We start from the raw sequence: 57,671 nt of genomic DNA, 5'->3' as shown, positions 1-57,671 counted from the left end.
TCCACCGCCGGTTCCTCCTCCCCGACCGCGCGGTGAAACTCGCCGAGGACGTAGAGGGGCATGCTGTTCAGCGGGTCGGCCGCGCGCGACGCCTGCACATTTTGCATGACGGCTTCGCGTGCCGCCGAGGGTTGCCCGGAGCCGCGGGACCTCTCCAGAGCGATCAGCCCGAGCAAGGCGAACGCATTGCTTTTCTCCTCGCCGAGTTCGATCGATCGGCGCGCCGAGGCTTCCGCTGCATCAAAGTCGCCGAGATGCATCTGCGTCAGCCCCGTCTCGCACTGCAGGCCCCGCAGGGACGGATCCAAGCTGGCGGCTTTACGAAATTGGTCCAGCGCTTCGAGGTGGCGACCGGTGAAACGCGCGGACAAAGCCGCCTCCACGTGCTCGAGCGCCTTTTGTCTCTGCGCCGAGGGCACCTGCGGAGCGTGCGCCGCTTCGGACCGGGGGGATGACAGCTTGGCCGCGACAAGTCCCGCCAGAAATGCCGCTCCCGCGGCAAAGGAAATCACGATCGCTGAACGCAACTTTCCGGATCCCGATCGCCTCATGACATCGCCCATGCAACGCACGTCTGGATACACCGTCAAGCCCTCCGCCGCCCTTTGGCCTTTCGTCCGCGCCCCGTCGCGCTTTACCATCCCCGCACCATGGCCACTCGCGCCGCCACGTCCGATCTCTACGGGCAAAATGTGCTCGCCACCTATGCCCGCTTCCCGGTCGCGCTCGAACGCGGTGAAGGCACGCGCGTCTGGGACGAAGACGGACGTGCTTACCTCGATTTCACCTCCGGGATCGCGGTCAATTCGCTCGGCCATGCTCATCCGGCCATGCAAAAGGCCATCGCCGGGCAGGCGGCGCGGCTCATCCATGTCTCCAATCTTTTCCTCAACCGCCCGCAGGCGGAGCTGGCCGCGAAGATCAACGCGATCATGGGAATGCCGGGCAGGATTTTTTTCTGCAACAGCGGCGCCGAGGCCAACGAGGGGCTCTACAAACTCGCCCGCAAACATGGTTCGCCGCAGCGGCGCAACGAGATCATCACGCTCGACGGGTCGTTCCACGGACGCACCCTCGGCGGCATCGCCGCCACCGGGCAGATCAAGGTGAAGCTGGGGTTCGGCCCGCCGGTGGAAGGATTCATCAATGTGCCGGCGCGCATCGAATGCGTGGCCAATGCCGCGGGTCCCCGCGCGGCCGCCGTCCTCGTGGAGCCGATCCAGGGAGAAGGCGGCGTGAAAGTTATGCCGGCGGATTTCCTCCGCGCCTTGCGCGAACTGTGCGACGAGCGCGGCATGCTGCTGCTTTATGACGAAGTCCAGTGCGGACTCGGGCGCACCGGGCATTGGCACGGCTGGCACGCCACGGGCGCGCCGGACGCCGCACCGGATGCCATCAGCTGGGCCAAAGGCATAGGGGGCGGCTTTCCCCTCGGCGCTTTCTGGTTGCGCGAAAATCTGGCGGATCTACTCGGGCCCGGAACCCACGGCACAACCTACGGCGGATCGCCGCTCGCCTGCGCCGCAGCGCGGTGCGTCCTCGACACCATCGAAAAGGAAGACCTGCTGGCAAATGCCAGAGAGCATGGCGCCCGGCTGCGCGCCGCGATCGACGGTTTGAAATCACCGTTGGTCGAAGAGTTGCGCGGCGCCGGACTTTTGCTCGGCGTGGCCCTGCGCGATTTCCGCTGGAAGGACAGCACCGGATCGGACCCACGCCCGCCCGCGTTGCGGCTGACACTCAAGCTCATCGAGCATGGCTTGCTCGTCGTGCCCGCGGGGGAGAACGTCATACGGCTGCTTCCCCCGCTCAATGTCACCGGGGCCGAATGCGACGAGGCCGTGGGCATCCTGCGCGAGGTGCTCGCAGTTGCCGGGCCGGCCAGCTAACCTCGTCGCGGACATGAAGAACCTGCTCGACATCGAGTCGTTGGACGCGGCGGAAATCGCACGCATCGTCGCGCACGCCGGCGAAATGAAGCGCCTGCGCGGGACGCATCCCGATGCCCCGCTCGCCGGCGAATGCTGGGCGCTCATTTTTTCCAAGTCATCGACCCGCACGCGACTGAGCTTCGAGGTCGGCATCCGCGAATTGGGCGGGCAACCGATTTTTCTTTCGGCCAACGAGATCCAGCTCGGACGCGGCGAACCGATCCGCGACACCGCGCGCGTCCTGGGGCGCATGGTCCAAGGCGCGATCATCCGCACCTACGCGCAATACGATGTCGCCGAGTTCGCGGCGCTCAGCGGCCTTCGCACGGTCAATGCCCTCACCGACGCCGAGCACCCCTGCCAGATTCTCAGCGACCTTTTCACCATCACCGAAAAACGCGGATCGCTCGACGGTCTCAAGGTTGCCTTCATCGGCGACGGGGATTGCAACGTCGCCCGCTCGTGGATCTGGGCGGCCGCACGGTGCGGTTTCAGCCTGCGCATCGCCGCCCCGCCCCGCTTCCAGCCTCCCGGCGAACTTGTCGCGCGCTCCGGCGGCGACATCACCGTGACGTCCGATGTGGCTGCTGCGTGCAAAGGTGCGGACGTCCTCTACACCGACGTGTGGGTCAGCATGGGCAAGGAGGACGAGGCCGCGTTCCGCGCCGCGCAATTCGGCGGCTACCAGATCAATCGCGCCGCGGTTGAGGCGGCCGGAGGCTCGCCGCTCGTCATGCACTGCCTTCCCGCATACCGCGGCAAGGAAATCTCCGAGGAAGTTTTCGAGACCAACGCGCAAACCATCTTCGACCAGGCCGAAAACCGCCTGCACACGCAAAAGGCCGTCCTCACCCTGCTCGAGAAATAACCGGGCGCCGGTTCAGATCAGTCCCGCGGCCAATCCGATGCCGACGAGCATCATTCCGGCGGCGACAATCAGCCGCACCGCACGGTAAGTGATTTTTTCAAGCACCCGTGCGCCGAAACAGGCGCCGGCGAACGCGGCCACGATCGCCACCGCCACCGGACCGGCCACGCCGGATGCGAGGAGATTGAAATGCGCCCAGAGCGAGCCCCCGCCGTAAACGGCCAAACGCACCACATCGACAATCACCGCGCAAACCACGCCGGTTGCCACGAAGGCCTCTTTGCCCAGGCCCGCCTTGATGAGGAATGCCGAGCGCAGCGCACCCTGGTTTCCCGAGAGCCCGCCGAAAAATCCCGAAAGAAGTCCGCCGACCGCGAGATAGCGCCGCGGCAAAGCCAATTTCGCGAAAGACGGGATCAGCTCCAGCACGGCGAAAAACAAAATGACCACGCCGATGACCAGCTTGACGGGCGTGACTTCGCGCGTCCGCCCGAGCAGCTCGTAGCCGGCGAGCGAGGGAAGGTCGGCGAAATACACCAAGGCGCCCGCGCCGGCCGCGGCCGCCAACGCCGACGGCAACCCGAAACGCAGCACCACGGGCCAATCGGCCCGTCGACCCAGCAGGACGATTTTGAAAAGATTGTTGGCCAGATGAACCACCGCCGTCGCGGCAATCGCCGCCGGCACCGGGAAAAACAACGCGAAGACCGGCATGAGGATGGTCCCCAAGCCGAAACCCGACAAAAGGGTCAGCATCGAAGCCCCCGCCGCCACGACGGAAACGAGGAGATAGTCCATGGATAACCGCGGAAGTCATAGACGCACACCGGCGGTGATGCAAACACGGGTGGCCGCGCCATTGTCGTGCATTCGCCCCTTCAACTGCTAAATTTTTCCCTGCATCCATGAAAAACAAACCGCGGCACACCAAAAAGGTTCGCTTGGCAATCGTCGGGACCGGCGGGATGGCTAACTTCCATGCTGGGGAATTCCTCAAGGACAAAGGCGTCGAACTCGTCGCGGTGTGCGACATCGACGCCGGGCGCGCGCGGGAATTCGCCGCCAAGCACTCGCCCTCGGCGGCGGTTTTCACCGATTTCGGGCGGTTGCTGCGCGAGGTGAAACCCGACGCCGTGTCCAACGTCACTCCCGACAGCCTCCACGCACCGCTCACGCTCCGGGCCATCGCAGCCGGGTGTCATGTCTTCTGCGAAAAGCCGCTGGCGACCGATTATCCCGCCGCGCGAAAAATGGCCCGGGCGGCCGTCAAAGCGGGCCTCGTGAACATGGTCAACTTCTCCTACCGCAACGCACCGGCCATCCAGATGGCGCGCGAATTGGTCCGTGAAGGCAAACTCGGCGACATCGTTCATGTCGAGGCAAGTTATCTGCAGAGCTGGCTCACCGCGAAGGCCTGGGGAGACTGGAAGACCAACCCCGCCTGGCTATGGCGGCTCTCCTCGAAACACGGAAGCAAAGGCGTGCTGGGTGATATCGGCGTGCACATCATTGACTTCGCGACCTTTCCCGTCGGACCGGTTCGGTCGGCCAATGCGCGGCTGAAAACGTTCACCTCGCTCAAAGGCAAAAAGCGCGGCGCTTACACGCTCGATGCCAACGATTCGGCACTCGTCACCGTCGAGTTTGCCAACGGCGCACTCGGCGCGATCCACGCCACACGCTGGGCAACCGGACAAGCCAACTCGCTTTTGCTCCGCCTGCACGGCACCAAGGGAGGCCTGCGCATCGATCTCGACAAATCGACCGACTCGCTCGAAGTCTGCCTCGGGCCGGACATCGACAAGTTCGCCTGGAAAACCGTCAAAGCACCTGCGGTTCCAACCACTTACCAGAGATTCATCTCCGCCGTGCGTTGCGGGAGAAACGGCCAGCCCGATTTCATACGCGGCGCCGAAATCCAGAAGATCCTCGATGCCTGCTTCGTGTCCGACGAGGCGGGGCGCACGGTCCGGCTCTGACAACGCGGCCCGCACGGGGGCGAGACCGTGCTCAGACCAGCACGCACGCCATCCCGGCGGCTTTGGCAGCTTGGGCGCCGGTCGCCGTGTCTTCGAACACAAGGCAATGCTCGGGCTCAACTCCCACGACCCGCGCGGCGACAAGGAACGGATCCGGATGCGGCTTGCCGCGGTTGTAATCCTCGGCCGCGATCACCGCGGAGAACAATTCGTCAATCCCGAGAGCACGCAAAGTGCGGTCCACCAGATCGCGATGACCGCCCGAGGCGACGGCCAGGGGGATCCGGCCGTGGTGTTCGCGCGCAATGGCCACGACATCCTGCCTTGCCTGAACGCCGGGGATCATCTCGCGGTAATAGTGCTCCTTGCGGTCAACGACCCGGTCCACATCGAGGGCAATGCCGAACTTCGCATTCAAGCGCCGCACAATCTCCGCCGTCGGAACACCGCCCCATTGGTAAAAAAGTTCCTCCGGATACGTGCCGCCGAAGTCGTTCATCGCGCGACTCCACGCCTGGAAGTGAAGATGCATGTTGTCGGCCAGCGTGCCGTCGCAGTCGAAAATGAACGCGCGGAAATCGCCCGCAGGCAGAGTGAACGCCCTGTTCACGACGACGCGGCCGGCTTGTAGTCGGGATAGCGTCGCTCGCGCTCCTCTTTGGCACGATCCGCATCGGGCTGGTTCGACGCCTTGCGGTAGGCCTGCTCCGCGAGGACGAGCGCTTGAGGCGTGATGTCCTTCTCGTCGTAGAGCAGGGCGACCGACATGAACGCGCGCGCGGCATCGTCGTAGCGGTCCTGCGCCAGCAGGGCCCGCCCGTTGGCGAGCCGCGCCTCCGCATTGACACGTCCTTCGGGCTGCAGGCGGAGCGCTTCCTCGGCATGTTCCTTGGCCTTGGCCCCGTCCTTCATCGCGATCAGTGCCTCGGCCGTCAGAAGGTGGACGCGGGCCTTGGCCTTGGGCTCGTGAACGCGGGGAAGCAGCTGCTCCAAGGTGCGACGCGCATCATCGGGTTTTCCGGCGCCGATCTGCGCCTGCGCCAGTGCCGTGCGCACCTCCTCGGGTGCATCGTCGGCCGCCGCCAGCGTGGCGAGAAACTCGATGGCTGTGTCATAGTCCTTGGCCTCGAGGGCGGAGGTCCCCAGCCACTGCCTTACCTCGGCGGGAGTCTTGGACGCGCCCAGCGCTTTGGCCTCGCGCGCCGCAGCCTCGCGATCTCCGAGCTGGTAATGGCACAGGAGAAGCCTCAGTCCGGCCCGCTCCCCGTATTTTTCCTTGTCCAATTCGCGCGCCTTCTCCAGCGGGCCCACAGCTTCGCGGTATTTTTTGGATTGTTCCGCATGGTAGCCGATCCAGAAGTTGGCCTGCGCGGCCGACCCGGTTTCGGGGTATTCGGCGAGCAGCCGCTCGAAGGCCGCGGACATCTCCGCCGGCCGCTGCATGCTGCCGAGCAAGAGGGCGCGCTGGATCATCGCTTCCTCGCGCTCCTTCGCGCCGCGCATGCTGTCGATGATCGCGCCGAAATCCGCCAACGCCGCCTCTTTTTGTCCGGTCTGCAACTGCGCCATCGCCCTCTGCGCGTAGGCGGATGCGGCAAGCGGATGCCGGGGGAATTGCTGGACGAACCGCGTGAGCACCATGACGGCATCGTCGTATTGCTTCTGCTGCATCCGGCACCAGGCGAGTTTGTAGAGGGCATCCGCCCGGTATTTGGACGTGCCGGGAGACGCGGCCGCCTTGGCGTAGAGATCGGCGGCTTCGGCGTAACGGTTCTGCCCGAAAAGCAGCTCCGCCTTGAGAAGGGAGGCTCTGGCCCGCTCATCCTCGTCGGAGGACGACATCAGAAACACCTCGATCTGGTTGAGCGCCCGCTCGTCCTTCTGGGCCACGAGGCTCACCAGCCGGTGGAATGCGGCGTCCTTGGCGGATTTCGAGTCGGGGAACTCCGACGTGAGTTTGTCATAGAGCGCCAGCGCCTCCGACTGCTGGCCGAGTTGGCGGCGGGCGTTGGCCGCGAGCAGCATCACCTCGGGTTTCGCCTCCGGCGGCAGCTGCGGCAGGATTTCCGCCGCCCTCTTGGCCGCGGACTCGTAGTTGTCCGACTCGTAATCGAGGCGCACGAGGCCGGCCTGCGCGGCGCCGCTCCACGCGGGCATCTCGGGAATTTTGGCCGCGGACTCGAGCAAAGGACGCGCCAAATCGAACTCGCGGTTGTCGATGGCGAGCAATCCCGCCTTCACCGCGGCGCTCGTGCGGACGGTGGGATTTTGCGCGGTCTCGGCGAGACCTTTGAATTGGCGGAATGCCCCGTCGGTGAGTCCGGCGCGCGCATCGGCGTCGGCAAGGTCGAAGATGGCTCGCTCGCGGTAGGGATTGTCCTCTTTCTGCGACGCCACTTCGCGGTAGGCGGAAAGCGCCTCGAACTTGCGCCCCGCGGCATCGAGCGCCCGCCCTTCGAAAAATTTGGCCGCGAGTCGAAGCTTGGGGTCGCGCACGTGGTGCGCGGCGATGCGGAACGACGCGGCCGCGCCGTCGAAGTCGCGCGCCGCATACTGCATCTCCCCGAGGCGATAGGCGCCCGGACCGAGAAAATCGCCCGAGTTGAAGTCCGTCGTGAGCTGACGGTAGGACGCGAGCGCCTCGGCCGGCCGTTGGAGCGCGCGAAGGGACTCGCCCAAACGAAAAAGCGCCGCCTGCCGATCCGGGCCGGGGCGTCCCGACTGGAGAAATTCCTGATATTTGGCCGCCGCGAGGTCATACATCTTGCGGGAGTAAAATCCGTTGGCTTGCGAAAGGATCTGCGACGTCGGATCGAGCAGCACGCTGGACGGTGCGGCGCGAACTTCCTCCAACCCTGTCGCCGCATCGACGGCGGAGGCCGGGGCCGCGGGAGCTGTCACCGGTTCGGCGCGGCGGACATCGGCAGGCAATGCGGGGGTCACCGGCTCGGCACGTCGCACCTCCGGTTCCTGCGCGGAGAGCACGGACGTGAAAGCCAAAAGAAAATACGACGACCGTTTCATGACTCGGGGCGCCCGGTGGCGAAGGCCACATTCCAGACGTTCGCCGCGCGGCAGATGTCGAGAACCGCAACGATATGGCGGTAATCCGCCGATTGGTCGCCGCGCAGCACGACCGCCTGATCGGGATACAACTCGGAGATTTTCTTCAAGGTGGATCCGAGTTCTTCCGCGGTGAGGGTCTTGCGGTTCATCACGATCGAGCCGTCGGACTTCACGTTGATGATCACCTCGCCGACCGAGCGTCGCGATTCCTTGCCCTCCTTGGCGGTGGGGACTTTGACGTCCAGCTCGGTCTCGTAGCGCGCGAAATTCCAGGTGACCAGGAAGAAGATGAGCAGCAGGAAAACGATGTCCACCATCGGCGCGATCTGGAATCCCACCGGCTCGGGAGTCGACTGCTTGCGGAAGTTCACAGTGCCGCAACCACCGCCCGCCCCATCTCGGCGGTGGTGACAAGCCTCGTGCCCTCGGTGTGGATATCCTTGGTCCGCAGTCCGTCGGCGATGACCTTCCGCACCGCGCACTCAATCGCGTCGGCGGCGTCCCCACGTCCGGCCGAGTAGCGCAGCATCATGGCCGTGGACAAAATTTGCGCGACGGGGTTGGCGATGCCCATGCCCGCGATGTCGGGCGCCGTGCCGCCGCTCGGCTCATACATGCCGAAGTAGCGGCCGTCGCCCCTCGACACACCGAGGCTCGCGCTCGGCAGCATGCCGAGGGAACCGGCGATCATGGCCAGCTCGTCGCTGAGAATGTCGCCGAACAAGTTTTCCGCCACCACCACGTCGAACCCTTTCGGATTGCGGATCAACTGCATGGCCGCATTGTCGACGTAAAGATGGCGCAGCGAGACATCCGGGTAGTCGGCAGCCACGCGCTCGATCGTCCGGCGCCAGAGGATGCCGTTCTGCAGGACGTTGGCTTTGTCGATCGATGTGAGGCTTTTGCTGCGACGCTGCGCGGCTTGGAACGCCACATGCGCGATGCGCTCGATCTCGCTCTCCCAGTAAATCATCGTGTCCACGGCAAACCACTCGCCGCTCTCGTGCTTCATGTATTTCGGTTCGCCGAAATAAAGCCCTCCGGTCAGTTCGCGCACGAACAGCACATCGAAACCTCCGGCCACGATGGATTCGCGCACAGGCGACGCGTGCGTCAACTCGGGAAGACAGACGGCCGGTCGCAAATTGGCGTAGAGAGCGAAAGTTTTGCGCAGCGGCAGCAACGCGGCTCTCTCGGGCTGTTGCTCGGGCGGCAGAGATTCCCATTTCGGCCCGCCCACCGAACCGAAAAGGATGGCGTCCGCGGACTTGCACGCCTGCAAAGTTTTTTCCGGCAGTGCCGTGCCGTCGGCATCGATCGCGCATCCCCCCACCCGCTCCTCGGTGAATTCGTAGGGGATGGAAAACTTGGCCGACGCCGCCGCGAGAACACCCAATGCCTCGGCCATTACTTCGGGGCCGATGCCGTCGCCGGCCAGAACCGCTATCTTGAATTTGTCCGCTCCGCTCATGAGCGGGACACCATATCCGAGGGGCGCGGGGCCGACAAGGGTGCGCGGCGCGGTCCGCGGACTCAGGGTTTGGCGAATACCGGAAGGTAACCGCCTCGAGGAATGCTGATTCGCAGCGGGTTGCGGTGCCCGGACTTCAGATAATAGGTCTCGAGGTCGCGACGGAGGCGTCCGGCTTCGATGCGGACGATCGGGTCCTGATTGGGATTGAAGCTGGCGGGCCGGCCGAGAACGCGCAGGCCGATCGTGCGGGCCGTGATGCCGTCGGCCCTGCCCGCAAGAGTTTCGCGGACGACAAAGTCCAGGAACTTCCGGTTGCGCGCGGTGGCGGGGAAATCGCTGCTCGACAAAACCCGCTGCAATTCCTCCATCGGGTCATCGGACAACGATGCAGTCGGTGGACAATCGGACGCGGCCGGCTCCGGCGTCGCGGGCAAAAAGCCCGCCCGGTATCCGCCCTTGGGCATTTCGATGCGCAGGCGGCCGCGAGATCCCGCCTTGAGATAAAAGGTCTCCAGATCGCGCCGCAACTTTCCCGCCTCGATCCGGACGATGGGATCCTTCACCGGGTTAAAAGTGTCGGGACGTCCGAAAACCTGCGTGGCCACGTCATAGGCCGAGATTCTTGAATCCGGTTGCGTCAGCGTCCGCAGAACAACAAATTCCAAAAAACGTCGGTTGCGCGGGCTTGCGCGAAAGTCCGGGCTGCCGACGATGCGATCGAGTTCGGCTTTCACTTCATTCGTGGTGAAGCCATGGCCGGCAATGGGCGCCGTATCCGCTGCACCTGCGTCCTCGTTGCCCGGGGGCACGCAAGTCGCAGAGACCGTTTCCTCGAAATGCATACGATTTCGCTCCGAATAAATCCGTCGTGGGCCGGGATCAGTAGCCCGAATTCATCGCCACGGCTTCGGCGGGATCGGCAGAATGGCTCCAGATGGAAGTGGCGATCGCGAGTCCGAAAGCCGTGAAACTGGCAAGCGCACAGAGCACAACAATCCGGCGCAGCAATACATCGCGGCGCGCTAAAAGAGCTTCGTCGGCAACGCAGGCGGGTTGATTTGCGCTCATAATGGAAGCGGTCTTTTACCAGTCTTCTCCTGGGTTGGGAATACCCTGTGCAGGGTATTCCTTCAGCCGGGTCCGTCGCTCACTCCTCCGGTGCAAACCACTTGCCGTCCAACTCGTCCATGACCCCTGCCGTCTTGATGTTGAGCAGGGCGGCATTGATCGGCTTCCGCACGGGACTGCCGAGCGGCATGGCGAACCCGTAGTCTTGCGGATCGAAAATAGCGCCCACCACGGCCAGCCCCTCGCCCGGATGCCGGGCCACGTAGTAGCGGAGCATGGGACTGTCATAAACCACGCCTTTGACCTGACCGCGCTTCAGCGCATCGACCGCCCCGGCAAGATCCGGGAAACCGGCAACATCGAACCCGGCACGGTTGAGCAAGGTCTCCGCCGCGGCGCCCGAAACGGTGGCCACGCGCGAACCGCGCAAATCACCCAAACCGGAAATTTCCGAGGTGAGCGTGTTGACGGTCATGGCCGATGCGAGCGTCGCCGTGATGTAGGACGTAAGGCCGATTCCGCCGAGCATCCATACGACGGCGACGAGGCGCCCGGCCACGCCGACCGGTGCTTTGTTTTCGCAGCCCCCGCTGATCAATGTCGCGATCGACCACCATGCCGACTCCCACACGCCGCGGATGTATCCCTCGGGAAAACTCTCGGCGTTGATCCGCCGCTCGACCATCCAGAGCAAATGGGAAACGACGAGCACGGCGAGGAGAAGGACGATCACCACTTGGGCGACGTTCTTGTTGAACAATGCGCGGAAAGCCGAAAATGCCCCTGCTTGCCCCTGCGCGCGCGCGAGGATCTGCAAGCCGGAGTTGAAAAACGGATGGCTGAAATCCATCAGCTTCTCGCGCTCGGGAGTGATGCTCAGCGCGCCGACACCGACATCCGCCTGCCCGCCTTTCACCGCATCGAGCAATTCCGGAACCGTCCGCACCACGGTTGTCTCGAACTGCAGACCCGCCTCCTCCGCCACCTTGTTCCAAACATCGATAGAATAGCCTTTGAGCACACCGTCCTGCTCGAACGCGAAGGGTTCCGCCGGTTTCACAAACACGCGCAGCTTTTGCTGCGGAGCTTGGGAAACACCCGCGGCCGTGCAGACCGCAAGGAGAGAAAGAGTGACGAGGATTTTTTTCATGGTGGTTAAGTCGGAGGGGGCGATGGGATTATTTCCTTCGTCTCGCCACCTGTGCGGCTTGGCGGCGCGATTCGATCGCGTCTCCGATTTCGGAGGCAAGCGAAGGTGAGCGGTTGAGTAAACCGCCGATTGCCTCGTTGTCGAACAGAATGATCTTCAGGTCCTCGGCGGCGGCCACGGCGATGTTGTCCGCCGATCCGCCCGCTGTCACCTGATCCCCGAATGCTTCCCCGGGGCCGACCGATCCGATCTCGACCTGCCTGCCCTCGGCATCGGTCGAAAGCAGCGATGCACGGCCCTTGATCACGAGGGCGAAACCCTCGAGCCGGCGTGCGGGGTCGTGGACCATTTCGCCCGCAGCGAACTCGAGCACCGCAGGCGCGCCGGCCGCACCCTGCAAGGCCGGCGCAAAGCGCGGATGCGCGCGCAGCAATTCGGCGGGTGTCGGAGCGGCCGGTCCGGGGTTTTCGCCGGGGCTGTATTCCATCTGGATCGGGAACGGAATGGTCAGACCGTCTCGCCGCGCCACATACCACAGCCGCGTCATGATATTGTCCCGCACCGCGGCCAGCTCGGCCTGCGACTCGACGGAAAAAATGAGCCGGTAGATGACCGAGAAATCCGCGTAGTTCACCGTGCGCACCAGCGGCGCCGGATCGGCAAGCACGCCCGGCGTCGATTCCAACAACTGCTGCATCACTTCCTTCACGCGGTTCGGCGGATCGTCATAGCTGAAACCGATCTCGATGATCTCCGTGCGGAGCGGCGTGGGACGTGAAAGGTTGGCGAAGGTTCCCTTGTAAAGGACGACATTGGGCACCACCTGCAGTTCGCGCGTCGGAGTTTCGATGTGCACCGAACGCCAGTTGATTTCGATCACTTTGCCGCGCACGCCATCCACGAGCACCCAATCGCCAACGGCGAGCGGCCGCTCGAACAGCAGCATGAGCCCCGACACGATGTTGCCCAGCGGTTCCTGCAGCGCGAGACCGATGACGATCGAACCGAGGCCGAGCGCTGTCAGTGCCGCGGAAATCTCGTGTCCCCAGACCTGCGAGTAGATGACCATCGCGCCGACGGCCACGAGAAGCGCGCGCACGAGGTCGCGAAACAACTTCGGGACGCGTTCGCTCCACGAGCCTTTGGTCGCGGCCCCGAAGACCACGTCATTGACCAGTCCGAGAACGGCATAGAGCAACGCGATCCAGAAAACCGATTCTATCACGCGCACCGCGGTGCCTTGCGCCGGCCACTGCGCCACATGGCGTGCGAAAACCAGCAGCGCCAGCGAGGGAACGACGAGATTCCTCAGCGTCGCAAAAGTGCGCGCGATGGGCAGGCCGGCGCGACGGCATCGCGCCGACGCCTCGTTGAGCACCAGCAGCGCCAGAGGAAAACCGACGGCCAGAAAAATCGCGGCGCGCAGATTGGCGATTCCGAGGGACGCGAAGTCGTTCATGGCGCGGAGGAACGCAGACTCAGCCGGTCACTTCCCAAAGCTCGATCGCCGCGCGACCCTCGCCCGCGAGCCGCACCGGGCCGCGGAACTGGAACTGCTCGGCCGTGCGTTCGCGCACTGCGGGTGTCACCCGCACCGCCGCGCCCTGTCCTGCAGCGAGCTTGCGCGCGATCGTCACCGTATCGCCCCACAAATCGTAGAGGAATTTGCGGCGACCCACGACGCCGCCCACCACGGGTCCGGAGTTGATACCGACGGCCAGGCCGAATTCCGCGTGATGGTCGCGGTTGAACATCCCGACGATCTTGGTCATTTCGCGCGCGAATTCCACCATGCGACGCGCGTGGTCCGGACGCGCCACCGATAGACCGCAGACCGCGAGGTAAGATCCGCCGATAGTCTTCACTTTTTCGATGCCGGATTTTTCCGCGGCTTCGTCGAAGGACTCGATCAAGTCGCCCAGCACGGAGAGCGCTTTGGTTTCCCCGACTTTGGCGCTGAAGTCTTCGAGCCCGAGAATTTCCGCGAACAGCACCGAAACATCGGCGAACTGGCGACTGGCTTTCTCGTCCCCTTCCTGGCGTTGCGCGACGGCCGAAGCCGGAAGGATGCTGTGCAAAAGATCCTGGTTCTCGCGCACCTGCGCCTCGAGTTGCTGCTTCTGCCGGTGGATGCTTCCGGCCATCTCGTTGAAAACACGTGCCAGTTCTCCGAACTCGTCGCTCGATTGCAGATCGACGCGCACTCCGGTTTCGCCCGCGCCAAGGCGACGCGCACCTTCGGCCAATTTGCGCAGCGGGCGCGTGAGCATGTGCGCGCATACCAAAGCGAGTAATGTCACGCACAGCGCAAGGCCGCTGCCTGCCACTACCACTTTGCGCGCGAACGCCCGCACCGGAGCCTGCGCTTCGGCCAGCGAAACATCGGCGATCACCGCCCAGCGCAACGAATCCAATTCGAGCGGACCGTAGGCGCTCAGCACCTTCTCGCCGCGATAGTCGGTTGTTTCCATGATGCCCGATTCACCCTTGAGCGCCGCTTCGACGGCCGGCGATTCCGCGGGCAGCACGCAAAGCACGTTGCCCTGGCGCTCGACCTGGTCCACCACGCTCGACGGCACACTGCTGCGCCGCAGTTCGCGGACAAATTTTTCCGGATCGGTATACATGAAGCGCGAGCGCGTGCGCATCGTGCCGTCCGGACCGACCAGATAAGTCTCCCCCGTTTCGCCCATGCCCTCGGCCTGCCAGTTGAAATTCCCGGTGAGCACCGCGTTGAAATTGTCTATCGGGAACTGCAGCACGAGCATTCCCGTCATCTTGGCTCCGTCGAAGATCGGGCTGATGGCGAAGCCCATCGGCCGGCCCAAGCTCGGGCGATACGCCTCGAAGTCCGCGATTTTGAAATCATCGCGATCCTGTTTCGTCCGCATTTCGCGCACCTTGGCGCCCAGGTGCGTGTTGGCGTAGGGGCCGTTCTCGAGATTCGTGCCGAGTTCCGCGGTTTTCTCGTAGCTGTAGATGACGTCGAGGGTGTCGGCGTCCACGAGCATCATGTCCTGGAAGCCGAAAATCTTCACCGCACGCGCAAAAAACCTGTGCAATTGCTCGTGCGTGCGCCCGTAGACCGTCGCATCGCCCGGCGCCACTTCGAGGTTCTGTTTGTCGCCGTAAGGATGCGGGTTCGCCACGGTGTAATGGTATTGCAGGTAGCGCTCGGACGGACGCACGGGCAGGTATTGCTCGAGCACGGGCGTGCCCTCGACATTCTTGTCCAATTCGGGAAGGAAATAGTCGCGGTAAAAAGCATCGAGCTTCCGGCTTTCCTCCGGCCCGAGCGTCGCGGCACCCAATTCGCGGTGCGCCTCGCGGAAAGCCCGCATGCCCTCGATCACCGCCTTGCTGTCCGAAATCGAAACCACTTGGTCGCGCAGCGACTCGAGCATCGCCTTGAGCGTGGTCGTCTTGGCCACGCGCACCCCCTGGAGTTGGTTGCGCGCGGATTGCATCAACGCCGTCCGAGCCGTGTCATAACCGATCCATGCCATCACGGCGATCGAGCCGAGACTCACCGCCAGCAGCAGGACGATCATCTTCGACTGGATGCTGAGGCGGTTGAAAAGAGACATGTCAGAATATTGGGCGGGGCTTGGCTGCGGCCAGGCACAGCCAAGCATTCAAACCGAGCCTAACCGGCCCGTGCAATGGCAAATGGCAGGTCAGAACTTGTAGCCAAGTCCGAGGTAGAGGTTCTGGCTGCTTTGGCTCTGGCCGCCCACAAACGCGCTGTAGGTCGCCGTGGCCTGCCAGCGCTCGCCGATTCCCACCGTCGCTCCCACGCCGCCGTAGAAGTTGTCACGCGCCGGTGTGCCGGTGTTGTAGGCGAACGGCGAGGCCGGGCCACCCGTGGTGAACGACGAGTTGATCTGGTAGCTATTCTGCAAGAACTCATGCTGCCATCCGGCAAAGATTGTCGGCGTGACGAGCACATTCTTCGAGAGCTTCCAATTGTAGGCCGCCTGCGCACCCAGCGTGTAAAGAAGGCTGCTGGAGTTGTAGGGGCTCACGTCCAGATTGAGCGAGTCGGCGCCCGTCTCCGTGAAGCCCTGCACCCCGAGGTAGGTGTATTGCATCGTGGTGAACGGACCCCATGTGAAGTTCCCCACCTCGAAGTCGTAGCCCGTGCCCAACGCCAGATCGAACTCGCCCGCGCCCGGGCGTCCGGTCGCCGTGCGGTCCAAGCCACCGAAGTCGATGTAGCGGTTGACCGTGTAGCCGTGGTAGGCGCCGCCGACCAGGCCGTTGACGTAGAAGTTGTCGATATCGTAGGTGCCGAAGACACCGAAGCGCACCGCGTTGTCGATCGTGCGGCCATTGTCGTATTCGGCTTGCAGGCCCTGGTAGCCGACATAGACGCCGGTAGCCAGGTTGTCATTCCACGAGTAGGACGCGCCCGTGCTCACCCCGCCGCTTTGCGAGCGGTAGTTCTGCAGATAGTTCACGTTTCCTCCATTGGCGAAGATGCCGTTGCCATCGACGAACGTACCCCACTTGGTTTCCTTCGACGGATTGATGGCGAAGGCGCCCATGTCATCCGTGCCGCCCATCTCCGCCTGCATCGGGTTGGTAGCGAGGGTGGATGAGAACCCGCGGCCGTTGACGCGGGTCACCCACAACCGCTGGAACATCCCGCTGTTGAGCGCATTGGCCGTGTTGAAGGCCATGTTGGGCAGCGAGGAATAAGCATTGGGCAACATTTGCTCCAGCGCCGCGGGGTATTCGGCTGCACTCAGCGAATCGAGAGCCGCGCTCACCGTGCCACGGTCGCCACCAGCGCTGATGAAGCTGTCAAGCGCCGCAGCAACGTTGAACTGGTTGGGCGTCATCGCCATTTGCGTGTAGCTCTGCGGAGCGACCAAAAGGCTCGCTGTCGTCCCATTGATGAGGACACGGCCGCGCTGACCGGTCGGCATCGCAATGGCGTCATAAGCACCGCTGACCCCGCCGTTCGCCGTGAGGAACTGGTATCGGCTGCCGAACGGCAGAGCGAAGCCGTTGATCGGTGTGACTTGAAGAGTGCCGGCCAATGTCGCCGTGCCGGTAATGAGCAGCTGGCTGAAGGTGCTCGGCCCTGCGATTTGCAGACCGGTGGTTCCCGAGGGCGTCTGCGTGAAGTTGCCTTGGATGGTCATCAGTCCGGTCGGGTTGCCGGGATTCAAAAGGCCCTGGTTGATCACATTGCCGATCAGCGTGCCTGCTCCGCCCAAAGCGCTTCCGCTCTGCACTGTGAAGCCGTTGCCGGACGAAAACACGCCGTTCACCGTTGTGACGCTGTTGTTGCTCATCACAACGGGGTTGTTCGTGATATTGATCGTGCTTCCGACAGGGATTTCCAGATTCGGATCTGTGCCGGCCACGTAGCGCACACCTTTATAGCTGTTCGTGCCGCCGGTCGTTGTGACGCTCCCGTCAACAATGAGCATCTCCGCATCGATCCACAGCGCGTTGTTGCTGATGGTCAAGATGTAGTCGCCGGCCAGACCACCCACGATGCCGAAAAGCGACGGGTCAAAGTCGTTGGTCGTCATGTTTGCGGCCGTGAGGAGTTTGGTCGGTGACCCGCCTAAGAACGTTCCACGCAGGTCGAACATGTTCGTCGGACCGTTGGTCAGCGTCAGATTGCCCGCGATCCGCAGAGCGTTCGCATCGGACACAGCATCGAGGATGCTCACGACGCCCAGCGCGTCCCACGTGAATGTCCCGATGTCCAAACCAGTGTCGAGGCTGAGCACGCCGGCGTTGAGCGTGACATCGCTATTGTTGCCGAAGGCATTCGTGGTTGTCGTCACAACCGTGCCGCCATTGATCGTTGTGGCGCCAGTGTAGGAGTTTGATCCGCCGACCGTTGTGGTGCCGGGGCCGCTGAACACGACTCCAAGACCTCCCGCGAGACGGGCAACGAAGTTGTAGTCATCGTTGGTGTGATTGAACTCCACCAGACCACCGGAGTTCCCGTTGATGACCGCGGCGTCGCTGATGTAACCAGCGCCATTTCCTTCACCAAAGCGCAGGGTTGATAACGGCCCGAGCTGCACCGAATTGACCACCAACTCGCCGCCATCGGCTACGGTAACGCTATTTGAGCTGGCCGCAGTCGGACCGACCAAAAGTTCGCTTGCTCCATTGGTCACGACGAGCTGGGAGTTGCTCCCGCCCACCAGGATAGAGTTGCCGGTTGTATCCGTGCCCAGATAACCCACGAAGACATTGCTGGAAACATTGACGATGCCGCCGCCTATGATTTCGAGGCTGTTGCTGTTGCCCGAGGAGCCGACACGCAAAGTGCCCGTGATATCCCAACTCGAGCCTGCGCCCGTGACGACCGCGGTGTTTCCATCGGAGCCAGTATCGCGGCCGATCCGGGCGTTCCCAGTTCTGAGTTCCGCACCATCCTCCACAGTGAGCGAGTTGCTCGCCCCGGCAAGACCAAGGACAAAGGCTTTCTGATTGGTGAAGGTGGAGCCCGCTCCCGAAACAACAAGGAAGTTACCAGTCGAGCCGGCATCATTGCCGACAACGACATCGCTGGTCCCTGTCACGGCAACTCGGCCGCCATTCAGCACTTGGAGGCCGTTGTCAGTCCCGCCGACGCCGACGATGAACGCGCTGGTGACCGTGAGCGATCCGCCATCGGAAACAGTGGTCACACTGTCCTGCGCAGTGGCTTGGAAGCCGGCGTAAAAATTGCCGGCGGTCACCGATCCCTCGGAAACATTCAGCTGGTTGTTGGTTCCGCCGTAGCCCACGTAAAAATTACCAGCGGCTGACAGTGTCGAACCTGCTCCAAGGACATTGATCTGGTTGTCGCGTGTGCCATCGAAAGGACCCACGGCCACATTGCCGGTTGAGGAAACCGAACCGCCATCGATGATCTCGAGGATGCTGTCCGAGTCATAAACCCAAACTTCTCGTGTTCCATTGATCGACCCGGGGCCGGCAACGCTGAGCGTTCCGCCGCCGGCAACGTAGGTCACGCCGGAATACGTTCCGATTCCGGTGAATATCTGCGTTCCTGTGCCGATTTTCTGGATATCCAGCACACCGCCGTTGTCGCGGAGCGTTCCTGCAAATGTCGCCGAAGCATCGTTGTTGCCGATGATGAGTTTGTTTATTCCGCCGGCGATCGCCTCGACCGTTCCCGTTCCGGACAAGCCCCCAATGTCCTCGGAGTTGTCACCCTTAGCCAGTTTGAGGAAGCCGTTTGCTCCGATGGTTACGTTCGCCGTGTCGGGAATGAAGTTTGTGCTGGTGGCATTCCCGTCGCTGAGCTGCAGCGTGGAACCCGGGCTGATGATGACATCACCATTGAAGCTGTTGGCGGCATCCATGAACACCACCCGCGAATTGGTCGCCGTGGTAATGGTCACATCGCCTGTGCCGCTGATCCCGCCGCTGAAATCGGTGCGGTTGTTGACGCCATCGAGACCGGGAGCGGCAACAAGTGTCACGTCGTTCTCCAACTCGATCGGGCCGGCGAATTTCGCCCAATTGTTTGTGCCGAGCTTCGAAGAACCGATGGTCGTGATGCCGAGGTTCGGCACGACGGTGATGGCGTTGGAAACAGTGAATCCCCCTGCGGAAACATCGACCAGCAACGAAGCGTTTTCATCGTCGTAGGCACCGACCGTTATGGCTTTCGTGCTGAACGCGGACGCCGCGGAACCGATAAGCGCTCCAGCTTCGACAGCTGTGGTCCCCTCGTAAGTGTTCGATGCGCCAAGAGTCGCCGTGCCCGTGCCAATCTTGATCAATCCACCCGCGCCGCTGATGACCCCATTAAGCGTCAACCCGCTGTTGGTCGCCGTGTTCAGCTGCAGGTCTGTCGGCGCCACAATGGCGTTGGAAATCGTATGCGTGCCGCGCAGCGAGGAGATGGAGGATTCGTTCGCGCCGGAAGCCGCGAGAGTGATCGTGCCACTGCCGGAGAGGATGTAGGAGTTCACATTGGAGAACGTCATCGAGAGGAGCGACGCGTTCGTGTCCAGCGTGACGGGTCCGCGTCCGGCCGCGCCGAACGTCGCCGTGTCGTTGACACTGAGCGCACCGTCCAAGCCCGGTGTTCCACCCGCTGCCAGCCAATTGGTGAAAGTCGTCCAAGCGCCGCCATTGGTCGAGGTCCATACGCCCTGGCCGGTGTAAATGATACCGGTCACAAGAAGATTCGCCGTGCCGACGTTCGTGCTGGCGCCCCGCAGACCGGAGTCGTCGAAGAATGTGACCGTGACGTTGTTGGTGAAAATGCCGGCATCAGCGCCGCTGGCGAGCGTCGCGCCGATGTTGGTCGATGCGCCTTGGGCCAAGCCGGAGACGGCATCGATAGAGAGATCCACATTCGTGGAAACAGCCGTCGCACCCAAGGCAACGCGAAGACCGGCTTGGTTGCTGATGGTCACCGTATTGGTCGTCGTGAGCGGGCCGGCATAGCCGACGTGCACCGGCGCGAACGAGAGCGTATTGCCGCCGGCCACCGAGCCTGCAGCGTGGTTGTAGATCGTTCCGGTGACGGCGAAATTGGTCGTGCCGACGTTGGTGCTCGCACCTCTGAGCGTCGAGCTGTCACGGAACGTGACATTGACGTTGTTTGTGTAAACGCCCGCGGCTTGCCCCGCGAGACTGACAGTCAGGTTGTCCGACGACCCCGCATCGACATCAGCGACATCTTCAATGGTCAGGCCCGCGTTGGTTGAGGAGCTGACTGTTCCGAGCGCCGCGCGCAGCGGTGCCGCGGCGGCGTTGCTGACCTCGAGCGTTCCCTGCAGCGAACCGGTGTAGCCGACGATGGCATCGGGCATCTCGAGTGCGTTGGTGAGCAGCGAACCTGAAGCGTGATCATAGACCAACACGGTCAATCCGACGTTTGTCGTATAAGAGGACGACCCGTTGAACGTGACATCGAAATTGCCGCTGTTGGTTCCGACTGTGGTTCCGGTCCAGCTCAGACCGGGTGCATTGGTGTCGTGGCCAGCCCCGACTGTTGTCGCGGCGACTGTTCCTGTGGTGTTGGTGGCGCCCGCGGCGGTAAAGGTCACGCTGTTGGAATCATCATTGAACACGGAAACATCGAACGGCAGCGTGCCACCCGTGATCACCGCATTGGGGCCATCGAATAGTGCACCGACGGCATATTTGACGCTTTGCAGTTTGAGAAGGATCGTGTTGTCGTCATCCGCGTAAAGCAGCTCGTAGCCCGCAGGAATTGCATTCGTGGCCGAGAAAAAGCCGGTGCCGAGTCCCGCGTAGGAGACAAAATTGTAGAGCGATGCAGTGAGCGGATTCGGTCCGGTGATGAAATTCACCGCGCCGCCTGACAACGCGACGTCGCCGGTCACCTTGAGAAGGCTCGACGTATCCCCATCGAGCAAAACGTTAAGCGTGCCGCCCGCGAGCGTCAGATTGCCGATGCCGAGCTCACCCGGCGTGATACCGTCTCCCGGCGTGATGTTGCCGCTGTTGACCGTGACGCTGCCCGCGGTCGAACCCGTGCCGCCGAAAGTTCCGCCGTTGACCGTGTAGGCGCCCGCGCCCGTGTGGTTGACGTTGAGCAAGACTGTCCCGTCGTTGATCGTCGTCGTGCCGCTGTAGGTATTGTCGAGTCCGTCGAGCGTGAGCGTGCCGGAGGAATTCTTCACGAGCGATCCCGTGCCCGAAATTGTTCCGCTCAGGGTTTGGTTGGCCGTTGAATCAATGACCACCGTCCCGTTGTTGGCGATGTCGCCATTGTAATTGCCACCGCCCAAGACACCGGAACCGCCGACCGCGAGCGTCCCTGCCGAGATCGTCGTGTCACCCGTGTAAGTGTTGGTGCCATTGAGCAGCAACGTGCCTACGCCCGATTTGGTGAGCGAACTCGCTTGAGGCGTTGGCCAGGAAGCACCCGCGCCATTGAGCAAACCATCAGTCACGGTCAGCGTCGCGTTGCTCGCGACGTTGAAAGTGGTGCCGGTCACCGACCCCGCACCAAGACTGATGCCCGGACCGCTGATCGTGGAATTGCTGCTCACGGTGACAGCACTTTTGAGCGCGTAGGAATAGCCGTTGGTCGTGCCTCCGGCCGCGAGCGTCCCGCCGTTGAGCGTGACCGGTCCGAGGGCGTTGAAGAAGTTGCCGCTGTTGGTGACGAGACCGCCCGCGTTGATCACAATCGGCGTCAGGATGGTCGCGGAGTGGAGGCCGAACACGTCGGTGGCGCCGAACTCGAAAGTCGCCCCGCTATTCACCGTGACGGTATTGCCGGCGTTGTTGGCAAGTTTTCCGGTGACGGCAACGGTTCCGCCGTTGACCGTTGTCCCGCGCGTGTAGGTATTGTTGCCCGAGAGGGTCAGGGTCGATGAACCGTTCTTCACCAAGCTGCCGGTGCCGCTGATCGGTCCGGCATAGTTCGTGTTGTAGCTGAGACCGAAGATTACGCTGTTGTTGGTGTTGGCACCGAATTGGATCCCGGGAGCGATGAACTGCCCGGCATTGGAGAGCGAGAGAGTGCCTCGACCGCCTGCCAGGCCGATGCGCACGGAGGAAACGTTGCTGAAAACGCCGGTGCCGCTGACATTGACTGTGCCGACGCCGTCTTCACCAATGATGGAGAAGCGCGAGGCCTCGTATTGTTCCAGGAGACCACCGGAGAGGTTGTAGGTGCCGCTGGAACTGCCCCAACGGCCGATGACAAGATAACCGCCGATGCTGTTCGTTCCGCCCGTCTGGTTGAAAGTTGCAGTGCCGTTCCAACCGACCTGCAGATTGGCCAAATAAGCGGAGCGAAGTGTCCCGCCTTCAAGATTGTAAGTGGCGATGCTTCCCGCATCGCGGGCCAAACGGATGCTTTGGTCGTTGGGGCGGAGCACATTGAGGACGCCGTTGGTTTGCGTATGGTTGCCCGTGAGAACTTCCAGAACGCTGATGGAGTTTGTCGTGCTTTGGATGTCGAGTGTGCCGCCGGCCAGTAACACAACGGAATTGCTGGAAAGAGAACCGTTGGCCCCGGCCTGAACCACGCCGTTGCTGATGAAGGTATTGCCGCGATAGTTGCTGTTCGTGGCCGTGAGCAGCATCGTGCCCGCGCCGGTCTTGATGAATCCGGAATCGTTCGCGCTGCTCGTTCCCGTCCCGCCGTTGATCAGCGAGGCCGAGACCGTGAGCTTCGAGTTGCTGGCTACATTGAAATTGTTGTAAGGCAGCGACGCGCTGTCCGCCTGACGCAAACTGTAGCTGCCTCCGGTAATGAAAGAGTCGCCGAAGACACTGATCGTGCCGGGCCGGTTTTTATACCAGAACGAGCCACTGCGCAGGAGCGTGCCATTGCTCAACGTCAAATTGCCGAAGCCGGCATAATATCCGCTGCCGTCCCAAGTTCCGCCGTTTATAACAACGTTGGGCGTGGCTGAACCGGTGTCCCAGCCGAGCGGATTTACAGCCCCCGATGTCACCGTGCCGCCCGCGTTGATCGTCAGCGTGTTGGCGCCGACGACAGAGCCGCCTTTGTCGTTGCCGACGAGAACCAGCGTTCCGCCATTGTTCACGACCGTGCCGCCGGAATAGGTGTTCGCCGTCGTCGCATTGGTCGGGTTGAGCGTGACCGTGGTGGATCCGCCGACAACCAGAGACCCGGTGCCGGAAATGGTGCTGTTGAGCGTCTGCGCTCCGCTGCCGAGGAACGAGAGTGTTCCGTTGTTGGCGATGCTCGCGCCGTAGGTTCCGCCGCCGAGCAGACCAGCTCCTTCGACCGAAAGCGTTCCTGCCGCGATCGTCGTTGCGCCCGAATAGGTGTTGCTTCCGGCCAGCGTCGTCGTGCCTGCACCGGACTTGTTCAGTGCACTGATTCCGGAAACAGGTCCGGCCAGCGTCAATCGCGTCGATGCGGCATTGGATAAATACAGATCGCTCTGCGCGACCACCGCGTTGGAAATCGTATGCGCACCGGCCAGCGTCGTGATCGACGCATTATTTGCACCCGAGGCCGCGAGCGTGATGGTGCCGCTGCCGGAAACATCATATGACACAGGATTGGAAAACGTGATCGCGAGCAGGCCCGCGTTTGTGTTCAAGGTCACGGGACCGTTGCCATTCGTGCCAAACGTTGCGGTATCGTTGATACTCAACGCACCGTCGAGTCCCGGCACGCCGCCCGGAACTTGCCAGTTTGCAATGGCCTCCCAGTCACCGCCCGCAGCCGCGGCCCAAACGCCTTGGCCGGAATACACATAGCCCATCACGGTGACGTTTGTGGTGAGAAGGTTGGCGCTTGCACCGTTGAGTGTCGAATCGTCAAAAAAGCGCAGCGCCACCGTGTTGCTGAACCGTCCTGCAGCGCGCCCCGTGGCCAGACTTCCGAAAAGCTGTCTGGAATTTCCCTGCGCAAGTCCCGCCAGCGTCGGAATGAGCGCGGTGTTGTCATTGGTCATGCCGAGATCGACGCGGAAACCGCTGCTATTGGTGACCGTCAGACTGTTCGTCGATTGTTGGGCCGCTGCGTAGCCGGCATGCACAGGCGCGAATGCAATGGAGGAGCCTCCACTCACTCCTGGCGCCGCATGGTCGTAAACAGACACGGCGAAGCCCACATTCGTCGTGGTGGCCCCGCTGGTCGCTTGGAAGCTGCCCGGTTGGTCCGCACCGACCGCGGTGCCTGTCCATGAAAGACCCGCGGCATTGACAGCCGAACCCGCAGGCACGGTGGTGCTAGCCACGGAACCGGACGTGTTGGTGCCGGACGCTGCCGTGAAAGTCAGCGAACTTGCACCGGAGTTAACGGCGGCGACATCGAAAGGCAGCGTGCCGCCTGTTATGACAGCGTTGTCACCGGAAAACACCGGAGTGACGGTGAAGGGCGGTGCGGCGGCCTTCTTCAAAAGAACCGTATTGGCATCGCCGTAATACAGCTCATAACCCGCTGGCATGTTGTTGATCGAAGTGAAGATACCGTTGAGCGTTCCACCGTAATTGATGAGCGAATAAAGATCTGCAGTGGGTGCGGCGAGAGAGGTGAAACTGATGCGTCCGTCGAGCGCCACATTGCCGGTCACCGCCAAACGGTTGGCCACCGCACCGTTGACAACAACGCCGTAAGTGCCGCTCGGGTTCAGTGTCAATGAACCTACCTTGAACTCCTCCGTGCCGCCCACGCCGGGTGTCAGGGTTCCACCGGCGTTAACCACCACGCCGGCGGACAAAATGCCCGTGCCGCCCAGCGTGCCGTTGACGGACAGGGTGTAGTTCTGGCCGCCGGCGTGCGTGCCGTTGACGAGCAAGCGGCCGCCGGTGACTTCGGTCGGACCGGTGTAGTTGTTGTTCGCTGTGAGCGTGGTTGTCCCCGTGCCCTGCTGGCGCACCGTGCCAAGTCCGGATATCAACGAATCGAGGACAAGAGCGTCGGCTTGTTTGAAATTCACCGCACCGCTGCCCACGCCAAAGACGATGCGGGAGGCGTTTACCGTTCCTCCGTCGAAATTCAGATTGCCCACCGTGTTACGTTTGAACGCGACGTCGATCTGCGGTGTGGTCAGCAGACCCCCGCTCGTGAGCGACAGCGTTCCCCCTGCGCAGGTTTGGCCGATCATGAACGAACCGCTCAGTGATTGCGCATCGTTTAAGGAAATCGTCGAGCCGTTGTTGAGGAAAGCGGTCTCGACTGGCAGTGTGCCATACGCGACGCCCGTCAACCAATTGGCGGTCGTGCTCCAAGTTCCCGAACCTGCATTCCAATAACCCTCGACCGGCGTTGTGCCGATGTTGATGGTGAGCTTTCTGTTTGCAGTTGTTCCCCAAGACCAAACGTAAGTGCCGGGATTCACACCCATGCTCTCAAATGTCCGGCCAAGGTAAATCGTCGTGCCGCCGACAAATGTTCCGGAGGTATATCCTACCGGAAGATAGAAACCCGCGGAACCTCCGTTGATGGTGTCGCCGCAGGTTGAGTTCGGCGAAACGCTGCCACCGGGCCCAAGCACGCCGGGAGAGCTCGTATACCAAAGGCCGTCGCCGCTGCTCTTGCCAACACCAAAAAAGGGCCGCGACGGCCATGAGAATCCACCCATGTTGGCCGTTCCATTTGGGCGCGCCTGTGGCAACTCGACCGATCCGTATCCCACCGAGTAAACATTTCCCCCAACCTCCCATGCGTGAATGACCAGCTGCGCGCGGGTATCGAATGTCATCGCCGCGAAAAAGCCGAGACACATAGTTAGTGGGAAAAAGAACTTCGATGAACGGGCAGGCATTTTGTTTTTCATGGGCTATGACAGATGGGTTTGGGGCCGACGCGCGGTGCGGGCACAACACGGGCATCGCGATAGTAAGCAACGGCGTCTTCCCCTGCCTATACCCTCTGGAGGGTATGTTCCGAGGGGGTGGTTTCAGTTGGCAAAGGCGTTTCGGGAACGTAAAAGACGCGTCATGTTCAAGCGATTCGCCCTTTTTGCCATTCCTCTCGCCGTCCTCACCGCCTGCTCGCCTCCACAGCCGCCGCAGGAGTCTGCCTCCGCACCATGGGAATGCATCGCCGCGAAAGTGACGATCGGCACGAACACGATCGATACCGTCGTGCGCTACAACAAATTCAGCGGCGAAGCCCAGCTGCTCAATGCTGCGTCGTTCGCATCGAAAGCCACCGGCGCCCAGGGCAACATCATCGGCTGGGTCCCGCTCGGCGATTTAAAGAATGCCGTGCAAGAACTCATGCAGCGCGAACAAGCCGCCCAGCAGCAAGGCGTCTCCGCCGCGCCATCCGCGCCGCCCCAGGAGCCCGCGCCCGTCGAGCCGGCGCCGGAAACGAAGAAGAAAAAATAGCGTTTCCCGCGAACCCGCATCGCGGCGGATGGCGGACACCTCCCGCCGCGGGAATCGCTCTCATAATCTTTTGCGCCCGACAGCGAAGCGGCCACAACAACTTAGTGGGTCATACGCGCTCTGGCGCGTTGGCAAGATGCGCATCATCTCTTAATCTCGCCGCCGATCCCGCCCCCTGCCGCCATGACCCTCTCGATGAACGACATCCGCGCCCGGTGCGCCAAGTTCTCCGAGACGTGGAAGGACGCCAGCGACGAACACGCCGACGCCAAGTCCTTCTGGGACGGCCTCTTTGAGGCCTACGGCGCCAACCGCCGCCAGCTCGCCCGCTTCGAGCACCCCGTCAAGATGCCCGGCGGCACCACCAAGTTCATCGACCTCCTCTGGAAGAAAACCGCCCTCGTCGAACAAAAGAGCCGGGGCAAAAACCTCGACGACGCCCGCACCCAAGGCCAGGACTACATTCCGTATCTCACGCCCGACGAGCGGCCCCGCTACCTCATCGCTTGCGACTTCGCCCGCTTCGATGTCGAGGATCTCCACACCGGCGAGCGCTACCAATTCACTCTCGAAAAACTCGCCGACAACGCTTCCGCGCTCGGCTTTCTCGGCGGATACCAACCCCGCCGCCCGAGCCTCGAAGCGCCCGTCAACATCAAGGCCGTCGAGCTGCTCGGCGACCTCCACGACGCGCTCAAGGAAGGCAACTATCCGGCGCACGACCTCGAACGCCTCCTCGTCCGCATCCTCTTTTGCCACTTCGCCGAAGACACCGGCCTCTTCGATCCCGACGCCTTCAGCGACTACATCATCAACCGCACCCGCGAGGATGGCAGCGACCTCGGCTCGCAGCTCCAGCAATTCTTCAACGTCCTCGACACCCCGCTTGACCAACGCCAAACACGACTCGACGAAGCTCTCGTCGGCCTGCCCTACGTCAACGGAAACGTCTTCAGCGGACGACTCACGGTCGCCGCCATGGATCGCTCGATGCGCGACGCCCTGCTCCGCTGTGTCGATTTCGACTGGTCGCAAGTTCACCCCGGCATCTTCGGATCACTCTTCCAAGGCGTCATGGACTCCAAGGAACGCCGCGCCGTGGGTGCCCACTACACGAGCGAAGAAAACATCCTGCGCCTTCTCAATCCACTCATCATGGACGAACTCCGCGCCGAGTTCGCCGCGATCAAGAACGACCGCTCCAGCCGCCGCCTCGTCCGCCTCGAAGAGTTCCACCGCAAACTTGCTTCGCTGCAATTCTTCGACCCCGCCTGCGGATGCGGCAACTTCCTCGTCATTGCCTACCGCGAGATGCGCCGCCTCGAAATCGAAGTCCTCAAGGAACTCTACGGCGACGCCCAGCAAATCACCGACATCGCTCTGCTCTCCCGCGTCTCGGTCACGAGCTTCCACGGCATCGAAATCGGCGAGTTTGCCTGCGCCATAGCGCGTGTCGCCATGTGGTTCATGGAACACATCATGAACACCGAGCTTTCCTACGCCTTCGGTCGCTACTTCGTGAGCCTGCCGCTCGTCCACTCCGCGCAAATCTTGCACGCCAACTCCCTACGGACCGATTGGAAGCAATTTCTCACGCCGACGGACAATGTAGTCGTCCTCGGGAATCCGCCGTTCATCGGCAAGCAATATCAAGACGCGGAACAGAAGGCTGACATCGACACCGTGATGGCGGGCCTAAAGGGAGGCGGCGCGTTAGACTACGTCACCTGCTGGTATATAAAAGCGGCGGAATACATCGCCGGCAGCAAAGCGAGATGCGCGTTTGTCTCAACCAACTCAATCACCCAAGGTGAGCAAGTATGCGTATTGTGGCCGCACCTATTTCAGCGGCACGGGATCTCTATTCACTTTGCCCACCGCACATTCGCGTGGCAAAGCGAGGCCCGTGGGAAAGCACACGTGCACGTCGTCATTATTGGGTTTGGTGCAGTGGACGTTCAGACAAAAACGCTGTTTGATTACGAATCCGATTCGGACACCGCAAAGCAGACGCATCCACGGAACATCAGTCCTTACCTGGTAGAGGGCGGCAACCGCACCGTCACCAAGACGAGGGAGCCGGTGAACGGCGGGCCAGCCATTGCGTTCGGAAGCATGCCGAACGACGGCGGCCATCTACTTCTAACACCGGAGGAGAAGGCCGATCTACTTAAAGCACAGCCACAGGCGGAGAAGTGGATAAGGCGGCTGGTCGGGAGCGAGGAACTCATCAATGGCATCGACCGATATTGTCTCTGGTTGGTGGGCATCTCACCGGATGAGCTAAGAGCCATGCCGGAGATCGTGGCGCGAGTGGAGAGCGTCAAAGCAAAGCGGCTTACAAGCTCCCGACCTACGACGCGAGAACTGGCGAATACGCCAACACTCTTCGGCGAGATACGGCAGCCGGAAAGCGACTACCTTGCGATTCCTGAAGTGTCCTCTGAGCGGCGGAGATTTATTCCTGTGGCGTGGCTGCCGAGCGATGTCATTGCCACGAACAAAATTTACACGATGGCCAATGCCACCGCTTTCAACTTCGGCATCATATCGTCCACCATGCACATGGCGTGGACGCGGACAGTAACAGGGCGCCTTGAGAGCCGTTACCAATACTCCGCTGGTATTGTCTACAATAACTTCCCCTGGCCATCGCCGGACGAAGCGCAACGCAAAGCGGTAGAGGCCGCCGCGCAAGCCGTGCTCGATGCGCGGGCCGCGCACCCCACGGCGACCCTCGCCGATCTTTACGATCCGGTGACCATGCCGCCGGACTTGGCGAAAGCCCACGCCGCCCTCGATAAAGCCGTCGATCGCTGCTACCGCCCGGAGCCGTTCATGTCCGAACGCGAACGCGTCGAATACCTCTTCGCCCTCTACGAAAAACTCACCACGCCGCTCGCTCCAGCAACCCCCGCCAAAAAACGCCGCACGAAAAAAGCGGCTGCCCCTGCATAATGGACTATATCCAAGAAGGTGGTGGGGTTGACCCGCATGGCCGGAAAGATTAGGAGTTGCCCATGAGCGAGATCATTTTCGAAGTGCAGGAAGATGAGGCCGACGGCGGTTTTGTGGCGACCGCTCTGGGACACGCCATCGTCACCCAAGGAGAAACTTTGGAAGACCTGCGGGTCATGGTCAAAGATGCCGTGAACTGCCACTTCGGTGACGGAGCCGCGGGACCGATGCCCAAAATGATCCGGTTGCATTTCGTGCGGGACGAGGTTTTGGCAGCGTGAAAATACCCCGCGATGTGTCCGGGGCCGATCTGGCCAAGGCATTGCGCGTGCTCGGTTACGAAGAGGTCCGGCAAGACGGTTCACATATGAGGCTGACGACAAATGTCGGTGGTCAATTCCACGTCACCATCCCGAACCATCAACCGATCAAAGTCGGGACACTGCGAGGGATCATCAAACTCATCGCGGAGCACCACAAGACGACGCCGGACGAACTCTTCGAGCAATTGGATCTTTGAGCAGCGGCCCTCGATAGAGCCGTCGATCGCTGCTACCGCCCGGAGCCGTTCACATCGGAACGCGAACGCGTCGAATACCTCTTCGCCCTCTACGAAAAACTCACCACGCCGCTGGCGCCAGCAACACCCGCAAAAAAACGCCGCACCAAGAAAAGCGGCAATCCGCGGTTGATCGACCTATGGAGCGGAAAACAAAACACCCGCACTTTTCCGTGCGGGTGTCGCTAAGGTGAGCGGCGCTTTGTCGCTTAAGAAACCTTCGCGCGTTTGCGCCAGCGCACGAACGCTGCGCCACCGGCGAGCAAGGCCGCCGCGGCCCACGTGCCGGGCTCGGGGACGGCATTGGTCGGCGCGACGAACGTGGGATTCGTGATGTCACCGGCCGAGCGGAGACCGTAGGTCGGATAGGTGCCGGAGTTCGTCGTCAGGCCGAAATAGATGGAGTCGACGGCGAAGTCGTTGCCATTGTAATTGGTGGCTTGGTTGCGCAGGCGGAAACCGAGGCTGGTCGGCTGGGTCGTGATGTAGGTGTCGGCGTAGACGAGAGTCCATGTTCCCGGAGTAATCGTCGGCGTTGCCGTGAACGCATTGTAGGCGCCCCCATTAACGGAGATCTCGAAAGAAAGGTCGGGCGGGGCGAAATTGGTATTTACGAGATTGTTCACATAGGCTTGGAAGCGATAGTAAATTGGCGCGTTGGTGTCGGTGGTTAGCGTGACGCTCGGATTGTTGATGGTCTGAAACCACGCGGACTGCGTGGTATTGGTGGCTCCGTTGGCGATGAGATAGTTGCCAGAACCGCCTTGGCCGACGACAGGGAGAAAGCCTGCGTTCCAAGTATTGGCAGCACTCGACTGCACATAATACTCACCCGCAGCAGTATTATTTGCCACGTAGCTGTAGTCGGAGGAGAACCCAGTGTTGCCCGAGGAGAAATTGCCGTTGACGATGAGGTTGGCCTGCGCGGCGAGCGGCAGAAGAATGATGGAGGCCAAGACGGCGGGGAAGAGATTGCGCGGTGTTTTCATTTTTTGAGACGACGAGGCGAAGATTTGGCTTATGGATTTGAATGAATTTTACAATATCGAGGGGGACCGCGCCATACCCTCCGCAGGGTATATCAATCGAGAATTCTCTCGCACAACAATATGGTTAGAACGACCCCTCAATCCCCTCACGAAAGGCAAGCCGACAACTTGGAACTGACGCTGTTGGCGCAGCGAAATGAGGCGACCGACGCTACGAAAGTGAACGCCGATTTGTTGCTCAAGAAACCTTTGCGCCTTTGCGCCAGCGCACGAACGCCGCACCGCCGGCGAGCAAAGCCGCAGCGGCCCAGGTGCCGGGCTCGGGGACGGCGTTGGAAGTGGCATAGACAGAGAGGCTGTAACGCGACGACTCCGCTACCTCCCAGGTTCCCGCGGGAGTAATGGCGTTTGTGGAAGTAATTTCCCATGTGCCCGCATTGACATAACCAGAACCATTTTGGCTGAGCGGTGCGGCCGGCGTGCCGCTGTTGTAATACCAACTGCCCCCATTGGGCACGACGAAGTAGGTAGTGTTGGCCTGCAGCTGCGCATTGCTAAACGTGAAGGAGTATTTGTTCTTGTCGCCGACATTGACAGCAGCAGAGGTGTAGAGTGAAACGTCAGGCACGATGTTGTTTGTTCCCGAGAGAATCCCACTGAAGATCGAGACAGTCAGAGGGATTGTGCCGACATTCGCACCGAACAAGCCGAGAGTGACGGACTGCAAGGAGAGCAGTGATGAGGTCCCGGTATTGAAGCCCTGAGCCAGCCATCCACTGCCTGGACCAATATCATTGTTGACTGATCCTAAAGCGGTTGTGCCATCGGCTCCGAGGTTGCCATAAACCAACTCCGCGCGCGCGCCGGAGATAAAGAGGAGCGCCAACGCCGTGAACACGACCAGCGGCTTCATCACATTCTGTTGGAGGGCGCGGTCACGAAGCTTGAACATGATAGTTTTCAACTGGAGAGAAGAAAATATTCCAACGATACGGACCGCGCCATACCCTCCGCAGGGTATGGCAAATAACCTCGCCGCAGACCGCGAAGGCGGCTGTAAATATTCGAAGCCATGAGCCTCAAGTGTGTGATCGTCGAGGATCAGACGATGTTCCTGCAGATGTTGCACAACGTGCTGGCGGGAACACCCGGCTTGGAGGTGGTCGCCACGGCGCAAACCGAAGCCGCAGGGATCGCCGCGTGCGAGAAACACTTGCCCGACATCCTCGTGCTCGACCTGGCTTTGCCGGACGGCCACGGCGTCGGCGTGGCCCGACGCCTCGCGCAGCTCAAGCCGGCGTCCAAAACTCTCATTCTCTCCGGCGAGGCGAGCACGTTCGTTTGTCCGTCCGACCTGCAGGACCATGTGCATGCGGTGTTGGACAAAACCCAGGCCTTCGACGATCTGGCCGTGGAAATCAAAACTCTCCTGCCCACAGCGCGGGGCGGCTCCACCGCACTTCCCGAAGCCAGAGTGCGGCAAAAGCTGAGCGAGCGGGAATACGAGATCTTCGAACTGATCGGGCGCGGGTTGATGAGCAAGGAGATCGGCGAGAAGCTGGCCATTTCAACGCAAACTGTTCAGACCCATCGCAAGAACATCGCGGAGAAACTCGGCACGAGCGGAGGCGAGCTGGTCCATCAGGCCGTGCGACACTACCACGCAACGCTGGGAACAAAGATGTGATCGTGCGGAAGGCAAGCTCGCCACACTCAGCGGGCGTGCGGATCATCCTTGTGTTGTGACCCTCGAACCGCTGCATCCTGCCCAGATCGAACGGCTGTGCGCGATGTCTATGGCCGAGAAATGGGAAGTGGCCAAGGGACTTTTACGCACCGCCCGCCAGACGCGCCGCGCCGGTCTTGCCCTGCGGCATCCCGAATGGAGCCCGCAGCGCATCGAGCAGGAACTCGCCCGCGAACTCGCCCGTGCCAGAACCTGATCTCGTCGAAATTTTCGCCGCACCCTCGCGTTTCGATCCCGCTCAAAAAGCACCCTGCCATGCGCCACCGCCTCTTTGGCATAAACAAGGTTTCCCGTGTGCAGGATACCCGATTCCACCGGCCGACCGAGGAGCAGTTCGAGGTCGGCGGCAAGATGCGCGCGTTGCAAGCCATCGATGGATATGGCTCAGCCCCTGCAAAAAAAGTGGGGCGCTACGCGGATTCGCGCTAGGTTAACAATCCCATGAACCCTGTGGAAAATGGCCGGCACCGCCCGCGCGTGGCGGAGCTTTTGGACGGGGTCGCGGGCATCGACTGGAACGGGGACGCGCCGCCATTGTCGACCGACGGCGCATGGGACGTGGTGCACTTCCTCGCTTTGGCGGAGTCCATGGCCCGCGCGGTGACTCGGGTGCACGAGCGCGGGGTGACGCACGGGGATTTGCGGCCGGAAAATTTCCGCCGGCGTGGCGAAGAAATTCTCCTCACAGGCTTCGATCACGCGGTGACTTTCGATGCGGGCCACGGCGGCTTCACGCCGCTCGATCGTTTGCCGTCCGATGTCGCGTATCTCGCGCCGGAGCAAACCGGACGTATGAACCGTCCGGTTGATTACCGTGCGGATCTTTACGCGCTGGGCGGCACGTTTTACAGGTTGGCTACGGGGCGCGCGCCGCATGCCGGCACCGACCGAGCGGCGTTGATCCACGCGCACCTCGCCGCCGCTCCGCGTCCGCCCGCCGAACTCGCAGCATGGATGCCACCGGTGCTTTCGCAAATCATCCTGCGCCTGCTGGCCAAGGAACCCGACGAGCGCTACCAGAGCGCCTCCGGCCTGGCCGACGATCTTGCGTCGTTGCGCGCCGCGGCGGAACACGGCGAACCACTGGACAGTGTGGCCTTGCGCGCGAAGGAACGCGTTCTCATACCGCGGGCGCCGCGCCGTCATCACGGACGCGACCACGCGCTCGGCGAATTGCGCGACGCGTTCGACGCGGTCACACGCGGCGGACGCGAGTATCTCTTCCTCGCGGGCGAAGCGGGTGTTGGAAAAACGTCGCTGGTCAACGAACTGCAACGTCCCGTTGCCCTGCGCGGCGGACACTTCGTGCGCGGCAAGTGCGAGCAATTCCGGCGTGATCGTCCGCTTCTCGCTCCGGTGCAAGCTTTGCGCCAGTTGCTGACGCTGCTGGCCGGCGAGAGCGAGAAAATGCTGCACGAATTGCGGTCGCGTTTGACGGCCGGCCTCGGGCCGGAGGCCGGCGCGTTATTCGAATTGTTGCCGGAGTTGCGGCTGCTGACCGGAGAACTTCCGTCGGCGCCCGCCCTCGATCCGCGCGAAGCACAGCGAAGGCTCAACGAACTCTTGGTGCGGCTTGTCCGTCTGGTCAGTTCGCCGGCCCAACCGCTGGTGCTGGTGATCGACGACATGCAGTGGGCCGATGAGCCTACGTTGGATTTCGCCACGGCGCTGCTGGACGACGAGGATCTCGACGGCGTGTTGCTGGTGGGTTTGTTCCGCCGCGACGAATCCGGGCCGGGTTTGGCGCGGGTCACTGCGAAAGCATCGCCCGCCATTTTGCCGCTGGAAAATCTGCCGCCCGACGAGTTGTCGTCGCTCGTCGGCGAAATGCTCGGCGTGCCGGGTGAAGAAGTTCGCGCTCTGGCCGAGCAAATCCATCGCGCCACACGGGGCAATCCCTTCCATGCCATCGAGTTGGTGCAGTCGCTGCATCGCGAAGGCACGCTGGTGTTCGACACGGCGCTACGGCGATGGACATGGGATGCGGCCGTGCTCGCGATGCAGGCGCCGAGCGCCAATGTCGTCGAGTTCCTCACCCGCAATCTTTCCGACCTCCCGCCCCCCACCGCGGATGCGCTCGTGGCCGCGGCATGTCTCGGTGCGGATCTGAATCTGGAGGTGCTTGCTCTCGCTACGGATCGCACCGTGGAGGAGACCGCCGCCGTGCTGCTGCCCGCGCTCGAACGCGGCGTGCTGGTCACCCCGGACGCGCTGGAATTCACCCGCGCTGCAGGCATGGCCCGCTTCGCCTTTTGCCATGACCGCATGCAACAGGCAGCCGCCGCTTTGCGCGAGGAACCTTGGCGCCTGCAACGCCAACTGGATATGGCGCGCCGTCTGGCCGCGGCGCCGGACGATGCCGTGGCGCCTCTGCGCGCGGCCGGCCTTTATGCGGAAGCCTGCGCGTTGTTGGAAGACGCGGAGGAAAAAGAAAAAGTCGCCGCCCTTTTCCTCGGGGCCGGACGCCATGCGCGCGCAGCGGGCGCCTTCGCCACGGCGCACCGTTTCTTGCGGCTCGCGCTCGAGTTGCTCGCACCCGATCCGTGGCACTACGCACCAGCACTCGCGTGGGATCTGCACGAGGAACTGCATGTCGTGTGTTACTGTCTGCCGGATTATGCGGCGTCCGATGCCGCTTACGCGGCGCTGGTCGCGCATGCGACAGGGACGGGGTTGCTCGCCAATGCGGCTGCTATCCAGGTGATGAGTCTTTCCAACCGCACACGCTACGAGGAAGCCGTGCGGTTGGGTTCCGCGCTGTTGGATGAGTTGGGGATACGGGTTCCGCTGGAACATCCGGAGGAATCGTTCACGAAGGAACTCGCCGAACTTTACCGCGCGATCGACGCCGGGGCTTTGCAACGGCTGCCCACCCGCGGCGAAGCCAACATCACGGCGCACGCCGCGGCGAAACTGCTCAACCGCATGGTGCCGGCCGCATTTTTCTTCCGTCCGGCCGTGGCCAACTGGCTGGTGGTCCATGCCGCCCGCACTTGGGCGGAGGAAAACTATGATGATGCGCGCCTCTACCCGATGGCGTGTCTGGCCCTCGCGACCATCCCGGCACACGGCGATTATGCGACCGGTTACCGCGCAGCGCGGGCCTCCCTGATGATCGGGGAAAACACCGAACGCGGCGTGGAAACGGCACGGGTGCGTCACGTCTTCGGACTTTTCAACTGCCACTGGCTGGAAACGCTCGAGCACGGGCTGGCGCAGGCGCAGCAGGCGCACGAAGCTTTGCTGCGCAGCGGCGAACTCGAATTTGCGTGCTACACGTTTTTCACATCGCAGACCGCGCTGCTCGACACCGCCGCCACCCTCGCCGATCTCGCGGTCGAGAACCGCCGCGCGCTGGCCTTCGCCGAAAAAACCGGCAACCGCCACGCCACCGAATCCTATACCGCTTTCCGCGGCTTGCTGACCGCGCTCGATGAGGAAGCTGCCTTCCCAACGGACGAGATCCCCGATGCGAACCCGATGGCCGCGTGTTTCCACCACACGACCCGGGCGCTCATCGCGTGCCTTCTCGGTGAGGACGAAAACCACACGCGCCATGCGGAAGCCGCCGCCCGCCTCGCTCCTTACATCACGGGCTTTTATCCCACGGCGCTGATCAATTTCCTCGAGTCACTAGCGCTGCTCTCGCGTCAGCGGCGCGGCGACCTTGATCCCGCGCTGCCCGGACGCGTGGCGGCAAACCAGGATTGGCTCGCTGCGCGCGCGGCGGATGCTCCAGCCAATTTCTCGCACCTGCACGATCTGGTCGAAGCCGAGCGGCTGGCTGTTGCCGGACATGGCAACACGGCGCTGGCCGTTTACGAACGCGCCATCCGGCGGGCCAAAGCGCACCACCGTCCTTGGCACGCCGCGTTGGCCACCGAGAAAGCCGCGCGTGCTTACCTCGCGCTGGATCTCGAGGAAGCCGGACACCGTCTGCTCGAACAGGCCCGCGCGCGGTATGCCGCGTGGGGCGCGACGCGCAAGTGTGCCGCGCTTGCGGCGGAATTTCCGTTCCTGCACACCGCGCCCACCGGATGGCGCGATGCGCAACCGCTCCTGGCCGCCATGCAACAGCTCGCCGCTTTGCGTTCGGTGCCGCAATTGGCCGAGGCCACGGCGGAAATTCTCCACCGGCTTTCCGGCGCCACCGACGTGCAGGTTCTCGCGCCCGACGAGAACGACGAATGGATGCTCAAAGCCGGCTACCACGACAAGGATTCGCTACCGCGGAAGACGCTGGCCGAAGCGGAAAAGAACGCTGTGGTGGCCTCCAGCGTCGTCAGGCTCGGACTCCGCTCCCTGCAACCGGTCATCACCGACGATGCCGTCGCGGACACGCGTTTCGCGACCGACCCGCGCTACCGTGACCGTGAACGTTGCGCGGTCCTCGGCATACCGGTCCTTTCCCGCAACCGCGCCGTGGCCTTTGTCGTGCTGGAAAACCACAGGTTGCGCGGAGCCTTCACCGCAGGCATCGCCGATACGGTTGGCACCCTTTGCGGCCAGCTGGGTGTCTCGCTCGAGAACGCACGCCTTTATCGATCCCTCGAGACAAAGGTGGAAGAACGCACGAAGGAACTCCGGGCCGCGGAGCAATCGCTCGCGCGCACCGCCTTCGAGCTGACGGCCAACATCCCAGTCGGCACCTATGTGCTCGAGTTTGACACGGAAGGGAATCCACACTTCACCTTCGTCAGCGAGCGCTGGCTCAAAATGCTCGATCTGCGACGCGAGGACGTGCTGGCCGATCACAGCCTTGCCGTGAGCGCGGTCCATCCCGACGAGCGGAGAAATTTCAACCGCTTGAACACCGAGGCATTCGCGGAGCAAAAACGGTTTTTCTGGGAAGGTCGCCTCGTGGTGCGCGGCGAGACGCGCTGGGTCACCATCGAATCCATCCCGCGCGCCCGCCCCGGTGGCGGCACGATCTGGGAAGGTGCGATGATCGACATCACCGACCGAAAGCGGGCCGAACAACAACTGCAGCGGGTCCTCGACAACCTTCCCATCGCCGTGGCCGCCACCACGCTGGACTCGCCGGCCGCCATGACGTTCATCAATGAGCAATTCACGCGCACCTTCGGCTATACGCTGGAGGACGTGCCGACCGTCGCGGCATGGGCCGAGAAAGCGTATCCGGATCCCGACTACCGCCGGGAAGTTTTCCGCGATTGGGACGAAGCCGTTTTCCGCGCCATCAAAACCAGGGGGAGCGTCGAGTCGATGGAGTTCGAGGTCGCCTGCAAAGACGGCACAAAACGTGCGATCATCTTCCGTGCGGTTGTTCTAGACGACCGTTTGCTCACGTCCATGACGGATGTGACGGATCAGAAAAAAGCCGAGAGGGCGCTGCGTGCTCTGCGCGAAAAAGTCGAGCGCACCGCCTATGAACTGACCGAGAACATCCCGGTGGGCACCTACACCATGGTGCAACCGCCCGGCGGTGGCATGGCTTACTTCTCTTTCATGAGCACGCGGTTCCTCGAGTTGACCGGTCTCGACCGCGAGGCGGCGCGCGATAATCCCATGAACGCCTTCGCCTGCGTGCATCCCGATGATCAGGAAGAGTGGGTGCGTAAAAACGCCTATGTCTTCGAACACAAATTGCCGTTCAATGAGGAGTGCCGCATCTTCGTCAAAGGCAAAACCCGTTGGATCACCGCCGAATCCAAACCGCGCGACCTCCCCGACGGCTCCGTGGTCTGGGAGGGTGTGCTCACCGACATCACGGATCGCAAACTGGCCGAACAAAAGCTGGCCGAGAGCGAGGCGCGCCTGCGCAAGATCCTCGACAACATCCCTGTTCCCCTCGCCATCAACACGCCCGATCGGAATGGACGCATCACCTTTCTCAACAAGGCCTTTGTCGAAACATTCGGCTACAACCTGGATGACATTCCGACAGTGGACCATTGGGCCCTACTCGCTTATCCGGACGCGGGCTACCGAAAAAATACCTTCGAATTCTGGGGTGCCGCCGTGGAGAAAGCCGCGCGCACCCGCGGAACGATCGAGCCGATGGAATTCCGCGTGTGCTGCAAAAAGGGCGAGTCGCGGGATGTCCTGATCAATGCCGTCGCGATGCAGGACATGCTACTCGTCGGATTTGTCGATATCACAGCCCGCAAGCGCGCGGAAGCGCACGCAAGGGAACTTGAAGCCGGTCATCGCCGGGACCTCGAGACCAAACTGCGCACCAGCCTCGAAGCCGCAGCCGTGGCCCACGAAATCAACCAGCCGCTCAGCGTCATCCTTTTCCAGAGCAAGCTGGCCCTGGAGAACGAAGAGGATGCGCGGGAGGCTGTGGCGCGCATCGCGGACGAGGCTCAGCGCGTCGTCGCCACCATCGACAAAATGAAGACCCTCCTGCGCAACGTGCAGACAGACCACCGCCGAGTGGATCTGGCCTCGGTGGTGCGCAGCGCGCTGCTCTACAACAAAGGCATGCTCGCGCGGCATGCGATCGACGTGCACACATCGGGCCTGCGCGAGACCTGCACCATCATGGGCGACGATGCGCAGTTGCAGCTCGCTTTGACAAATATCCTGCGCAATTCCGCCGAGGCCATCGACGAATCTGACGCGGAAAAGCGCGAGATTTCCATCAGCCTTGCGCGACGCGACGGACAAGCGGAGCTGTGCATCGGTGACAGCGGCCCGGGGTGGTCGGGCGCGGAAAAGGAAGACACTCCGCTCACTACGACCAAATCGGGCGGCACGGGAATCGGCCTCTACGTGGTGCGCACAGCCGTGCAGAACCACGGCGGCAGCATCGCGTTCGGCCGCTCATCCCTCGGCGGCGCCGAGGTGCGATTGAAGTTCCCTTGCGCCTGACCGATTTGCCTCAAGACAAGTATGCATCCTGACATAATATTGTTTGATGCATTGATGCCTACATGCGGACGACACTGACTCTCGAACCGGACGTCGAGAAACTCCTGCACGACGAGCAATACCGGACGAAGAAGACTTTCAAGGAGGTGCTCAACTCCGCGGTGCGCACGGCGTTGCGTCCCGCTCCACGCAAGCGACCGAAGCTGCTTCCACCCCGTGCCATGGGGCTCCGCACCGGAGTAGACCCCCGTGATCTGGCCGGGTTGGCCGATGATCTGGAGGCGGAGAGTTATCTGCGGACCTCGGCCAAGCGCCGGCGTTGAGCCATGGTCATTCCCGACGCCAATATTCTGCTCTGTGCCACGGACACGGAGTGTCCCGATCACGAGGCAGCCGCCGCGTGGTGGCGCGACACGCTGCAAGGAGATGAGGAAGTCGGTCTGTGCGCCGTGGTTGCCTTTGCTTTCATTCGTTTGGCAACCAACCGCAAGGTGTTCCGGCGTCCGCTGAGCGTCAAAGACGCCGGTGCGCGCGTGGCGAACTGGCTGGAGTTTCCCAATGTGGTCTGGCTCGATGCGCACGCGGAAGATTTCACGACCGCGGCGGAGCTGCTCCTCCACGCCGGCACCGGCGCGAATCTTGTCACCGACGCGCAAATCGCCGCCATCGCATTGCGCACGGGAGGATCCATCCGCTCCTGCGACCACGACTTTTCCCGTTTCCGCGGCGTTGATTGGTCCGATCCTTTGGCCTGAGCGTAGAACCTATCCCAAAACCTAGCGGCTCCGGCCTTGATCAGTTGGTCTTGGCCACCGGAGCAACGGTGACTTTCGCGCGCGGCAGCGCGTTGGCTTGGGCGGCGAGACGCGAAGCAGCCACGCGGACCGCGGTTTCGAAATCAGCGCGCAGCATCGCAGGATTGGCCTCGTATTGCTCGAGCGTCGCACCTTTGATGCCGGGCTCGAGCGATGAGGTGAAACCTTTGCCGATCCAGAGCAGCTTGCCGTCATTGTCGAAAAGACGTCCGGTCAGGCTGACCGTCGGACGCAACAGCGAAATGCTTGTGGGGATGGGATCGAGCGCGTAGCGGTTGACCTCGACCTTGAAAACGCCATCGGCAGGCTCACCGCCGGTCCATCGCTTCCCGTCTTTGATCTGATTTGCAAAAGCACCCGCTGCCATTGATTCCACCGATATGCCTTGTTCGGCCATCAGGTTGTTCATCGTGCCGCTGGCTTGTGCGTTCATCGAGTCGAACGGGATGTAGACGATGAGGCCCATCGTGAACGGCGCGATCCAACGCGCAATGCGGCTGAAGCGGCTTTTGTAGGTCAGCGTGCGCGGACTTTTCACCTTGGCATCGACTGTCGCATGGCGAGCCTTGGCCGCGCGCACAAGGTCCGGCACGTCGAACTTGGGAAGATTGAATGGCAGCTTGAGCTTGTCTTTGATTTGACCTCGCGCGGCCGTCGTCTGCGCCAGGGCTTGATTGCGAGAGGCATCGACCGGTGCCGCGGCTTGATTGCGGGCCGACGTTGCCTGCGCGAGGGCCTGACCACGGGCCGTATTGAGCGGTGCCATGGCTTGATTGCGAGCGGCATCGACCAGTGCCGCGGCCCCCTGCTGCGCCGAAGCAATCGCGGCTTGGGTTTCGGATACAACGGGCTGCGCCGCGCGGAGTCCGGCCGGCACCGCCACGGCGGCGGTCACTAGCAAGATGAATGGGAGCTTTGTCATGAAATGCAATTCACGTGGTCTGCGCACCCGCCTCATCCCCAGCCCGGAAACGTTTCCGGTGCCGAGGGTATGAGGCGGCTGAACGATCAGAGCCCGCAGCCGAACGCCATGCCTCGGCGCGCTTCGTGGAATCCTTCGGCATAGCCTTTGTAGTAGCCGTCGGAGAACGGAACGTTGTAGGCCGGTCCACGGTAGCTGGAGTTGGCGCGATACGGGATGCCGCGGCTGCCGTCGAAGTAGCCGGCATTGTAGCCCTGCCGGTAGCCGTCGCGATACGCCGGTTGGTAAAACGACTGCGACTGGTAAGGCGTCATCGGGCGCTGGCCGGGCGCCATTCCGGCATATTGGCCCGGACGATTGTAAGGATTGGTGATGGCCATCATGTCTTCCTCGGTGATGCAACCGGCGAGGAGTAGCGGAATAAGCAGAAGGAACTTTTTCATAGGAGCGGTATTTGTATCCGGTCCGGAAAAAGCTGGCTATACCCTTCGCAAGGTATGCGGTCAAAGGGTGACAGCCGATACAAAGGCGGACACAAGGGCGCCGTCCTTGATGCCCGGTGCGGATTCCACGCCGCTGGCGGCATCCACGGCCGCCGGCTTCACGATGCGCAAGGCCTCGGCGACATTGGCCGGGTTGAGGCCGCCGGAAAGGACGACAGGACGGGTGGTGGCCGCGCAAACTTTCGAGGCCAGGGACCAATCGATGGCACGCCCCGTTCCACCGAATGTGCCGGGCGCATGCGCGTCCAACAAAATGCACGGCGCAGGATCATCGAGCGCGGCGGCGGCAGAAGCTTCGTCGGATAGCGGACATGCCTTGATGTAAAAATCGCCGCCCCATTTCGCGCAAAAATCCGCGCTTTCACCCCCGTGGAATTGCAAGGCGTGGAACAATCCGGACGCCGCCAAATCGCGCAGGAGCGCTTCATCCGGTTGCACGACGACGGCGACTCGTCCGACATCCTCCGGAAGTTTCCGCAACCACTTTGAAATTTCCGCGAGCCGCACCGCCCGCTTCGAGCGCGGATAAAAATTGAACCCCAAAGCGTCGGCCCTCGCTTCCACGGCCGCATGCGCATCCTCCTCGCGCGTGATACCGCAGATCTTCACGCCCGGTCGCCCCGAATCCAACCAGCGCCGCAAGCCCGCGGGCACCATGGTCAGTTCAACGTGCGGCCCCGCGCCTGTTTGATCACCGTGTGGTGTGTGAGCGGATAAATGCGCCCGTCGCTGCCGCGGAAAAATGCGCTGAGAATCCAGCTCACAATGCTGATCACGATCGCGCCCCAGAATGCGGCCCAGAAACCCGAAACCGTGAACGAGCTGCCCGGCAGGATCCCGGATACGAACCACAGCAGCAGGGCATTGAGCACGAGGATGAAAAGGCCCATCGTCACCAAAATCAGCGGCAGGCAAAGGATGAGGAGCACCGGGCGGACCATGGCGTTGATGATGCCGAGCAGGAGCGAGGCAAAGGCCAGCCCCGTGAAACTCGTGTAGTCGATACCCGGCACCACCCATGCCGCCGCGAAAACGGACACGGCAGTGACAAACCAGCGGATGAAAAATTCGCCCAAGGAGATACCCACAAACGCAGCCTAATCGCGCGCCCCCCTTGGAAAAGCCGAAAAAACTTGGCCCGGGCGCGGAAGCACCCGTTAAATGGACCCAACAGCAAACAAAAATCATGGCCAAGACAGCGAAACCAAAAATGTCCAAAACGGTCAAAAAAGCGGTGAAAACGACCCCCGTCAAAACAGCGAAGAAGAAAGCGGCCGCCGCTCGCACGCGCGCTGTGACCGCCACGCCGACCCGCGTAATGACCCGCAAACAGGGCGGCAAGTCGGAGATTGTCGGGCTGATCGGATCAGTGACCAACCACGACATCGCGGTGCGTGCTTACTTCATCGCGGAAAAGCGGCGCGAACTCGGCCTCCCGGGCGACGCGGAGTCGGATTGGCTCGAAGCCGAGCGTCAACTGCGCCGCTGACGGCATCCCCGCAGGATTGCGATGCCGCGCCTGCCGGCGCAAAATCAACGCATGAGCGGTCTGCATCAAGTCAGCGAGCGCGAATTGTCGCAGGCGTGGCTGCGACGTTCGGCGCCTGCGGCGGAACACATCCGTGCTTTTCTTCAAAGCGGCGCGGTTTTCGCCTGGTCCGACGACCGGTGGATCATTGCGTGGGGCGATGCAGAAAAATCAGCGGAACCTGATCCCGGGCGGCCGTCATTTTTCGCGCCGGATTTTTATCTCTCCGACACCGCGCCGTGGCGCACTTATCCCGGGTGCGCGGCCGTGTCACCCGACACTCTGGCGCAGCAATTCGACGGCGGGGAAACCACAAGGACATGGCGGGCGTTCGATGCGGCACATTTCGCGGGAACTTTCGACAAAGCGCAGGCGGCTTTCGCAGGCGGCGAACTGCGCAAAGCGGTGCCCGCGGTTTTCGAAACAAGCGCGGGACCCCTCGATACCGACGCCCGCCAAAGGGCGCTGCGCGCTTTGGCCAACCTGCCCTCGGGATTGATGCCCTATGGCTGCTGGAATGACGAGGGGGGCATTCTCGGCGCTTCGCCCGAATTGCTTTTCGAAAATGACGGGATCGAAATCCACGCCATGGCCGTGGCCGGCACCGCACGAGCCGATACCGCGCCCGAGGACATGATGGAAGATCCCAAGGAAAAGGGTGAGCACCTTGTCGTTCTGGAGGACATCGCGGCGCGCCTCGGACAACTCGGCCGTGTCACCCGCGGTGCCACCCGTTTGTGGCGTATCGGCATTCTGTCGCATCTGCGCACGGACCTGCGCGTGATGCCGGGGCGACCGGCGGGTTTCCGTGAACTCGTCGATCTCCTCCACCCCACCCCGGCCGTGGGCACCGCACCGCGCGAAGGTTGGCGCGAGTGGATGCCGCGCCTGGACGCGGAACCGCGAGGACGCTTCGCCGCGCCTTTCGGACTCATGCTGCCGGGCGGCGAGGCGCGCTGCCTCGTGGCGATCCGCAATGTGCAATGGAACCGTGAGATTGCCCGCTGCGGGGCCGGATGCGGGCTCGTCCCGGCCAGCCAACTGGCGCGCGAGACGGCCGAACTGCGCCTGAAACTCGCCGCCACGCGCGGCAACCTCGGCCTTTGAGCGCGCCCGCCGACAACCGTGCCATCGCGGCGGAAATACTGTCCGCCCTGCACGGGGCCGGCGTGCGCACGATTTGCATCTGCCCGGGAGGACGCAACGCGCCGCTCGTCGAAGCCCTCGATGCAGCGCGGGAAGCCTTCGATGTGGTCTCTTTTTTCGAAGAAAGAAGCGCCGCGTTTTTCGCGCTCGGCCGCATACGCCGCGACAATGCACCGGCTGCCGTTATGACAACCTCCGGCACGGCGGCGGCCGAGTTGCTGCCCGCGATGCTCGAGGCACGCCATGCGGGACTGCCGCTGGTAGCCGTCACGGCGGACCGACCCCGCGCACTGCGCGGAACCGGAGCGCCGCAGACCATCGACCAGATTCCGCTCTTCGCCGCGGCGCAAGCGCCGGTGATCGACATCGATTCGCCCGGACAAATCGAAACGCTTCCGCCGTTGGACGGTCCGGTGCATCTCAACGCCTGCTTCGATGAACCGCTGCTCGATGGCGAAAGCGCGAAGATTTTCACCGGTCATCCGTCGGCTCCGCTGCAGCCCGTGCCATGGATGGACGAGGCCGAAGCACGCGATATCTGCGCGGATTTTTTTGACGCGGTGCGCAACCCGCTTGTTCTCGTGTCTTCGCTCCGACCCCCGGAGGCGCACGCGCTCGCTCCCTGGCTGGCGTCGCTATCCTGCCCGCTTTATCTCGAAGCCGTCTCGCAACTGCGCACGCACCGGACCTTGCAGGAATTCAGCCTGCACTCCGGCGAACGCATCCTGCGGACTCCGGAATGCCGGGCTGCTTGCGACGGCGTGGTGCGCATCGGCGGGATTCCCACTCCGCGTTTCTGGCGCGAACTCGACGGGGACAGCCGCCCGCTGCTGCAGATATCGCAGCTTCCGTTTCCCGGTTTGGCAAGGCAGTCCCGCGTCGTGCCCTTGCGGCACTTTGCCGCGATTGCCGGAGCGTTCGCGCCGTCGGGCGGTCGCAACGAGACTCTTTTCCAACGGGACCGGGAAATCGCGATTCGTTTGGAGGAACTGCTCGCTCGAGAGCCGCGAAGCGAAACGGCGTTGGTCCGCGCGCTGTCGCAGGGCTTGGCCGAAAACGCGCGCATTCTCCTCGGCAACAGCCTGCCCGTCCGCGAGTGGGACCTGGCGGCGGTGCGCACGCCGGACGCGCGTTACTGCTTCGCCAACCGCGGGGTCAATGGCATCGACGGTCTTGTCTCGACAGGCATCGGCCTTGCGGGAGCCGGGCGACCCGCGGCTGCAGTTCTGGGTGATCTTTCGGCTCTCTACGATCTCGCCGGACTCTGGGCTGCGCGCGCACCCGCGGCGGCGGACATCACCATCGCCGTCATCAACAACGGCGGCGGCATGATTTTCGATCGGATGTTCAAAAATCCGTCGTTTCTCAATGCCCATGAGATCAAACTGCGCGGTTGGGCGGAAATGTTCGGGTGGCACTACGGGCGGATGCACGATCCGCATGATGCGATGCCTCCGGGCGTGCCGCGACTTGTCGAAGTCGTTCCCGACGCCCACGCGACAAAGCGTTTTTCCGACGCCTACGCTGACCTCTGGAAATAGGCGGCAACATTCTCGCTAACGTCTGCCGGCGGCGTTAAATTGCATCCGGATGTCAGCCCGCATCATTTATGTCCTCGCCGCAGTGGCCGTGCTCTTTGCTGCCGGCATCGGTATTTTTGCGGCGTTCGAAAATGATCCAGCCTACCGCGTCGGCGAGCTGCTCGGTTTCGGGAGATACAGCAGCTACGACGACTTGATCGCCGGAACCGCATCGCGCCACGGGGTCGATCCGCTGCTGGTCAAAGCGGTTATCTGGCAGGAGAGCCGCTTTCATCCGGACAAGCTTGGGTCGCACGGCGAACGCGGACTCATGCAGGTGACCGAGCCAGCGGCACAGGATTGGGTCGCAGCCGAGGGCATCGAAACATTTGTCCCCACGGATCTTCTCGACCCGAAAACAAACATCGAGGCGGGCACATGGTATCTCGGGAAAGCGCTCGCCCACTGGTCGGGCCAAAATGATCCCCTTCCCTTCGCCCTCGGCGAATACAATGCGGGCAGGAGCCGGGTGAAACGCTGGTCGGGCGGCGGCGCCCAGATGACGGCGCAGGAATTGAGCGAAGCGATGGACATCCCGAGCACACGCGCCTACGTGGCAGCCGTGCTCAAGCGCTACGAATACTACAAAAAGCGGGGTGACCAAATCACCCTGCCGCAGGATTGATCAAACGGAGGCCGGAGGGGCGGCAGGTTCAGCCTCGGCAACGGCAGCCGCCGGAGCATCCTGAGCGACGACAGCGGGCTTCGGGGGATTTTTCGGCGGCGGAACGGATTCCAGCCGGCCGTCGGCATATTCTATGACATAGCCTTCATGCGTGAGCCAAAGGAGATCGTTGATCACAGCTTCGCGGGCGGGATCCGCAGCCGGTGCGGCCTCCGGTGCGGGTGCGGAGGGATCGGCGGGCGCCTCCGCCGGAGCGACAGGTGCCGTTGACGCGCGCGGCACAAGCTGGCCGAGCAGTTGTGCGCGGCGGATGGATTTTTTCTCGCGGATGGTCTCGATAATTTTCCGGATGGAGTCGCTCACGGCCGTCTGATCGAGATCGAGGTAGCGCGGACGCGAGGCTGAAACGAATGTCGTGCGGGACGCGCCTTTGTAGAACCGCAGACCGGCGGCCGTGAGGGCGCGGCTCAGACTCTGGGCCAGGCGGAGGGGAAAGCGTTCCTCCTCGCCGCGGGCATGATTCAGAAGCGGCGCAAGCGCGGCATCGACGGCCGTGGTCTTCGGGTCGCCGGGCACGGCGGCGTGATCGACGAGTTTCACGAGCGCCGGGGCGTGATGCTCGGCAAAGTGGCGTTCGACCGCGGCGAGATCCGCCAGCTTTTCCGGGTTCTCGCCTTCGCGCGGATAGTATTCGACAGCCTTTGACGCTTCGGCGCGCCATTTTTCCACGATTTCCGGATCACGCTCCATCTTGAGTCGCGAACGGAAAGTCTCGAAATCCATGCGCGAGAAACGTTCGCGGTGAAGCTCCCTCAGACGCCGCTCGAAGTCGTGATGGTTGGGCGGCCCGAGAAGGACACCGGACATCCCGCAGACGGCGACAACCGGGAAGTTGCCTTTCGGCGGCGCCACCTCGACGGTCTCGGCGCGATAAAATTCGTCGCGCTTTTTGCGGAGCACATGGCGCACGGCGGCCTCGCGCGAAAGCCAGACGCTGCTGTCGGCCTCCGCCACCCAAAACGGACCTTCGGGTTGTTTCGGAGCGGAGGTCAGGTCGATCGTGTAGGATGCGGGATTGCGCAGGAGAATGCGCGCGATATCGAAAAGGCCGAAGGTTTTTCCCGTATGACGCACTTGCTGGACGACCGTTTCGACGGCGGGTGCCGTCGCGGTGAAGGCGATGCGCAGCCAAGGAAACGGGTTCGGCGGCGGCGCAGGGCGCTCTTCGCGGCGCGCATCATCGAATTTTTTCCCGTGGGGCCGGCCGCGTCCGGGGCGCGGCTGCCCGCCCGGCTTTCCCACGCGCTTGAAGCCGCCGCGTGGCGCGGGGCGGTGTTCACGCGGGGCCGGCGACGGCTGCGGGGCGGATGAAGGGTCCTTGGCCCAAGCAGGACGGAAATCGAGCGCGCTGAGATCCAGCAGCGGAGCTTCTTCAGACATGGGAACGGCGCCGCGCGATGGCGGCGGGAGAGTTACTCGGTGATAATGTCTTTATAAGTCATGCCCGCGGGAATCATGGGCAAGACGTGCTCGGTGTAGGGCGTCATGACGTCGAGAACATAGACACCTTCCGCATCGAGCATGCGCTGAAGGGCGGGCAGAAGGTCTTTCTTGTGGATGACGCGCTCGCAGGGCACGCCGAAACCTTTGCAAATCTCCACGTAATCGGGATAGATGCGCGAAGTGTCGTCGGGGTCGCCGAGGAAGGTGTGCCCGCGGTTGCTCTCGTAAAAGCGGTCTTCCCACTGCACCACCATGCCGAGGTGCTGGTTGTTGAGGATGATGGCCTTGGCGCCGATTTTTTCGATGTGCGCGGTGGCCAGCTCCTGCACGTTCATGAGAAAAGAGCCGTCGCCGTCGATATCGATGACTTGGGTGTCGGGGCAGGCCACTTTGGCGCCCATGGCCGCGGGATAACCGAAGCCCATCGCGCCAAGCCCGGCGGAAGTGATGAAGGTGCGCGGCTTGTCGAAATCGTAATATTGCCCCGCCCACATCTGGTGCTGGCCGACGCCGGTGGTGAGGATGGCCTTGCCGTTGGTGAGTTTGTAGAGCTGCTCGATGACGTATTGGGGCTGGATGACATCCTCGGTGTCCGTGTAGCGGAACGGGTGCGCTTTCTTCCAAGCCTGGATTTTCTCATACCAAGGCTTGAAGCGGTCGAACTTGTCACCCTTCACGCGCTCGAAACCTTCTTTGGCGAGAAGTTCGTTGGCGCGCTTGAGCGCGTATTTGACGTCGCTGAGGACCGGAAGCGCGACAACCTTGTTCTTGTTCAGCTCCGAGTCGTCGATGTCGATGTGGACGATGGTTCCGTGCTCGGCGAATTTTTCCACCTTGCCGGTCACGCGATCATCGAAACGCACGCCGATGGCGAGAAGAAGATCGGCTTCGTTCACGGCGTTGTTCGCGTAAACCGTGCCGTGCATGCCGAGCCACTTGAGGGAAAGCGGGTGGGTCTCCGGGAAGCAACCGATGCCCATGAGCGTCGTGGCCACGGGGATCTGCGTGCGCTCGACAAACTCGAGAAGTTCGGGCGCGGCGCCGGACGTGATGATGCCGCCGCCGCAATAGATCATCGGATCGCGTGACTGCTTGATGAGGCGGATCATTTCGAGCAGCTGCTCGTCGGTCGCGCGTTTGTCCGGATCGTAGCCGCGGAGTTTGATGGTCTCGGGAAAGACCGGTTCGATCTTCTGGTTCTGGATGTTTTTCGGAAGGTCGATCAGCACCGGACCGGGGCGGCCGCTGGTGGCGATATGGAAAGCCTCCTTCACGATGCGCGGGATCTCGTGGATGTCCCAGACAAGGTAGCTGTGCTTCACGATCGGCAGCGTCATGCCGAAGATATCCGTTTCCTGGAACGCCCCGCGGCCGATCATCTCCTGCGGCACCTGGCCGGTGATGGCGATGACGGGCACGGAATCCATGAACGCATCCGCGAGACCGGTGACCAAGTTGGTGGCGCCCGGTCCGGACGTGGCCATGCAAAGGCCGACTTTGCCCGTCGCGCGCGCATAACCTTCGGCGGCGAAGACCCCGCCCTGCTCATGGCGCGGAAGAATGGTGCGGATCTTTTTGGAACGCGTGAGCGCCTGGTGGATCGGCATGCTCGCGCCACCGGGGTAGGCAAAGATGACATCCGCGCCCTCGAGTTCGAGGCACTTCACGAGAATCTCCGCGCCGTTCATCAGCTTCGCGCTTTGCTGGGCTGAGGCCGGACCGCGGGCGGCGGCGGTTGCTATACTCATCCCCCGTTTATACCGGAGTCCCTTGCGAGAAGCAACCGCCACGGCGCGGCCTGTTTCGACACATTGTGTCCCCCATGGTAAGGATCTGCCATGCCCGAATATCTCTGGTGGACCCTTGCCTCGCTGGTCTTCGGTGTCTTGGCCGGCTACCTCGCCGGCCGACGCCGCGCCATCCTCGCAGCGTCCGAGACTGCCGCCGCGCGCACTTTGGCCGACGAACTCCAGCGGCAGGTTCATTATCTCGACGAGGAGCGCCGCAAACTCGTCGATGAACTCCGCGTTTCTGCAGCGGATCTTTCCGCCGAGCGCCAGCGTGCCGCGAGGCTCGAGGAATCGCGCGCGGCCATAAAGACCGAGATCGAAAATCTCGCCGCCTCGATCCTCGAGGACAAATCCCGCCGCTTCACCGAGCAAAACCGCAACCATCTCGAGCAGTTACTCGGGCCATTGTCAGAGCACCTCAGGGAATTCAAGCAGCAGGTCAACGAAGCTTACGGCAAAGAAAGCGAGGCGCGCTTCGCGCTGACCGAAGAAGTGCGGCGACTGAGCGAACTCAACCAGACGGTTTCGCGCGAGGCGGGCAATCTCGCGCAGGCCCTCAAGGGCCAGGCCAAGACGCGCGGCAACTGGGGCGAGATGATCCTCGAGTCGGTGCTGGAAAAAGCGGGACTCGTGCGCGGACAGCATTTCCACGCGCAAGTTTCGGGGACGACCGGAGAAGGCAGGCGACTGCAGCCCGACGTGATTCTTGATCTTCCCGGCGGAAGGAAAGTCATCATCGATGCAAAGGTCTCGCTGGTTGCCTACGAACGCCAATGCAGCGCGCAAGACGAAGAGGAGCGCAAAGCCGCGGCCAAGGAACACGCCGAGGCCTTGCGGCGGCACATCGGGCAACTTGCATCGAAGGACTACGCGGCGCTGCCGGGCATCAATTCGCCCGACTTCGTTTTCCTATTCGTCCCCGTGGAGCCGGCACTGCACGCCGCGCTCGAAACTGCACCCGATCTGGTGGAAGAGGCGCTCGCGCGCAACATCGTGCTCGTCACGGCACCCAACGTCATTGCCACCGCGCGCCTCGTGGCGCAACTTTGGCAGCAAGACCTGCAGAACCGCCACGCGCGCGAAATCGCCGAGCAGGGCGGGAAGCTTTATGACAAATTCGTCGCGTTCTGCCGCGATCTGGAAAATATCGGCCTCCGCATCCGCCAGACGCAGGAAAGTTACGATGACGCGATGAACAAGCTGCGCGACGGCCGCGGGAATCTCCTGCGCCAGACGGAAAAGCTGCGCTCCCTCGGCGCGCGCACCACAGCCCAGCAACCCGTGCTGCCGGGCGCCGCGGAAAGCGAGTAAAGGCCGCGTGCTAACGCGAAAGGTCCGTCTGTCTCAGCAGGCGGAACCCGCGCGACCCGAGGACCGCGCTGGCGCATTCCAGGTCGTCGGTGTGGATGGCGAGCAAGGGGCGTCCGCGCGGACGCACCAGCAGCGTGTAGCTGAAGAGGATGTTCACTTCGGCCTCCAGCAAAGCCGCAAGCAGGCGCGGCAGATCGGATGCGCCCTCTTCCAGTTCCGCCACCACCACATCACAAACTCCATAGGGGATGTCATTGCGCCCGAAGAGTTCCTCCAGCATTTCCGGATCGCTCACGATGATGCGCGCGATCGAGGTTTCCGACGAATCCTGGATGCTGAGCGCCAGCACGACGACGCGGGCTTCGTTGAGCATTTTGACCACTTGCATGAGCGCGCCCACGCGGTTGGCCAGGAAGACGGAGTATTGCCTTACTGCGCGCCCGTGCAGCTTTTCGGTCGTTTCGGTGGATGCCATGGGACAAATTTATTTGAAGAGATAGACGAGGCAAATGTCTTCCGCGGCCCCACCGGGACTTTCCACCTGGACGACGTAGCGCCCCGTGGCGACCGCGGTCATTCCCGCGGCGGCAACTCCCGGTCCGCGGTGTTCGGAGACCTTGACCTCCTCGCCCCGCGGATCGAAGAGCGTGATTTTCATCCCCGAAACACGCTCGGGCGCGGCGGCACAGAACCAGTAGCGGTTGCCCGCGAAAAGATTCACGGCCAAACGCGCGGGGGCGCCGCCGTCGAGACGCGTGGACCAGAATCCGTCGCGAACTTTGAAACCCTCGTTGCACAAGCCGCCGGAGAACTCGAGCACGCGCGCCCTCAGAGACGGCTCTTTGTCCTCGCTCGCCGCGGGAACCGTCGATGCCGCCGGCTCGCAGCGCGCGGAGAAAGAGAGGGCCATGGTGAGGCAAGTGATGGCGGCGAATTTTTTCATCACGGTTGTTTGGCGCTCATGGCGGAAACAAGCTCGCCTGTCTTGGCATGGATCGCCCCGGCGTTTTCTTTCGGGATCGCAGCTGCCCCGTTGCTTTTCATCAGCGACCCGACGCCCTGCAGGGTCGCACCGACTTGGGCGATGGCCGGCAAATCACGCGATTTTTCCGGAAGCTTGCCCAAGTTGGACTGCAAGAGTTCGACGAGCGCGGACTGGCGGAGCAGTTCGACCGGCGCATCCTCGCCGGAAAGCTCGGCAGCGCGGCTGCCCACCTGCAAGGCGCGGACCCACGCCCCCGCGGTGATGAGGGAGGAAAGCGCTTCGTCGCGCTGTTCGACCATCGCGTTGCGCACCTCGTTCGCGGTTGCTTCCAACTCCTCGCGCAGGGCGAACCAGTCGTTCTTCTCGGCGAAGTCGCTGATGCTTTTCCCCCGCGCCAACACGTGCTCGCCCACCCCCAGCGCTTTGGCCAGAGCAATGATGTCCTTGCCGGTGTTCTTGACCTGCTGCCCGTCTTCCGCTTCGACCGCGACGAACCCGTCGGCGACAAGCGTTCCCAAATTGAACGCAGTCTGGGGACGCGTCGGGTAAGTCGTGGGAACGGGATCGCGGTAGAACGAGACCCAGTCGGGTTTGCCGGCCTTGTCGATCGCCGCAAAAAATTCCGCCGGCGTGGGCACGGTGACCGACTCGGGAGAGTCGGCCTGGGCCATCTGCTTCGGGGTCAGACCCGCGCACGCCGCAACCGCGGTGAGGAGCAGGATCGGCGGCATCGCCCTCATTTCCCCACAATAGAAACCCGCCCGGTCTTGGCGGCGAGCCGGATTTTGGACGGCGCGACCGGGCAGCGACCGCAGCATCCTCCCCCCTGCCCGGCGAAACGCGTCCAAGACCGGCGCGCAAGGTAGGCAACCGCGGCGAAGACCGTGACGGCAACAGCGATGGACTCCGCGAGACTCACAATTTCAGCAAATGCGTGCCGACTTGGTAGGTCAAGACCGCTCCGGCCCACGCCAAGGCGGTCATGTAGCAGAAAGCAAAAGCCGCCCAACCCCAGTTGGATTCTTTCGCCATCACCGCGACCGTTGCGCCGCACTGCAGACAAAGGGCGAAAAACACCATGATGGCCAACGCCACGGGAACGGTGAAAACCGGACGCCCCGCCGACGGACCATGCGTCCACACATCGCGCGAGAGAGTGGAACGCAAATCGGAGGATTCCTCATCGGCGTCACCGACGCCGTAAATGGTCCCAAGCGTTGCGATGATGACCTCGCGCGCGGGAAAGCTCGCGAGAACGCCCACGGTGATCTTCCAGTCGAATCCGGCCGGCGCGAAAAGCGGTTGCACGGCGCGGCCGGCGCGCGCGAGATAGCTCTGCTCGATGTAGGCGGCCTCCGTGCGCAAGCGCAGCGACTCGTCACCCGCGCTCGCCCCCGCCTCTGCCGCCACGCGCTCGCGGACCGCGTCCGGCCGGGGAAAATATACCAGCGCCCAAATGATCACCGTCATGGCGACGATGACCGTGCCCGCGCGAACGAGGAACTCGCGCGCCCGTTCCCACATGCGCCAGAAAATGTCGCGCAACCGCGGGCGGCGGTAGGGCGGCATTTCCAATAAGAACGGCAACGGCCGCGTGCGCAGGATGAATTTGTTCATCGCCCACGCCACCGGAACCGCCACGGCCAACCCGACGAAATGGACGCCGAAAAGGACAAGGCCGGCCACGAGGGCGCCGTAAGCCGGCTCGATGAAAGCGCCGATCATGAGCGCGTAAACGGGCAGACGTGCCGAGCAGCTCATCAACGGCGAAATGAGAATGGTGGTCAGCCGCGCCCGCGGATCCTCGATCGTGCGCGCGGCGAGCAAACCGGGCACGGCGCACGCGAAGCTCGAAAGCAACGGCACGAAACTTTTCCCGTTGAGCCCGCACCACCCGAAAATCCTGTCCATGAGAAACGCGCCGCGCGCCATGTAGCCGGAGTCCTCGAGCAGGGCGATGAAGAAAAACAGGATGAGTATTTGCGGGAGAAAAATAATCACGCCCCCGGCTCCGCCGATCACGCCGTCGGTCACCAGGCTCTGCAGCGCCGGATAACCTTCGAGCCACGGTGCGACCGTCTGTTGCGCGCCCACCACCAGCGATTCGATGGCATCCATCAGCGGCCCGGCCCACGAATAGATCGACTCGAAAACAAGCAGCATCAGGCCGAGAAAAATCACCAGTCCCCACACGCGATGGGTCAGAACGGCGTCGATCCTCTCGGTGGCGGAGCGTTTGCGCTTCTCGGGAAATTTCACCGCATCCGCAGTCAGGTGCCCCAAGTGCTCGTATCGCAGCAGGGCTTCCGCCGACGCCGGCTGCATACGCGCGCTGACGAGGATATCGCGCGCCGCCGAGAGCATGGGGGCGGGGTCGGCGCCGGGCGGCCAGCCGCTGCGTTCGAGCACGGCGCTTTGCCGGTCGAAAAGAACACGCCGCAATTCTCCGGGCGACAACTCCTGCGCGTTTTCCTTGGCCAGTCCGCCGGCGAGGAATTTCACCGCGCGTTCGACCGCCTCGGGCCAGGGCACGGGCGCCATCAGCGTCTGTTCGTCGGCGGCGCGGTTGACCGCGCGCTCGAGCGCCGCGATCCCGTCGCCGCGGGTCGCCACGGTCCGCACCACCGGCACGCCCAGCCGGCGTGAAAGCAACGGGGCATCGACGTGGATGCCCGCTTTCTCCGCCGCATCGGCCATGTTGAGCGCGATGACCAGCGGCAGCCCCAAATCCGCAACCTGCGATGCGAGGAAAAGATTGCGCACCACGTTCGAGGCATCGACCACGCAGATCACCGCGTCGGGCCGCGGCTCGCCGGCGAGATGACCGGTGAGAAAATCCAGCGCCACACGCTCGTCGGGCGAGGAAGCGGAGAGACTGTAGGCGCCGGGAAGATCGACCAGCGTGACCTTGCGGCCCTCGTATTCCCAGGTTCCCGATTTTTTTTCCACCGTGACTCCCGGATAATTGCCGATCTTCTGGCGTGATCCGGTGAGGCGATTGAAAAGCGTCGTCTTCCCGGTGTTCGGATTGCCGACAAGCGCGACGCGCAAAGCACGGACGGATGAAGCGGTGCTGCGGGACATGGCGGAAATTTTCAGGCGAGACGCGTGACGCGCACCGAGGCGGCATCCGCTTTGCGCAGGCTCAAACGCATGCCGTTGAATTCCACTTCGACGGGATCGCCGAGCGGCGCGACCTGCACGACACGCACCTCCGTGCCCGGGAGCAAACCCATGGCGATCAAACGGTGGAAGGCCGGATGTTCGGCCGGGCCCGGTTCAACCCGTCCCCGCTCGCCGATCCGCAGCGCATCCAGCGATGCGGCGGCAGCACTCATCGGTCCGCCTTGAGCGCGTGATGCTGCGCTTCCTGCATCGCGCACACTTCCACGCAACCAAGCATGCACCGGCGCACTGCCACTTGACCATTCTGGCAACGCACCATCACCGGATCGCGCCCGCAAAGCACCTCGACCTCCGCGCCCTCGTGGAATCCGATACGCCGCAGCTGCGCCGCCCACTCGCTGGAATCATCAACGGAAACCACCCGGTGGCATTGCCGCCGGGGGCTGTGGTCGAGACGCAGGGTCCGGGCTTTGGGCATCGGCATGGAGAACTGTCTTGAGACTAAGTCTCAATAGCCGCCATGGCAAGGGCCAATTCGCTCCTGCCCGAAATCGGACCCGAACAGCTTAAGGCAGCGGATATTGCGCGGTGAACGCGTGGACACGGCTCTGGATCTTGGCCAGTTCCTCGGGCCGCTCCGCATTCTGCAGGGCGGCATGGATCATGTCGGCAATTTCCATCATCTCCTCTTCTTTCATGCCGCGGGTGGTCATGGCCGGTGTGCCGATGCGGATGCCACCGGTCTTCAAGATCGACTCGGTATCGAAAGGAATGGCGTTTTTGTTAACCGTGATGCCCGCGTGGTCGAGCGCTTCCTGCGCCTGCTTGCCGTTGAGCCCGGCCGGGCGGAGATCGACGAGCATCACATGGTTGTCTGTGCCCCCGGACACGATGCGGTAGCCGAGCATGGCCAGTCGCGCGGCGAGCGCTTTGGCGTTCGACACGATCTGCGCGGCGTATTTTTTGAATTCCGGTTGCAGCGCCTCGTGGAAACAAACGGCCTTGGCCGCGATGACATGCATGAGCGGACCGCCCTGGACGCCCGGGAAAACCTGCGAGTCCACAGCCTTCGCGTATTGCGACTTGCACAGGATCACGCCCGAGCGCGGACCGCGCAGGCTCTTGTGCGTGGTGCTGGTCACGAAGTCCGCATATGGCACCGGGCTCGGATGCACGCCACCCGCCACCAGACCGGCAATGTGCGCCATGTCCACAAAGAGCAGGGCACCGACCGAATCGGCGATTTTGCGCATGCGTTCGAAATCGATCAGACGCGGATAGGCCGAGGCGCCTGCGGTGATCATTTTCGGACGGCTCTCCTGCGCCAGCTTGGCCAGCGCGTCATAATCGATCCTCTCGGTCTCAGGGCTCACGCCGTAGTGGACCACGTCATAAAGTTTGCCCGAGAAATTCGCCTTGTGCCCGTGCGTGAGGTGTCCGCCGTGCGCGAGATCCATGGTGAGGATCCGGTCGCCCACGTTGATCGCGGCAAAATAGACGGCGGTGTTGGCCTGGCTGCCGCTGTGGGGCTGCACGTTCGCGTGCTCGGCGCCGAAAAGCTCCTTCGCCCGCTCGATGGCGAGGCTTTCCACCACATCCACGTGCTCGCAGCCACCATACCAGCGGCGCCCGGGGTAGCCCTCGGCATATTTGTTGGTCAGCGCCGACCCCTGCGCCTCGCGGACTGCACGGCTGGTGAAATTTTCCGAGGCGATCAGTTCGATGTTCTGGAATTGCCGCCGCTCCTCGTCGTGGATGGCCGCCGCAATGGCCGGATCCGTCGCCTCGAGAGCGGGAATATCCGAGAGTTCAAAGTTCGTGGATTTGCTTTTCGTTGTGTTCATGAGTGTTTTTTCGCCGGTGATTGTCTCGATGAGGCGCGGCAAGGTGCGCTTGATGTCCTCCTTGCAGGCCTCGTAAGTCTCGCGCGTTCCGCCGATGGGGTCGGTCACATCCGCGCGGCCGCCGCGGGCCGCGTCTTCGTGGCGCAGAAGTTTCATCTTCGGGGCCATCTCCGGGTAAAGCAGGAGCAGCATGTCGAGATGGTCGCGGGTCATGGTGAAAACATGGTCCGCCTCGCGCAGCAGTTGGACCGTGACCGGTTGACTGCGGATATCGGAAATATCGACGCCTTCCTTTTTCAGCACTTCGATCGCATGCGCGCTGGGCGACTGACCGCGTCCCGCGCCGAGGCCCGCCGAAAAGGCGGCGATACGCCCCCCGGACATTTTGCGCATCAGTCCCTCCGCCATGGGACTGCGGCAAACATTGCCCGTGCAGACAAAAAGGACTTTCTTCATGCTTTTTTCCGGACCCGCGGCCACCGCGCAAGCGTATTAAAGCCGCGGTTCAAGTCAAACCGGGCGGTCGCCGGTCCAGAAATCTTGCCTTGGGCGCCCCGGCATGGTGTTTTTC

At 62.7% G+C, this 57,671-nt stretch carries 45 protein-coding genes (1 of these 45 cut by a window edge); 17 read left to right on the top strand and 28 right to left on the bottom strand.

Annotated elements, in window-relative coordinates:
• Positions 1 to 512, bottom strand: the 5' portion of a protein-coding gene (locus tag FGM15_02690) for a hypothetical protein (GenBank protein ID MBU3664776.1). The gene continues 340 nt to the left of window position 1, outside the view; only the first 512 of its 852 coding nucleotides appear in the window; the start codon lies at positions 510 to 512; the stop codon falls past the left edge of the window.
• Between the two features lie 138 nt (positions 513 to 650).
• Between FGM15_02690 and FGM15_02685 the strand changes: the two genes are divergently transcribed.
• Together FGM15_02685 and argF are read left to right on the top strand one after the other, a co-directional pair.
• A complete protein-coding gene (locus FGM15_02685) occupies positions 651 to 1,889 on the top strand; it encodes an aminotransferase class III-fold pyridoxal phosphate-dependent enzyme (GenBank protein ID MBU3664775.1) in 1,239 nt (412 codons plus the stop codon).
• 13 nt (positions 1,890 to 1,902) lie between these two features.
• A complete protein-coding gene (gene argF / locus FGM15_02680; protein ID MBU3664774.1) occupies positions 1,903 to 2,799 on the top strand; it encodes an ornithine carbamoyltransferase in 897 nt (298 codons plus the stop codon).
• Between the two features lie 12 nt (positions 2,800 to 2,811).
• Here argF and FGM15_02675 read toward each other — a convergent pair whose 3' ends face one another.
• Positions 2,812 to 3,597 (bottom strand): sulfite exporter TauE/SafE family protein, encoded by a 786-nt coding sequence (locus tag FGM15_02675; GenBank protein ID MBU3664773.1) that lies wholly within the window; start codon positions 3,595 to 3,597, stop codon positions 2,812 to 2,814.
• A 107-nt stretch (positions 3,598 to 3,704) separates the two neighbouring features.
• On the opposite strand from FGM15_02675, the gene FGM15_02670 reads away from it, so the two are divergent.
• A complete protein-coding gene (locus tag FGM15_02670; protein ID MBU3664772.1) occupies positions 3,705 to 4,778 on the top strand; it encodes a Gfo/Idh/MocA family oxidoreductase in 1,074 nt (357 codons plus the stop codon).
• A gap of 31 nt (positions 4,779 to 4,809) precedes the next feature.
• Here FGM15_02670 and FGM15_02665 read toward each other — a convergent pair whose 3' ends face one another.
• The 10 genes from FGM15_02665 to FGM15_02620 form a co-directional block, all read right to left on the bottom strand.
• Positions 4,810 to 5,310 carry an HAD-IA family hydrolase gene (locus FGM15_02665; protein ID MBU3664771.1) on the bottom strand — a complete coding sequence of 167 codons (501 nt, stop codon included), beginning with the start codon at positions 5,308 to 5,310 and terminating at the stop codon, positions 4,810 to 4,812.
• A gap of 74 nt (positions 5,311 to 5,384) precedes the next feature.
• Entirely contained in the window at positions 5,385 to 7,802 is a 2,418-nt protein-coding gene (locus FGM15_02660) for a tetratricopeptide repeat protein (protein MBU3664770.1), read from the bottom strand.
• The gene (locus tag FGM15_02655; protein MBU3664769.1) at positions 7,799 to 8,215 is read right to left on the bottom strand and encodes a biopolymer transporter ExbD; all 417 of its coding nucleotides are present in this window, start codon (positions 8,213 to 8,215) and stop codon (positions 7,799 to 7,801) included. The genes FGM15_02660 and FGM15_02655 overlap by 4 nt, the downstream gene beginning before the upstream one ends.
• Positions 8,212 to 9,315: a 3-isopropylmalate dehydrogenase gene (gene leuB / locus FGM15_02650; GenBank protein MBU3664768.1), complete on the bottom strand. Its 1,104-nt coding sequence runs from the start codon at positions 9,313 to 9,315 to the stop codon at positions 8,212 to 8,214. Before leuB ends, FGM15_02655 begins: the two co-directional genes overlap by 4 nt.
• Positions 9,316 to 9,377: 62 nt before the next feature.
• Complete coding sequence (locus tag FGM15_02645) at positions 9,378 to 10,160, bottom strand: hypothetical protein (GenBank protein ID MBU3664767.1); 783 nt, start codon at positions 10,158 to 10,160, stop codon at positions 9,378 to 9,380.
• 37 nt (positions 10,161 to 10,197) lie between these two features.
• Entirely contained in the window at positions 10,198 to 10,386 is a 189-nt protein-coding gene (locus FGM15_02640; GenBank protein ID MBU3664766.1) for a hypothetical protein, read from the bottom strand.
• Positions 10,387 to 10,465: 79 nt separating this feature from the next.
• On the bottom strand, positions 10,466 to 11,536 hold the full coding sequence (locus FGM15_02635) for a transporter substrate-binding domain-containing protein (GenBank protein MBU3664765.1): 1,071 nt from the start codon (positions 11,534 to 11,536) through the stop codon (positions 10,466 to 10,468).
• Positions 11,537 to 11,564: 28 nt separating this feature from the next.
• A complete protein-coding gene (locus FGM15_02630) occupies positions 11,565 to 12,995 on the bottom strand; it encodes a mechanosensitive ion channel (GenBank protein ID MBU3664764.1) in 1,431 nt (476 codons plus the stop codon).
• Between the two features lie 19 nt (positions 12,996 to 13,014).
• Positions 13,015 to 15,171, bottom strand: coding sequence for a HAMP domain-containing protein (locus tag FGM15_02625; protein MBU3664763.1), 2,157 nt, complete (start codon positions 15,169 to 15,171; stop codon positions 13,015 to 13,017).
• 42 nt (positions 15,172 to 15,213) lie between these two features.
• Entirely contained in the window at positions 15,214 to 25,776 is a 10,563-nt protein-coding gene (locus tag FGM15_02620) for a hypothetical protein (GenBank protein MBU3664762.1), read from the bottom strand.
• 163 nt (positions 25,777 to 25,939) lie between these two features.
• Between FGM15_02620 and FGM15_02615 the strand changes: the two genes are divergently transcribed.
• From FGM15_02615 to FGM15_02600, 4 genes are all read left to right on the top strand, one after another.
• Positions 25,940 to 26,332: a hypothetical protein gene (locus FGM15_02615; GenBank protein MBU3664761.1), complete on the top strand. Its 393-nt coding sequence runs from the start codon at positions 25,940 to 25,942 to the stop codon at positions 26,330 to 26,332.
• 183 nt (positions 26,333 to 26,515) lie between these two features.
• The gene (locus FGM15_02610; protein ID MBU3664760.1) at positions 26,516 to 29,290 is read left to right on the top strand and encodes a class I SAM-dependent DNA methyltransferase; all 2,775 of its coding nucleotides are present in this window, start codon (positions 26,516 to 26,518) and stop codon (positions 29,288 to 29,290) included.
• A gap of 62 nt (positions 29,291 to 29,352) precedes the next feature.
• A complete protein-coding gene (locus tag FGM15_02605; protein MBU3664759.1) occupies positions 29,353 to 29,571 on the top strand; it encodes a 2-oxoisovalerate dehydrogenase in 219 nt (72 codons plus the stop codon).
• Positions 29,568 to 29,810 carry a type II toxin-antitoxin system HicA family toxin gene (locus FGM15_02600; protein MBU3664758.1) on the top strand — a complete coding sequence of 81 codons (243 nt, stop codon included), beginning with the start codon at positions 29,568 to 29,570 and terminating at the stop codon, positions 29,808 to 29,810. The genes FGM15_02605 and FGM15_02600 overlap by 4 nt, the downstream gene beginning before the upstream one ends.
• A gap of 248 nt (positions 29,811 to 30,058) precedes the next feature.
• Here FGM15_02600 and FGM15_02595 read toward each other — a convergent pair whose 3' ends face one another.
• Both FGM15_02595 and FGM15_02590 read right to left on the bottom strand, forming a co-directional pair.
• Positions 30,059 to 30,838 (bottom strand): PEP-CTERM sorting domain-containing protein, encoded by a 780-nt coding sequence (locus FGM15_02595; protein ID MBU3664757.1) that lies wholly within the window; start codon positions 30,836 to 30,838, stop codon positions 30,059 to 30,061.
• A 238-nt stretch (positions 30,839 to 31,076) separates the two neighbouring features.
• On the bottom strand, positions 31,077 to 31,790 hold the full coding sequence (locus FGM15_02590) for a PEP-CTERM sorting domain-containing protein (GenBank protein ID MBU3664756.1): 714 nt from the start codon (positions 31,788 to 31,790) through the stop codon (positions 31,077 to 31,079).
• Between the two features lie 120 nt (positions 31,791 to 31,910).
• Between FGM15_02590 and FGM15_02585 the strand changes: the two genes are divergently transcribed.
• The 5 genes from FGM15_02585 (at position 31,911) to FGM15_02565 (ending at position 40,177) form a co-directional block, all read left to right on the top strand.
• A complete protein-coding gene (locus tag FGM15_02585) occupies positions 31,911 to 32,525 on the top strand; it encodes a response regulator transcription factor (GenBank protein MBU3664755.1) in 615 nt (204 codons plus the stop codon).
• A 55-nt stretch (positions 32,526 to 32,580) separates the two neighbouring features.
• Positions 32,581 to 32,781, top strand: a complete 201-nt coding sequence (locus FGM15_02580; GenBank protein MBU3664754.1) for a hypothetical protein — start codon at positions 32,581 to 32,583, stop codon at positions 32,779 to 32,781.
• A 245-nt stretch (positions 32,782 to 33,026) separates the two neighbouring features.
• Positions 33,027 to 39,422 carry a PAS domain S-box protein gene (locus FGM15_02575; GenBank protein MBU3664753.1) on the top strand — a complete coding sequence of 2,132 codons (6,396 nt, stop codon included), beginning with the start codon at positions 33,027 to 33,029 and terminating at the stop codon, positions 39,420 to 39,422.
• Between the two features lie 62 nt (positions 39,423 to 39,484).
• The gene (locus tag FGM15_02570) at positions 39,485 to 39,745 is read left to right on the top strand and encodes an antitoxin (protein ID MBU3664752.1); all 261 of its coding nucleotides are present in this window, start codon (positions 39,485 to 39,487) and stop codon (positions 39,743 to 39,745) included.
• Positions 39,746 to 39,748: 3 nt separating this feature from the next.
• Entirely contained in the window at positions 39,749 to 40,177 is a 429-nt protein-coding gene (locus tag FGM15_02565) for a type II toxin-antitoxin system VapC family toxin (GenBank protein ID MBU3664751.1), read from the top strand.
• 40 nt (positions 40,178 to 40,217) lie between these two features.
• Here FGM15_02565 and FGM15_02560 read toward each other — a convergent pair whose 3' ends face one another.
• The 4 genes from FGM15_02560 to FGM15_02545 all read right to left on the bottom strand — a co-directional run bounded on the left by FGM15_02560 (position 40,218) and on the right by FGM15_02545 (position 42,723).
• The gene (locus FGM15_02560; protein ID MBU3664750.1) at positions 40,218 to 41,159 is read right to left on the bottom strand and encodes a hypothetical protein; all 942 of its coding nucleotides are present in this window, start codon (positions 41,157 to 41,159) and stop codon (positions 40,218 to 40,220) included.
• 86 nt (positions 41,160 to 41,245) lie between these two features.
• Entirely contained in the window at positions 41,246 to 41,602 is a 357-nt protein-coding gene (locus tag FGM15_02555) for a hypothetical protein (GenBank protein ID MBU3664749.1), read from the bottom strand.
• Positions 41,603 to 41,662: 60 nt separating this feature from the next.
• Positions 41,663 to 42,319 carry a phosphoribosylanthranilate isomerase gene (locus FGM15_02550; GenBank protein ID MBU3664748.1) on the bottom strand — a complete coding sequence of 219 codons (657 nt, stop codon included), beginning with the start codon at positions 42,317 to 42,319 and terminating at the stop codon, positions 41,663 to 41,665.
• A 2-nt stretch (positions 42,320 to 42,321) separates the two neighbouring features.
• Complete coding sequence (locus FGM15_02545) at positions 42,322 to 42,723, bottom strand: phage holin family protein (protein ID MBU3664747.1); 402 nt, start codon at positions 42,721 to 42,723, stop codon at positions 42,322 to 42,324.
• A gap of 125 nt (positions 42,724 to 42,848) precedes the next feature.
• On the opposite strand from FGM15_02545, the gene FGM15_02540 reads away from it, so the two are divergent.
• From FGM15_02540 to FGM15_02525, 4 genes are read left to right on the top strand one after another with little or no spacing between them, the layout of a single operon-like run.
• Positions 42,849 to 43,151 carry a DUF2934 domain-containing protein gene (locus FGM15_02540; GenBank protein ID MBU3664746.1) on the top strand — a complete coding sequence of 101 codons (303 nt, stop codon included), beginning with the start codon at positions 42,849 to 42,851 and terminating at the stop codon, positions 43,149 to 43,151.
• 21 nt (positions 43,152 to 43,172) lie between these two features.
• On the top strand, positions 43,173 to 44,297 hold the full coding sequence (locus tag FGM15_02535; protein ID MBU3664745.1) for a hypothetical protein: 1,125 nt from the start codon (positions 43,173 to 43,175) through the stop codon (positions 44,295 to 44,297).
• Positions 44,207 to 45,877: a 2-succinyl-5-enolpyruvyl-6-hydroxy-3-cyclohexene-1-carboxylic-acid synthase gene (gene menD / locus FGM15_02530; protein MBU3664744.1), complete on the top strand. Its 1,671-nt coding sequence runs from the start codon at positions 44,207 to 44,209 to the stop codon at positions 45,875 to 45,877. The genes FGM15_02535 and menD overlap by 91 nt, the downstream gene beginning before the upstream one ends.
• A gap of 49 nt (positions 45,878 to 45,926) precedes the next feature.
• Positions 45,927 to 46,541, top strand: coding sequence for a lytic transglycosylase domain-containing protein (locus tag FGM15_02525; GenBank protein ID MBU3664743.1), 615 nt, complete (start codon positions 45,927 to 45,929; stop codon positions 46,539 to 46,541).
• Here FGM15_02525 and FGM15_02520 read toward each other — a convergent pair whose 3' ends face one another.
• On the bottom strand, positions 46,542 to 47,981 hold the full coding sequence (locus tag FGM15_02520; protein MBU3664742.1) for a hypothetical protein: 1,440 nt from the start codon (positions 47,979 to 47,981) through the stop codon (positions 46,542 to 46,544).
• A gap of 32 nt (positions 47,982 to 48,013) precedes the next feature.
• Positions 48,014 to 49,732 (bottom strand): biosynthetic-type acetolactate synthase large subunit, encoded by a 1,719-nt coding sequence (gene ilvB / locus FGM15_02515; protein MBU3664741.1) that lies wholly within the window; start codon positions 49,730 to 49,732, stop codon positions 48,014 to 48,016.
• A gap of 150 nt (positions 49,733 to 49,882) precedes the next feature.
• On the opposite strand from ilvB, the gene rmuC reads away from it, so the two are divergent.
• On the top strand, positions 49,883 to 51,145 hold the full coding sequence (gene rmuC, locus FGM15_02510; protein MBU3664740.1) for a DNA recombination protein RmuC: 1,263 nt from the start codon (positions 49,883 to 49,885) through the stop codon (positions 51,143 to 51,145).
• Between the two features lie 10 nt (positions 51,146 to 51,155).
• Here the strand turns inward: rmuC and FGM15_02505 are convergent, their stop codons facing one another.
• The 8 genes from FGM15_02505 to FGM15_02470 all read right to left on the bottom strand — a co-directional run bounded on the left by FGM15_02505 (position 51,156) and on the right by FGM15_02470 (position 57,556).
• Positions 51,156 to 51,620 (bottom strand): acetolactate synthase, encoded by a 465-nt coding sequence (locus FGM15_02505; protein ID MBU3664739.1) that lies wholly within the window; start codon positions 51,618 to 51,620, stop codon positions 51,156 to 51,158.
• A gap of 9 nt (positions 51,621 to 51,629) precedes the next feature.
• A complete protein-coding gene (locus FGM15_02500) occupies positions 51,630 to 52,088 on the bottom strand; it encodes a hypothetical protein (GenBank protein MBU3664738.1) in 459 nt (152 codons plus the stop codon).
• A complete protein-coding gene (locus tag FGM15_02495) occupies positions 52,088 to 52,861 on the bottom strand; it encodes a hypothetical protein (GenBank protein MBU3664737.1) in 774 nt (257 codons plus the stop codon). The genes FGM15_02500 and FGM15_02495 overlap by 1 nt, the downstream gene beginning before the upstream one ends.
• A gap of 5 nt (positions 52,862 to 52,866) precedes the next feature.
• A complete protein-coding gene (locus FGM15_02490; protein MBU3664736.1) occupies positions 52,867 to 53,049 on the bottom strand; it encodes a hypothetical protein in 183 nt (60 codons plus the stop codon).
• Positions 53,046 to 55,214: a ferrous iron transport protein B gene (feoB, locus tag FGM15_02485; GenBank protein MBU3664735.1), complete on the bottom strand. Its 2,169-nt coding sequence runs from the start codon at positions 55,212 to 55,214 to the stop codon at positions 53,046 to 53,048. The genes FGM15_02490 and feoB overlap by 4 nt, the downstream gene beginning before the upstream one ends.
• Positions 55,215 to 55,225: 11 nt before the next feature.
• Positions 55,226 to 55,468 (bottom strand): hypothetical protein, encoded by a 243-nt coding sequence (locus FGM15_02480; GenBank protein MBU3664734.1) that lies wholly within the window; start codon positions 55,466 to 55,468, stop codon positions 55,226 to 55,228.
• Entirely contained in the window at positions 55,465 to 55,740 is a 276-nt protein-coding gene (locus FGM15_02475; protein MBU3664733.1) for a ferrous iron transport protein A, read from the bottom strand. Before FGM15_02475 ends, FGM15_02480 begins: the two co-directional genes overlap by 4 nt.
• 82 nt (positions 55,741 to 55,822) lie before the next feature.
• The gene (locus FGM15_02470) at positions 55,823 to 57,556 is read right to left on the bottom strand and encodes an aminotransferase class I/II-fold pyridoxal phosphate-dependent enzyme (protein MBU3664732.1); all 1,734 of its coding nucleotides are present in this window, start codon (positions 57,554 to 57,556) and stop codon (positions 55,823 to 55,825) included.
• Between the last annotated feature and the right edge of the window lie 115 nt (positions 57,557 to 57,671).

The organism is Chthoniobacterales bacterium, from assembly GCA_018883245.1.
In the GTDB taxonomy this organism is placed as follows: Bacteria; Verrucomicrobiota; Verrucomicrobiia; order Chthoniobacterales; family JACTMZ01; genus JACTMZ01.
This window is presented reverse-complemented; position numbering and strand designations above follow the sequence as displayed.

What these genes read in the sequence shown, in the direction of transcription:
- FGM15_02685 (MBU3664775.1), top strand. Translation starts at nt 651, where the DNA reads ATGGCCACTCGCGCCGCCACGTCCGATCTCTACGGGCAAAATGTGCTC.
- argF (MBU3664774.1), top strand. Translation starts at nt 1,903, where the DNA reads ATGAAGAACCTGCTCGACATCGAGTCGTTGGACGCGGCGGAAATCGCA.
- FGM15_02675 (MBU3664773.1), bottom strand. Translation starts at nt 3,597, where the DNA reads ATGGACTATCTCCTCGTTTCCGTCGTGGCGGCGGGGGCTTCGATGCTG.
- FGM15_02670 (MBU3664772.1), top strand. Translation starts at nt 3,705, where the DNA reads ATGAAAAACAAACCGCGGCACACCAAAAAGGTTCGCTTGGCAATCGTC.
- FGM15_02665 (MBU3664771.1), bottom strand. Translation starts at nt 5,310, where the DNA reads ATGCATCTTCACTTCCAGGCGTGGAGTCGCGCGATGAACGACTTCGGC.
- FGM15_02660 (MBU3664770.1), bottom strand. Translation starts at nt 7,802, where the DNA reads ATGAAACGGTCGTCGTATTTTCTTTTGGCTTTCACGTCCGTGCTCTCC.
- leuB (MBU3664768.1), bottom strand. Translation starts at nt 9,315, where the DNA reads ATGAGCGGAGCGGACAAATTCAAGATAGCGGTTCTGGCCGGCGACGGC.
- FGM15_02645 (MBU3664767.1), bottom strand. Translation starts at nt 10,160, where the DNA reads ATGCATTTCGAGGAAACGGTCTCTGCGACTTGCGTGCCCCCGGGCAAC.
- FGM15_02640 (MBU3664766.1), bottom strand. Translation starts at nt 10,386, where the DNA reads ATGAGCGCAAATCAACCCGCCTGCGTTGCCGACGAAGCTCTTTTAGCG.
- FGM15_02635 (MBU3664765.1), bottom strand. Translation starts at nt 11,536, where the DNA reads ATGAAAAAAATCCTCGTCACTCTTTCTCTCCTTGCGGTCTGCACGGCC.
- FGM15_02630 (MBU3664764.1), bottom strand. Translation starts at nt 12,995, where the DNA reads ATGAACGACTTCGCGTCCCTCGGAATCGCCAATCTGCGCGCCGCGATT.
- FGM15_02625 (MBU3664763.1), bottom strand. Translation starts at nt 15,171, where the DNA reads ATGCTTGGCTGTGCCTGGCCGCAGCCAAGCCCCGCCCAATATTCTGAC.
- FGM15_02620 (MBU3664762.1), bottom strand. Translation starts at nt 25,776, where the DNA reads ATGAAAAACAAAATGCCTGCCCGTTCATCGAAGTTCTTTTTCCCACTA.
- FGM15_02615 (MBU3664761.1), top strand. Translation starts at nt 25,940, where the DNA reads ATGTTCAAGCGATTCGCCCTTTTTGCCATTCCTCTCGCCGTCCTCACC.
- FGM15_02610 (MBU3664760.1), top strand. Translation starts at nt 26,516, where the DNA reads ATGACCCTCTCGATGAACGACATCCGCGCCCGGTGCGCCAAGTTCTCC.
- FGM15_02605 (MBU3664759.1), top strand. Translation starts at nt 29,353, where the DNA reads ATGAGCGAGATCATTTTCGAAGTGCAGGAAGATGAGGCCGACGGCGGT.
- FGM15_02595 (MBU3664757.1), bottom strand. Translation starts at nt 30,838, where the DNA reads ATGAAAACACCGCGCAATCTCTTCCCCGCCGTCTTGGCCTCCATCATT.
- FGM15_02590 (MBU3664756.1), bottom strand. Translation starts at nt 31,790, where the DNA reads ATGTTCAAGCTTCGTGACCGCGCCCTCCAACAGAATGTGATGAAGCCG.
- FGM15_02585 (MBU3664755.1), top strand. Translation starts at nt 31,911, where the DNA reads ATGAGCCTCAAGTGTGTGATCGTCGAGGATCAGACGATGTTCCTGCAG.
- FGM15_02575 (MBU3664753.1), top strand. Translation starts at nt 33,027, where the DNA reads ATGAACCCTGTGGAAAATGGCCGGCACCGCCCGCGCGTGGCGGAGCTT.
- FGM15_02570 (MBU3664752.1), top strand. Translation starts at nt 39,485, where the DNA reads ATGCGGACGACACTGACTCTCGAACCGGACGTCGAGAAACTCCTGCAC.
- FGM15_02565 (MBU3664751.1), top strand. Translation starts at nt 39,749, where the DNA reads ATGGTCATTCCCGACGCCAATATTCTGCTCTGTGCCACGGACACGGAG.
- FGM15_02560 (MBU3664750.1), bottom strand. Translation starts at nt 41,159, where the DNA reads ATGACAAAGCTCCCATTCATCTTGCTAGTGACCGCCGCCGTGGCGGTG.
- FGM15_02555 (MBU3664749.1), bottom strand. Translation starts at nt 41,602, where the DNA reads ATGAAAAAGTTCCTTCTGCTTATTCCGCTACTCCTCGCCGGTTGCATC.
- FGM15_02550 (MBU3664748.1), bottom strand. Translation starts at nt 42,319, where the DNA reads ATGGTGCCCGCGGGCTTGCGGCGCTGGTTGGATTCGGGGCGACCGGGC.
- FGM15_02540 (MBU3664746.1), top strand. Translation starts at nt 42,849, where the DNA reads ATGGCCAAGACAGCGAAACCAAAAATGTCCAAAACGGTCAAAAAAGCG.
- FGM15_02535 (MBU3664745.1), top strand. Translation starts at nt 43,173, where the DNA reads ATGCCGCGCCTGCCGGCGCAAAATCAACGCATGAGCGGTCTGCATCAA.
- menD (MBU3664744.1), top strand. Translation starts at nt 44,207, where the DNA reads ATGCGGGCTCGTCCCGGCCAGCCAACTGGCGCGCGAGACGGCCGAACT.
- FGM15_02525 (MBU3664743.1), top strand. Translation starts at nt 45,927, where the DNA reads ATGTCAGCCCGCATCATTTATGTCCTCGCCGCAGTGGCCGTGCTCTTT.
- FGM15_02520 (MBU3664742.1), bottom strand. Translation starts at nt 47,981, where the DNA reads ATGTCTGAAGAAGCTCCGCTGCTGGATCTCAGCGCGCTCGATTTCCGT.
- ilvB (MBU3664741.1), bottom strand. Translation starts at nt 49,732, where the DNA reads ATGAACGGCGCGGAGATTCTCGTGAAGTGCCTCGAACTCGAGGGCGCG.
- rmuC (MBU3664740.1), top strand. Translation starts at nt 49,883, where the DNA reads ATGCCCGAATATCTCTGGTGGACCCTTGCCTCGCTGGTCTTCGGTGTC.
- FGM15_02505 (MBU3664739.1), bottom strand. Translation starts at nt 51,620, where the DNA reads ATGGCATCCACCGAAACGACCGAAAAGCTGCACGGGCGCGCAGTAAGG.
- FGM15_02500 (MBU3664738.1), bottom strand. Translation starts at nt 52,088, where the DNA reads ATGAAAAAATTCGCCGCCATCACTTGCCTCACCATGGCCCTCTCTTTC.
- FGM15_02495 (MBU3664737.1), bottom strand. Translation starts at nt 52,861, where the DNA reads ATGCCGCCGATCCTGCTCCTCACCGCGGTTGCGGCGTGCGCGGGTCTG.
- feoB (MBU3664735.1), bottom strand. Translation starts at nt 55,214, where the DNA reads ATGTCCCGCAGCACCGCTTCATCCGTCCGTGCTTTGCGCGTCGCGCTT.
- FGM15_02480 (MBU3664734.1), bottom strand. Translation starts at nt 55,468, where the DNA reads ATGAGTGCTGCCGCCGCATCGCTGGATGCGCTGCGGATCGGCGAGCGG.
- FGM15_02475 (MBU3664733.1), bottom strand. Translation starts at nt 55,740, where the DNA reads ATGCCGATGCCCAAAGCCCGGACCCTGCGTCTCGACCACAGCCCCCGG.
- FGM15_02470 (MBU3664732.1), bottom strand. Translation starts at nt 57,556, where the DNA reads ATGAAGAAAGTCCTTTTTGTCTGCACGGGCAATGTTTGCCGCAGTCCC.